We start from the raw sequence: 56,646 nt of genomic DNA on the forward strand, positions 1-56,646 counted from the left end.
ATCGCCTTGGCCGAGCCCGGGTCCCAGGCGTTGAACAGGATCACCGGATCGCCCGGCACGTGCAGCACCGTGAACGCCCGGGCCGTTTCCGATTGGTTCATGCGTCCCTCCTTACTTGCGCGGGCATGGCTCCGGCCAGCCTTCGTGACCATCCACCAGCAGCAATTCGCCCGAGCGGCCGTCCTTCGTGTCGCGTGCGAACAGCCAGGACTTGCCGCTCGGCGAGAAGGCAGCGCCGATCTCGCTGCCGTTCGCGTTAATCTCGGGGCCGAGCCGCACGCGCGGGCTCCAGCCGTTCGCGGTTCGTTGGCTGCGGAAATAGGCATCTGCGCCGCTCAGCGGCATCCATGTGCCGTCGGGCGACGGCAGCGGCTCGTACTCATGTTCGGCCGTGTTGAGCGAGGCGCCGGCATTCTCGGCGATCCAATGGCCGGGACGGTCCTCCCGCGCGCGCCAGATGTCGGTCTTGCCGAAACCGCCAGCCCTGTCGGAGCCGAAATAGAGCCAGCCGTCCGGTGCTGGCCGCGGAAACCACTCCTGGCCGGGCGAGTTGACCGGTGCCGGCAGCCGCTCGGGCGTTTCCCATTTTCCGTCCCGACCGCGGGTCACGCGCCAGATGTCGAGGTCCTTGTGCCTGACGCCATCGGTCGTGCGCGTGGAGATGAACCACAAAGTCCGCCCGTCGCCGCTGAACCACGGGTCCGCCTCCACGCCATCACCGGCGACCGGCGCCTCGGTCGGCTCGCCCCATCCGTTCTTGCCGCAGTGGCTGACCTTCAGCCGCCAGCCGCGGAATTCGGGCGTCGAACGCACGAACCACAGGTCGCCGGTCAGCGGATCGAACGCAGGATGGGATTCGAACTGGCCGGAGGAAATCGGCGGCTTGGACCAGACGATCGGCGCGCTCGCCGCGAGTGGCAGCGCACCGACAATCATCAATGGACGAAGCGCGCAACCACGTCGCGGTAGCTGCGGCTGACCTTCACCTGCGCGCCGGAATCCAGCACCAGGAAGCATTCGCCGTTGGTGTGCGGCTTGACCTGCTTGACCAGGTCCAGGTTGACGATGGTCGAGCGATGGACGCGCTGGAAGCGGCGCGGATCGAGCCGCTTTTCCAGGTCCTTCATCGTCTCCCTGAGGATCAGCGTGTTGTCGGCGGTGTAGATGCACATGTAATCGCCGGCCGCGTCGATCCGCTCGATATTGTCGACGTCGACGCGGAAGATCTGCCCGCGATCCTTGATGTTGATCATCTTCTCGAAACGGCTGGCCGACGGCGCCTCGGCGCCTTCGCTGATCTCGGCTGCGGCTTCGGGCGCGACTTCGGCCAGCGCCTCGCGCAGCCGGTCCACTTCCTCGACGCCGCGCTTTTCCGCGAGACGCTGGCGCACGCGGTCGAGCGTGGCGGCGAGCCGGTCTTCCTCGACCGGCTTCATCAGATAGTCGACTGCCTGCGCCTCGAAGGCGCGGATCGCGTGATCCGAATAGGCGGTCACGAACACGAACAGCGGCGGCTCCACTTCCATCAACCCCTGGACGACCGAAAAGCCGTCAAAGCCGGGCATCTGGATGTCGAGGAAAACCAGGTCGGGCTTGTTGGTCTTGATCGAGCGGATCGCTTCCCGCCCGTTGGAGCAGGTGTCGACGATCTCGACATCCTCGTGCGGCTCAAGCCTCAGTTGCAGGCCCTGGATGGCCAGCGGCTCGTCATCGACGAGGATCGTTCTGATGGTCATGCGGCTTCCCTTGGTTGTTCCTCGGTTTGGTACGGAATCTCGATGCGAACCTCGAATCCGCCCCCCGCACGCGCTTTCGCGTCGAACTCATGATCCTGGCCATAGGCCTGCGCCAGCCTGTCGCGAATGTTCGCCAGACCGACTCCTGTCGATTGAATGGGCCCCGAGCGCTTCTCATTCAAGTCCGGCCCGGTATCGGCCACCGTGATGCGCACGCGGTCGACAGCCAGCCGCGCGCTGACGATGATGTCGGCGCCTTCCTCCAGCGGGGTCACCGCATATTTGATCGCGTTCTCGACCAGCGGCTGCAGCAGCAACGAGGGCAGCCGCGCCTTCAGCACGATCGGGTCGATCTCGAAGATCGGCCGCAGCCGGTCCTCGAAGCGCATCTTCTCGATCTCGAGATACAGCTTCAGCGTCTCGATCTCCTGCTCCAGCGTCACCTGGCCGAGCGGCTCGTTGACCAGCGTATAGCGTAGGAACGAGGACAGGCGCGACAGCATCGCGTTCGCGCGCTCCGTCTGCTTCAGCAGCACCAGGGTCGAGATGGAGTTGAGCGTGTTGAACAGGAAATGCGGGTTCAGCTGGTAGCGCAGCATCGCCAGCTGCGCTGACGAGGCCTGGCTTTCGAGGGCGCGGAGCTGATCCGCCTGGTCCTCCACCACCAGGAAGAAATTGATCGCGTAATAGAGCGCGGACCAGGCGCCGATGACCACGAAATCGAGGAAGATCGTGCCGAGGAACAGGCTGATCTGAAAGCCTTCGCCCGGGCGTTGGATGGTGTTGAAGATCCAGGCGTCGATCATCGAGTAGATGCCGGCCGCGACCAGCATGCCGCCGATCGAGCCGAGCCAGGTGGTGACCGGCTTGCGCCGGATCAGCTCGCGGTAGAGAGCGCCGAGGACGAGGGTCAGCGAATAGCCGGTGGCGGTCGAGACCGCGACCGGCACCAGGAAGGCGAGCGTCAGCCCGTTGGCGAAGCCCGACAGGGTGCGCAGCAGGAAATAGCCGGCCCAGCCCGCCGTCTGCAGATTCCAGAAGGCGCGGTTCTTGTCGTCGAAGAACGGTTTCGCGGCGAAGCCCAGGGCCATTGCCAGGGCTCTAGCCAACTTCGTGGAAAAGTAGAACCATCCTCGTCATTCCGGCTTGCGCCGGAATGACGAGAGGGAAGGTGGCGGCCCAAAAGAAAACCGCCGCCCGGTTGCCCGGACGGCGGTGTTGCGGTTGCCGTGAGGCGCGCGTTAGAAGGTGAAGCGGGCGCCGACGCGGATCGCGTAGAGCGACTGCTTCGAATAGACCGTCGCCTTCGGGTTGTTGAAGGACGAGTAGCGATACTGGGCGCACGCCTGGCCCGAGTTGGTCGCGACCGCGCCGCCGGGGGTGGTCAGGCACTGCACCTGGATCACCGGCACGGTGTACGGGAACGCGAACTCCTGAATCTGGCCCCAGTCCTTGTTGATCAGATTGCCGACATTTTCGATGTCCGCGAACAGCGTGACGCGGGAATCGCCGATGAAGGTCGGGATCTCCTGCTCCACGTGCAGGTCGATCTTGGTGTACCAGCGCGAGTTGAACGCGTTGCGCGGCGCGACCTTGCCCTGGAAGTTCTTCAGCCCGTTCGAGTTGATGAAGGCCTCGAACGCGGACTGCGTCGCCGCCGAGTCATAGGTGACCAGCGGATCGCCGCCGATCTTCGGGACGTACAGCAGGTAGCGCGAGCCGCTGGTGCCGTTGGTGCCCGAGCCGGTGGTGCCGAAGACGGGGCTGCGGCCGCCCGACGGGTCGGTGAAGGTGTAGCTGAACGGATGGCCGATACGGGTCTGGCCGAACAGCGCAACGCGGGTCTTGTAGTCCCCGAAGAAGGCGTGATCGAAGGTCAGGCCATATTTGAAGATATACTTCACCTCGTCGTTCGAGGTCGCATACTGCGCCCGGTTCGGATCGAAGAAGGCGCCGTTCAGATAGTTGGAACCGGCCGTCGACGAGGTCGCCGGCGTCTGGTCCTTCACGTCCTGATAGGTGAAGCTGCCATAGATGTTCAGCCCGAAATCCCAGCTCTTGTCGAACCGGGCGACCGCCACATAGGCGCGGCCCTTGCCGGTGTTGGTGAGCAGGATGTCGGTGCCGGTGTCGTTGAAGTTGCGGGTGCCGTTGGCGTTCAGCGTGACCGGCACGTAGCGCGGACGGCCGTCCGGCGTCAGCAGACCGCTCTGGACCGAACGGATATCGGTGAAGAACACCTGGTTGCGGACCTTCGAGTAGAAGAAGTCCAGCCCGAACCGCCATTCGTCGCCCATGAAGCCGAGATCGGCCGTATAGTCGCCCGACAGCGTTGCGCGCAGCTGCGACGGCAGCTTGAAGTTGGGGTCGAGCGCGTTGGTGGTGCCGGTGGTCGAGACGGAGGCCGCCGACAGCAGGTCGTTGGCCGCGCCCGGAATGGTCGCCGGGTTGACGCCCTGCAGGATCGCCGCGCCGTTGGTCGCATTCACGCCGGTACCGGTGAAGGCGCCGTTGTTCGCCTGGCGAACGTCGATCTGGTTGGTCAGGATGCCCGTGTTCGAGAAGCTGTTCGACACGTACACGTCGGGCGTGCCGCCGCCGAACACGCCGGCGCCGCCGCGGATGGCGATGCGGCTGGTCGGCTTCCAGTCGAAGCCGAAGCGCGGCTGGAACAGGCCGCGGCCCGAGATATACGCATTGTTCACGAACCCGTAGCGCTTGACGAAGTTCGGGTTCAGCGTCGGGTTCGGCGAGCCGCCGTACAGGTCGTAGCGCACGCCGAGCAGCAGGTTCAACGTGTCGGTCAGCCGCCAATTGTCCTGCAGGCCGAAGGTGTAGAGCTGGTAATTGAACTTGGCCGCGGCATCGTCCGGGTCCAGCGACGGCACCGCGTTCGCATATTGGTAGCGCTGCGCATTGCCGGCCTGCAAGTCGGCGATCGAGTCGAAATAATAGTCGCCGGCGCTGCGCTGCAGGAAGGCGTTGAAGATGTTCGTGGTCTGGAACTCGCCGAACAGGCGCAGATCATGGTCTTCGGCCTTCAGACGGGCCTGGACCAGCGTGCCGAACGTGTTGCTGGTCAGCTCGTTGGTCTGGCGCGAGACGTCCGGGCCGAAGCTGACGATCGGAACGCCGCTCGGGCAGGAGGTCGACAGGTTGGTGCCGGTGTCGGTGCCGGTGCCCGGACGGTCCGACGTAGCGGCGGCGCAAACGCGGACCTGCGCGAAGCCGCGACCCAGGATGGGGTCCTGGCCGCGCTTATAGTCCTTGTAGAAGGCGCGGACCTCGGTCGAGAAATTGTCCGACCAGTCGGAGTTCAGGCTGAACACGCCGAAGTGCAGCCGGTTCGACGCCACATAGCCGTTCGATTCCAGGCCCAGGCCCGGCGGCGGCGTGACGAAGCTGTTCTGGTTAAACTTGATCGAGTCCTTCGTGTACGAATAGGTCAGCGACGCGCGCTGGCTGTCCGACAGGTTGGCGTCGAGACGGGCGACGAGGCGGTCGTCCTTGTCGTCCGAGTTGTTGAGCACGCCGCCGGTGTCGTAGTTGAAGCGCTGCTTGGCGATCTGGCTGATCTGGTCGACGATCGCCTGGGTCAGGCCGGGGATCGGCGCGCCGGCGTTGTTGTCGATCGGGCCTTCCGGGATCGGCGTGCCGGCACGGACGCGCTCGCCGGCGACCATGAAGAACAATTTGTCCTTGATGATCGGGCCGGAAATCTCGGCGCCGTAATTCTCGCTCTTGAACTTTGGCAGGTTGACGTGAAGCGACTTGGTCTGGTCACCGGTCAGCTTGTCGCTGTTGTAGCTGTAGAAGCCGGTGCCGTGGAACTCGTTGGTGCCCGACTTCAGGATGGCGTTGATGACGCCGCCCTGGAAGTTGCCTTCGCGTACGTCATAGGGCGCGACGCGGGCCTGGAACTGGCCGATCGCGTCCAGCGGGATGGGCGAGCGGCGGGTCGGCAGCGAGTCCGGGTTGAGGCCGAAATTGTCGGTGATCGGCACGCCGTCGACGGTGAAGCGGTTGTAGCGGGCGTTCTGGCCCGCGAACGAGACGGCGCGGCCGCCCGACGGCGTGTCGTCGAGGCGGGCGAACGGATCGCGCACCGAAAGGTCGCGGATGTCGCGGTTGATCGTCGCGACGGTCTGGATCTGGGTCGCGGTCAGGACCGTCGCCGGACCCTGCGAGACGTTGCCGGCGCGCGCGACCGACGACGCGGTGACGACGATTTCCTCGCCCGCATTCTGGCCGCTCAGCACGGCCAGGTCGAGCGGCAGGTTGAACGGCGTGCCGATCACGGTGAACACGTCCGTCACCTGGGCCTGGTTGCCGTTGATGCTGACGGTGAACGGACCGCCGACGCGCAGGCCGGGCAGCGTGAAAGCACCGGACGCGTCGGTGGTGGTGGTCGACCGCGTGCCCGATGGCACGTGCACGGCCGTGACGGTGGCGCCCGCGACCGGAGCGCCGTTGTCGGTCACCGTGCCGCGAATCGTTGACGTGGTTTCCTGCGCCTGGACGGCAGCCGGAGCGACAAGCGCGGCAATGGCCGCGCCGATAAAGAGATGATTCCGCATTGCTTTCCCCATTGCCGGGCCGTGGCCCGCCCGCGACTCAAGACCAGCAGGCGCTGGCTCTGCTGCGGGCGATATGTTGCGGATCGAAGACTCGCAACGGACTCGGGGGGAGCGCAATTTAACAATCTGTTGTGCGTTGCAAAAAAGACACGCTGGGCGGCCGGGCGAACGCCTATATGCGACGCGGATGAATGCCGCGGAACGTCTCTCCGAAGAATTGAAGGCCGAGGCCGGCCGGATCGGCTTTGCCGCCTGCGGGATCGCGCGCGCGGATGCGGCGCCCCGGTCCGGCGAGCGGCTGCGCGCCTGGCTGGCCGACGGCGCGCATGGCGACATGATCTGGATGGAAAGCCGCGCCGACCAGCGCGCGGCGCCGGCCGGGCTGTGGCCGGAGGTGCGATCGGTGATCGCCCTCGGCATGAGCTACACGCCCTCGACCGATCCTTTGCGGCTCGCTTCCGAGCCGGAGGCCGGGCGCATCTCGGTCTATGCCCAGGGCGCCGACTATCACGATCTGGTGAAGCGCAAGCTGAAGGAGCTGGCGCGCTGGCTGATCGGCGCGGCGGGCGGCGACCTGAAGGTGTTCGTCGATACCGCGCCGGTGATGGAGAAGCCGCTTGCCGAGGCCGCAGGCCTGGGCTGGCAGGGCAAGCACACCAATCTGGTCAGCCGCGACCATGGCAGCTGGCTGTTCCTGGGCGCGATCTTCACGACGCTCGATCTGGAGCCGGACGCGGCCGGCACCGAACGCTGCGGCAGCTGCGACGCCTGCCAGCGCGCCTGCCCGACCGGCGCGTTCCCGGCGCCGTTCCGGCTCGATGCGCGGCGCTGCATTTCCTACCTCACGATCGAGCATAAGGAGGCGATCCCGCGCGACCTCCGGCCAGGCATCGGCAACCGAATCTATGGCTGCGACGATTGCCTGGCGGTCTGCCCCTGGAACAAATTCGCCGACGCGGCCGCCGCCAACCTGGCCTTTGCTCCGCGCGCGGAACTCAGCGCGCCGATGCTGGCCGACCTGCTCCAACTCGACGACGCCGGCTTCCGCCAGCTCTTCGCCGGCTCGCCGATCAAGCGCATCGGCCGCGACCGGATGATGCGGAACTGCCTGATCGCCGCAGGAAACAGCAGCTCGCCGGGGCTGGTGAGGGCCGTGCGGGCGCAGCTTGACGATCCGAACCCGATCGTCAGAGGCGCGGCGGTGTGGGCACTGGGGCGGCTGGATGCCGACGCGTTTGCGGAGGAACGGGAGGCGCGCTTCGCCGTCGAAGCAGATGAGGATGTGAGGAACGAGTGGGCAGCGATGTCCGTCATCCCGGCGAAAGCCGGGACCCACCTTTACCTTTGAGACGCAGCAAGAAGGTAGGTCCCGGGTCAAGCCCGCGATGACGGCGTCACTCAGCCGCGCGCGCCTCGTCCAGTTCCTCGCGCCAGCGAAACGCCAGGTCTTCCCAGACCAGCGGCCGGCCGTCCTGCGACAGCACGCGCACGTCGGCGACCGGCATCAGGTCGCGCTTGTCGACCAGCACCGGGTTGGACGGGCAGCCGGTCTCCCACTTCTCGCCCCATTGCCTGAGCGCGATCATGGTGGGCAGCAGGTCCAGCCCCTTTTCGGTCAACCGATATTCGATCTTGCGCCGGTCCTCCGGGCAGGGCTCGCGGTCGAGGATGCCGACGTCGACCAGCCGGCCGAGCCGGTTGGCGAGGATGTTGCGCGCGATGCCCAGGTTGGACTGGATTTCCTCGAAATGCTTCAGGCCGTTGAAGGCCGCGCGCAGGATCAGGAAGGACCAGCGCTCGCCCATCGCTTCCAGCGCCTTGGGCAGGCTGCATTCCGCGGCGATCTGCGCAAGCGGTTCTCTCAGGCCCATCCGATCCTCTTCCCCGTTGTCGAAAACCTAGCCGAAGCCGCCGCGTTCACAAAGCGGCAAAAATAATTTCAGTTTCCAGTTGCAACCTAAAACCTAATCGACTAGGTAGCGATTCGCAACTGAAATCGAAAAGGGACGGAACATGGTACGGATTGCAGCTTTCACCGCGGCGCTCGCCGGCGCGCTGACCCTCGGCTCGGCGGCGGTGGCGCAGCCGAACGGCAATTTCTACAGCGTCACGCTGGCCCAGCCGGCCGCGGCCAAGACGGTGGTGCGCGACATGATCGTCAATTGCGACGGCGCCGTCTGCGCGGCCGCCCAGGGCACCAGCCGCCCCGCGATCGTCTGCGCCAGCATCGCCCGCGAGCTCGGCCCGGTGACGGCCTTCCGCGCCGGCGACCAGTCGCTGGACGGCGAAGCGCTCGCCAAGTGCAACGCCAAGGCGGACACGACCAAGGTCGCCGGCCGCTAACCCGACCCGAACGCAAGCGGACGCTCCCTCTCAGTCCGCACACCTCCGCCGGGGCCGCAAGGCTCCGGCGGTTGTTTTTTGCCGATTGCTGTTGCGTTGAAGCACCGGTTTCCCGATCTTGTCCCTGTGCTGAGGCAGTATGAATTGGTCGAGCGGGTCAAGAGTTACGATCCGGAGGCGGACGAAGCGCTGATCAACCGCGCCTATGTCTTTTCGATGCAGGCGCACGGCACGCAGAAGCGGGCGTCGGGCGACCCCTATTTCAGCCACCCGATCGAAGTCGCCGGCATCCTGACCGACCTGCGCCTCGACGACGAGACGATCGCGACCGCGATCCTGCACGACACGATCGAGGACACGGTCGCCACGCACGAGGAGATCGAGGCGAAGTTCGGCGCCAACGTCGCCCGGCTGGTCGACGGCGTCACCAAGCTGTCGAAGATCGAGGCGCAGACTGAGAACCAGCGCGCCGCCGAAAACCTGCGCAAATTCCTGCTGGCGATGTCCGACGACATTCGCGTGCTGCTGGTGAAGCTCGCCGACCGGCTCCACAACATGCGCACGCTCCACTTTATCAAGGACGAGGACAAGCGCCGCCGGATCGCCCGCGAGACGATGGACATCTATGCCCCGCTCGCGGAGCGGATCGGCATGTACGAGTTCATGAACGAGATGCAGACGCTCGCGTTCAGGCAACTCGAGCCGGAAGCGTACGAGTCGATCACCAAGCGGCTGGCGCAGCTTCACGAAGGCGGCGGCGACCGGATCGCGCGGATCGCGTCGGGCCTGAAGCTGCTGCTTTCGAGAAACGGCATCGAAAGCGAAGTGACCGGGCGCGAGAAGCATCCCTATTCGATCTGGCGCAAGATGGCGGAGCGCCACATCAGCTTCGAGCAATTGTCGGACGTGATGGCGTTCCGCGTGATCGTTCCGTCCACCCAGGACTGCTACAAGGCGCTGGGCGTGATCCATGCGCGCTGGCCGATGGTCCCGGGCCGGTTCAAGGACTATATCTCAACGCCGAAGCGCAACGGCTATCGTTCGCTCCACACGTCGGTGATCCATGCCGAGAATATGCGGATCGAAATCCAGATCCGCTCCGCCGACATGCACGCCCAGGCCGAATTCGGACTTGCCGCGCACTGGGCCTACAAGCAGGCGCAGGAAAGGCCGGACACGCAGGTCCGCTGGATCAGGGACCTGATCGAGATCCTCGACACAGCCGAGAGCCCGGAAGAGCTGCTCGAGCACACGCGGATGGCAATGTACCAGGACCGGATCTTTGCCTTCACGCCGAAGGGCGAGCTGATCCAGCTCCCCAAGGGCGCGACGCCGGTCGATTTCGCCTATGCCGTCCATACGGACCTGGGCGACCAGACGGTCGGCGCCAAGGTCAATGGGCGGGTGGTGCCGCTGCGCACGACGATCAGCAACGGCGACCAGGTCCAGATCCTGAAGTCGAAGGCGCAGGAGCCGCAGCCCGGCTGGTTGAACTTCGTCGTGACCGGCAAGGCGCGCGCCGCCGTGCGACGATTCGTGCGGCACAAGGAGCGCGACGAGCTGATCGCGCTGGGCCGCAAGCTGTATGACGAGATCGTCCAGCGGCTGCCGGCGCAGCTGGGCGAAGAGGCGCTCCGCAATGCGATGCAGCGGTTGAAGGTCGGCGACGAGGCGAGCCTGATGATCGCGGTCGCGCGCGGCACGATCGGCGACGTCGCGCTGATGGAAGCGCTCATGCCCGGCTCCGCCGGCGGCGACGTCAGCACCAAGCCGCCCGCCCAGCGCGAGGCGATCTCTATCAAGGGACTGACGCCGGGCGTCGCCTTCGACCTCGCCCAATGCTGCCATCCGCTGCCGGGCGACCGGATCGTCGGGCTCAGGCGCCCCGACGAGGCCATTCAGGTCCACACGATCGACTGCGTCAACCTGGCCGACGGCGTCGATGCCGATTGGGTGGACCTGGCCTGGGGCGACAAGTCCGATGGCGGCACTGCGCGCCTCAGCGTCGTGCTGAAGAATGAGCCGGGGTCACTGGCGGTGATGAGCGGGATTTTCGGGGCCCATAAGGCCAATATCCTGAACCTCCGCCTCACCAATCGCGACGGCGCGTTCCACACGTTCCAGGTCGATCTGGAAGTGCACGACCTCCAGCATCTGGTCCGCATCCTGGCGGCGCTGCGTGCGGCGGATGCCGTGGCGAGCGCCGAGCGGCTCTAGCCACGCGAAAAGGCCGGCCGTCTCGCGACGGCCGGCCTCTCCTCCTCGCAGTGCGGTCAGGCGACGACGCGCGTGACGCGGCTGCGGCGGCGCGTGGCGGCGCCGAGCAGGCCAAAGCCGCCCAGCAGCATCGCCCAGGTCGCCGGTTCGGGAACCGCCGAGATCGGCACCGTCACCTGGCCGAGCGTGAACACGGCGGTGTTGGAGCCGGCCGGCACGCCGTCCGGGTTGTTCTTCGTCGTCAGCGTGAAGAACGCGTCGATGGTCTGGCCATTGAAGGTCGAGCGCGCGCCCAGGCCATTGAAGTCGAACGGCGAGAACGGGCCGCCGGTGTTCCGGAAGTCCGGCCCGACATAGGTGAAGACCAGGTTCGCGACGTTCGGATCGTCGTTGAAGCCGGGGGTCACGAAGGCTCCGGGCGAGCTGTTCTCGACCGAGCCGACCACGTTGGCGGACGGCGTGAAGATCGATCCGTCGATATAGCCGGCGAAATCGAAGATGATCAGGCGGTCGCCGGAGCGCACGCCTTCGTCGGGACCGAGAGTGCCCTGATAGTTCCAGGTGTAATCCCCGGGACCGTTGGTATTCACGCTCGCCAGCGTGAGAACCGCCGCACCCGCGGGACCTGCGAATGCAATTGCCGCTGCCGCGGCCAAGACCCATTTTTTCATGCTCATACTCCCTGAGCGAACGACCCCCGCTCGATCGGAAAGCTGGCGTAACCTTTCCAGCCGCACCTAGAACGATGCCGGGCCACTCCGGTTCATTCAGAATTAATGTTTATTCGAACGGTTCATCTCCGGAATGAAACAGTTCGTCGCTTCGAGTGCGAAATGAGTGGTCCACCTGCCCCGCTGGACAGTTGAGCCGTTGCGGACCGGTGCCGGGCCGGCCGCTCAAAACATAACCCCCTGAAGCGAACAGAGCCCCGCCGCGCAAGCGACGGGGCTCCTTCGCCATCGTAAAGCCGATCGGTCAGGCGATCGCTTGCTTCAGCCTGTCGACAAGGTCGGTGCGCTCCCAGCTGAACAGGTCGCCATCGGGCTTGCGGCCGAAATGGCCATAAGCCGCAGTCGGGCCGTAGATCGGCTTGTTGAGGCCGAGATGGGTGCGAATGCCCTTGGGCGTCAGCTTCACCAGCTGCGGCAGCAGCTGCTCCAGCTTCTCGGCGCTGGCGCCGTTCCGCTCGGTGCCGTGCAGGTCGACATAGAGCGACAGCGGCTCGGCGATCCCGATCGCGTAGGAAAGCTGGATCGTGCAGCGCTTGGCGAGGCCGGCCGCGACGACGTTCTTGGCGAGATAGCGCGCGACATAAGCGGCCGAGCGGTCCACCTTGGTCGGGTCCTTGCCGCTGAAGGCGCCGCCGCCGTGCGGCGCCGCGCCGCCATAGGTGTCGACGATGATCTTGCGGCCGGTCAGGCCCGCATCGCCGTCCGGGCCGCCGATCTCGAAACGGCCGGTCGGGTTGACGTAGATCTTCGTCTCGTCGCTGACGAAGCCGGCGGGCAGCACGTCGTTGAACACGCCGACGACATAGTCGCGCAGCTGCGCATATTTCGCGGCATCCGAACCTTCCCGGCCATCATCGCAATAGCCGGGCGCATGCTGGGTGGAGACGACCAGCGCGGTCGCCGCGACCGGCTCGCCATTTTCGTAGCGCAGCGTCACCTGGCTCTTCGCATCGGGCTCGAGGAACGGGACGGTGCCGTCGTGGCGATCCTTGGCGAGCCGCTCCAGAATCCGGTGCGAGTAATAGAGCGTGGCGGGCAGCAGGTCCGGGGTTTCGTCGGTCGCGTAGCCGAACATGATGCCCTGGTCGCCGGCGCCTTCGTCCTTGTTGCCGCTCTCGTCGACACCCTGCGCGATATGCGCGGACTGGCCATGCAGGTGGTTGTCGAAATCGGCGGTCTGCCAGTGAAACCCGCCCTGCTCGTAGCCGATCTTCTGGACGACGTGACGCACGACCTGTTCGATCTCATCGCGCACGCCGGGCGCCCAGCCATGGGTGTCGGCGAACTGCTCCTCGTCATAGGCGCCGCGGCAGCGGATTTCCCCGCCGATCACGATGCGCTGCGTGGTCACCAGCGTCTCGCAGGCGACGCGGGCTTCCGGGTCCTTCGACAGGAACAGGTCGACCACGGCGTCGGAAATCTGGTCGGCGACCTTATCGGGATGGCCCTCGGACACCGATTCGGACGTGAAAAGATAGTTTGAGCGCATCGTCGGTCCTGTAGTAGGGCAGGCGCGAAGCCCGCATATAAAGATATGTTTATGTGTGCACGCCTCTAGCGGCGGCGAAGGCGAATGACAACGCCCAAAGCGGTGAGAATGAGCGCCAGCAGGGCCGGCAACAGGTTGCCGAGGCGAGAGAAGGCGGTCCACGCCGCGGGCGCTGGAAGCGCTGCGTCGAGCACGCCGGCCTTGCCGAGGCCGATCGTGCCGAGCAGCCGGCCATCAGGGCCGATGACGGCTGAGATGCCGGTGGGCGTGGCGCGGACGATCGTCATGCCTTCCTCGACGGCCCGCAGCCGCGCCTGCGCCAGATGCTGCGGCGGCCCCCAGCGACCGAACCAGGCGTCGTTCGACGGATTGAACAGAAAGATCGGCCGGTGCGCCCGATCGATGACCTGGCCCGAAAAGATGATTTCGTAGCAGATCTGGAACCCGACCGGGCCGACGCCCGGAATGTCGAACGTCACGGGCCCCGGCCCGGGCCAGAAATCGAGATCGCCCGGCACCAGCCGCGACAGGCCGAGCGGGGTCAGGATCGAGCGCATCGGCAGATACTCGCCGTAGGGCACGAGATGCGCCTTGTCGTAGCGGGCGAGGATGCGCGCGTCCGGTCCCATTGCGAACACGCTGTTGCGGCCGCCGATGGCACGGCCCGAACGGTCATATTCGAGCGCGATGCCGCCGGTCAGCAGCACGTCGTTCGGGCCCAGCGCCCTGGCGACATAGCGGCGCAGCCCCGGCTCCTCGGCCAGCAAATAGCCATTGTCGATCGCCGCCTCAGGCCAGAGCAGCAGCCGCGGCGCGGGACCGGGAGGACCCGACATGCGCACCAATTCGCGGATATGGTCGGCCTGTGCATCGACGTCCTGCTTCTCGTCCTGGCTGACATTCGGCTGGACGATGCGGACGTGCGGGCCAGGCTGCAGATTCGGTATGCGCGATGTCGGCAGGAGGAGGAGGCCGAGCATCAGCGCCGCCCTTGCCCATTGCTGCCAACGATGATCGATGAATGCCGACCGGAGCATGTCGGCCAACAGGATTGTGAAACCGCCGACGCCGTAAGTTCCGATGAGCGTCAGCAATCCGGGTGGTCCCGGCGCTGCCCAGATCGCCGCGAGCGGATTCCAGGCAAAGCCGGTGAACAGGGTGGCGCGAAGCCATTCGGTCGCAATCCAGGCCGCGGCGAAGAAGAAGGAGAATGAAACGTCCCTCTCTCCGTCCCGGAGCGGGCTGACCAGGCAAGCGGCTGCGGCCCCCAGCGCCGGAAACACGGCCAGGTAAAGCGACAGCGCGACCACCGCGCCATAGCCGAACCAGTGCGGCATCGTGTCCTGGTAGGTGAAGGCGTGCGCGATCCAATTGAGGCCGACGGTGAAATGGCCGAGCGCGAACAGCCACATGCGCCAGAAGGCGCTCCGCCAGGACGGGGCCATAGCCAGCAAGTGGATCAGCAGCGCCAGGCACAAGAGCATGACCGGCCAGAGATCGAGCGGCGCGAAGCCGGTCGCCGACAGCGCGCCTGCGGCCAGCGCGAGTAGCTTCGGATAACGGAGCACGGCGGCGCTATCGCGCGCCTTTGCCGCCGTTGCAATCGCGCGTAAGGAGCGTGTCGATGCTTCCACTCGCCATGGCGCTCGCCGCCGCCGCTCCCTTGCCGCTCAGCGATGTCCAGGTGCGCCAGGTCCGCTGCGTCGCCGTGCTCGCCATCGTTGCCGGCGAGCAGGAACGGCGCGCGGCCGCCGCGCTGTCGCTGCCGCCACTCGCGCGCCGGGGCGCCCGTTTCGCGCAAGTCGTCGGCGATGCGCTGGTGAAGGATACCGGCCGAACGCAAGAACAGGTCCGTGACCTGATCCTGCGGCAGGTCGCCGCGGTCCAGAAAGCGGCGGGAAAGACTGCGGAGCCGCCGATCGACGAAGCCCGTGGCTGCGTCGAGGTGATGAACGCGGTCGCGCCGCCGCTGCCGCCGCCGAGCGCGATCCAATGTGCCGGGCTGCTGAAGCTTGCCGCCGACGACGTCCACAAGCGGGAAGGGATGAGCAAGACCGCAATGGACCTGATGACCATCGCCTCGCTGGTGGAAGACCGCGCCCGCACCGAATTGCGCGCTGCCGGCAAGAGCGAGGCGGAAAGCGACCGGGAACTGACGCTCGCGCGTGAGGCGATCGCCGCCGACCCGAAATCGGCACCCGAAATGGAAGCCTGTGTGGAGCTTGCCCAGCCATGAGACCGTTTCACCTCGCCTTTCCGGTCCACGACCTGGACGCGGCCCGTGGCTTCTATGGCGGCCTGCTCGGCTGCCGCGAGGGTCGCAGTTCCGACCGCTGGATCGATTTCGACCTCTACGGCCACCAGATCGTCGCGCATCTGGACGAAGGGACCCGGCCCGTCGGCGCCAGCAACCCGGTCGACGGCCATGACGTGCCGGTGCCGCATTTCGGGGTAGTGCTGACGATGGCCGACTGGCAGGCGCTGGCCAACCGGCTGAAGGCGGCCGGCACCGCGTTCGGGATCGAGCCGCACCTGCGCTTCAAAGGGCAGGTCGGCGAGCAGGCGACGATGTTCTTCCGCGATCCCAGCGGCAATGCGCTCGAGTTCAAGGCCTTTGCCGACGATTCGATGCTGTTCGCGACCTGATCGGGAGCGCTATCCGCTCTGCTTGCTCCGCCGGGGCCGCTCCCTTACATCGCGCGCATGAGTTCGACCAACGACATCCGGCGCAGTTTTCTCGACTATTTCGAAAGCGAGGGGCATGCGCGCGTGCCCTCGGCGCCGCTGGTGCCGCAGAACGATCCGACGCTGATGTTCGTGAATGCCGGCATGGTGCCGTTCAAGAACGTGTTCACCGGCCTGGAGACGCGGCGCTATTCGACCGCGACCAGCTCGCAGAAATGCGTCCGCGCGGGCGGCAAGCATAACGACCTGGACAATGTCGGCTATACCGCGCGGCATCATACCTTCTTTGAAATGCTCGGGAATTTCTCGTTCGGCGATTATTTCAAGGAACGGGCGATCTCGCTCGCCTGGACCCTGATCACGCGCGAATGGGGCCTCGATCCGAGCCGGCTGCTGGCGACCGTCTATCATACCGACGACGAGGCGTTCGATCTCTGGAAGAAGATTTCAGGGCTGCCGGAAAGCCGGATCATCCGCATCCCGACCAAAGACAATTTCTGGGCGATGGGCGATAACGGCCCGTGCGGCCCGTGCTCCGAAATCTTCTACGACCACGGCGAGCACATTCCCGGCGGTCCTCCCGGCAGCCCGGACGAGGACGGTGACCGCTTCACCGAGATCTGGAACCTCGTCTTCATGCAGTTCGAGCAGGAAGCGAATGAGATCGTCGGCAACCTGCCCAAGCCCTCGATCGACACCGGCATGGGGCTGGAGCGGATCGCGGCCGTGCTCCAGGGCGTGCACGACAATTACGACACCGACACGTTCAAGGCCCTGATCGCCGAATCCGGCGCGCTGACCGGCACCGCGACGACCGGCGCGAACCAGGCCAGCCACCGCGTGATTGCTGACCATCTCCGCGCGTCGGGCTTCCTGGTTGCCGACGGCGTGCTGCCGGCGAATGAAGGCCGCGGCTATGTGCTTCGGCGGATCATGCGGCGCGCGATGCGTCACGCCCACCTGCTGGGGGCTAGGGAGCCGCTGATGCACCGGCTGGTGCCCTCGCTGGTCGCGGAAATGGGCGGCGCCTACCCCGAGCTGGTGCGCGCGCAGCCGCTGATCGAGGCGACTTTGGCGCAGGAAGAGACGCGCTTTCGCCAGACCCTGGCGAACGGCCTCAAGCTGCTCGACGAGGCGACCGGCGGCATGAAGCCAGGCGAGACGCTGCCCGGCACGGTCGCATTCAAGCTCTACGACACCTACGGCTTCCCCTATGACCTGACCGAGGACGCACTGCGCGCTCAGGGCTTCGGTGTCGATCGCCTCGGCTTCGACGAGGCGATGGCCGAGCAGAAGGCGGCGGCGCGGGCGGCGTGGAAGGGGTCGGGCGCCAAGGCGTCGGAAGATGTCTGGTTCGACCTGGCCGAGGCGAACGGATCGACCGAGTTCATCGGCTATACCGGCACCGAGGGCGAGGGCGAGGTCGTCGCGATCGTGAAGGACGGGCAGCCGGTCCAGCACGCATCGGCCGGCGAGAAGGTCGTGCTGCTGACCAACCAGACGCCATTCTATGCCGAGAGCGGCGGCCAGATGGGCGATGCCGGCCTCGTGACCGGCGACAAGGGCTTGCGCGCGGTCGTCGACGACACGACCAAGCCGCTCGGGCGCCTTCACGCGCACCATATGATGATCGAGAATGGCGAGGTCGCGATCGGCGACACCGTCCGCCTGCTGGTCGATACCGAGCGGCGCGATCGCATCCGCGCGAACCATTCGGCGACGCACCTGCTGCACGCGGCTTTGCGCAGGCGGCTGGGCGGCCATGTGACCCAGAAGGGCTCGCTGGTCGCGGCCGATCGCTTCCGGTTCGACTTCTCGCATCCCTCTGCGCTGACCGCGCAGGAAATCGCGGATGTGGAGGCGGACGTTAACGCGCAGATCCGCGCGAACGAGGCGGTCTCGACGCGGCTGATGACGCCCGAGGATGCGATCGCCGCCGGCGCGATGGCGCTGTTCGGTGAGAAATACGGCGACGAAGTGCGCGTGCTGACGATGGGCCGCGACGCCTATTCGGTAGAGCTGTGCGGCGGCACGCACGTCGCCGCGACCGGCGACATCGCCCTGTTCAAGATCGTGTCGGAAAGCGCGGTCTCGTCGGGCGTGCGGCGGATCGAGGCGCTGACCGGCGAAGCGGCGCGGCAATGGCTGATCCAGCGCGACGAACGGCTGCGCGAGGCGGCGTCCGCCCTGAAGTCGGCCCCCGAGGAAGTGCCGGCCCGCGTCGCCGCGCTGATCGAGGAGCGGCGGCGACTCGAGCGTGAGCTCGCCGAGGCGAAGAAGGCCTTGGCGCTGAGCGGCGGGGGCAAGGCGGAAGCGGCGGGACCGGAGCAGGTCGGCGGCCACGGCTTTATCGGCCAGGTCGTCGAGGGGCTTGATCCCAAGGGCCTGCGCGGCGCGGTCGACGAGCTGAAGGCGCGGGTCGGCTCCGGCGTCGCGGTGTTGGTCGCGGTCAATGACGGCCGCGCGTCGGTCGCGGTCGGCGTGACTGACGACCTCGCGGCCAAGCGCAACGCGGTCGAGCTGGTCCGGCGCGCGGTTGCCGCGCTTGGCGGACAAGGCGGCGGCGGCCGACCCGACATGGCGCAGGGCGGCGGGCCGGACGGCGCGCAGGCGGCCGAAGCGGTCGCAGCGGTCAAGGCAGCGCTGGGCGAAATGGCCGAGGCCGCCTGACTGCTCCTCGTCACCCCGGACTTGATCCGGGGCCTACCTGCCTTCTACGGCATCCAAAAGAAGGTGGGTCCCGGGTCGAGCCCGGGATGACGGAGGGTGCTATCCAATACGACGCACTGATCATCGGCGGTGGGCATAACGGCCTGACCTGCGCCTGGTATCTCGCCCGCGCAGGCCTTCGAGTGCTCGTCGTCGAGCGTCGGCACATCGTCGGCGGCGCGGCGGTGACGGAGGAATTCCACCCCCGTTTTCGCAACTCGACCGCTAGCTACACGGTCAGCCTGCTCCAGTCGAAGGTGATCCGCGACATGCGGCTGCACGATTGGGGCCTGCGGGTCGTGCACCGGCCGATCTCCAACTTCCTGCCGCTCGATGACGCCAATTACCTGAAGCTGGGCGGCGGGCTGGAGCGGACGCAGGCGGAAGTCGCGAAATACTCCGCGAAGGACGCCGAGACGCTGCCCGCCTATTACGATTCGCTCGATCGCATCGCCGACGTGCTGCGCGACCTGGCGCTGCAGACGCCGCCCAATGCCGGCGGCGGGTGGAGCGAGCTGCTGCGCGCTATCGGGCCCGGGCGGCGCATGGCGAAGCTGGGGCTGGAAGGCCAGCGCGACTTGCTCGACCTGTTCGTGAAGTCCGCGCGCACTTTCCTTGACGGCTGGTTCGAAAGCGACCCCATCAAGGCGGCTTTCGGCTTCGATGCGGTGGTCGGCAATTATGCCAGCCCCGACACGCCGGGCTCGGCCTATGTGCTGCTTCACCACGTCTTTGGCGAAGTGAACGGGGTGAAGGGTGCGTGGGGCCATGCGATCGGCGGCATGGGCGCGATCACGGGCGCCATGCGACAGGCCTGCGAAGCGCAGGGCGTCGAGATCATGACCGACGCGCCGGTCGCCAAGGTGCTGGTCGATGGCGGCAAGGCGGTCGGCGTCGCGCTGGAGGATGGGCGCGAGCTGTTCGCGCGGCGCATCGTCGCCAATGTCGGGCCGAAGCTGCTCTACGGGAAGCTAGTCGATAATGCCGACCTGCCAGCCGATTTCGCGCGGCGGATGAAGTCGTACAAGGCGGGCTCCGGCACGTTCCGGATGAACGTCGCGCTGTCCGAGCTGCCGCGCTTCACTTGCCTGCCCGAGCCGGGCGAGCATCTGGCGAGCGGCATCGTGATCGCGCCGACGCTCGATTACATGGACCAGGCCTTCACCGACGCGTGCGCGCATGGCTGGTCAAAGGCGCCGATCGTCGAGATGCTGATCCCCTCGACGCTCGACGACACGCTTGCGCCCAAGGGAGCGCACGTCGCCAGCCTGTTCTGCCAGCAATTCGCGCCGGAGCTGCCGCACGGGCGCAGCTGGGCCGAGGAGCGCGAAGCGGCAGCGGACACGATCATCGACACGGTCGAGGCGTGGGCGCCTGGTTTCAAGGCGTCAGTGGTCGGGCGCTTGGCGCTCAGCCCTATGGACCTGGAGGAGCGGTTCGGTCTCGCCGGCGGCGACATCATGCATGGGGCGATGTCGCTAGACCAACTTTACTCGGCGCGGCCGGTGCTGGGGAACGGCGCCTATGCCGGGCCGATCAAAGGCCTGTGGATGTGCGGCGCGGGCACGCACCCGGGTGGCGGCGTGACCGGCGCGCCCGGCCACAACTGCGCGCGAGAGATGCTGCGCGGGCTCTAGGCCCGTCCCACCCGTTCGATCAGCGCCATTGCCGCTGCCGGCGCCCGCACCTTGGCACCGGCGATGAAGAAGACAAACACGTCGCGGTTGCCCTGCTCCCAGGCGCGGGCCTGGTCGGCCCAGCCGTCGAGCTCGGCGGCGGTGTAGCCGGCCGGTTGATCCTCGCGGCATTGCTGCAGCCGGGCATAGGTGAAATCCGCGGTCTGCTCCTCGAACGTCGGATAATCCTCGGCATGAGCATAAACCACGGCCACCCCGGCGTTGCGGGCCAGCTCGAAGAATCGAGGGTCACGGAAGCTCTCGTGCCGCGGCTCGATGACGTGGCGGAGCGGCACGCCGTTCCAGCTTTTCGGCAGCAGCGCGAAGAAGCCGGCGATCTCGTCGGCGTCGAATTGCTTTGTGCCCATCAGCTGCCACAGGATCGGGCCGAGCTTGTCACCCAGCTCCGTCAGGCCCTGGTCGAAGAAGTTGCGCACGCCTTCCTCGCCTTCCGCCAAGTTCTTGCGGTTGGTGCAGAAGCGGCTCGCCTTCAGCGCATAGACGAAGCCGTCCGGCGCGATCCTGGCCCAGCTCTCGAACGTCTTGGGGGTCTGGCGGCGATAATAGGTGCCGTTTACCTCGATCGCGGTCAGCACGCGCGTCGCGTGCTCAATCTCCTTCGCGTGCGGCAGGCCCTTGGGATAGAATTCCCCCCGCCACGGCTCATAGGTCCACCCACCGACACCGACCCTGATCATGGACCGGGCTTAGCGGAGCGCGCGCTTCATCGCCAGATTGTCGAGGATCATGCCGCCCGCCATGAACACGCTCCCGGTGCAGGCGAGAAACAGCAATTTGCCGCCGATGCCGGGATATTGGCCGAGATAATGGATGCCGCGTTCGCAGCCGCCCAGGGCGAGCGCATAGATCACCAGGAACGCCTCGAACCGGGTCTTGATCGTGAACAGGCGCTTCAGCCGGGCCAACATGACGCCAGTAACGCCCGCTCGTCCGAGTCGGACAAGGTAAATAAAGGGTTAACGGATCACAGGTCCTCGCCGGCAAGGCCCAACGCCTTGAGCAGGGCCTTGCGAGCTCCCCAAATTCTTTCATGCAGGGCGGGATCGCACAGGCGCGAAGGACTGATCGATTCCGGCCAATATGCTCCGATAAAGGCTTCCAGCCAGTCCAGCTTCTCCTCGCCCAGCATGAAGCGAGGGTCGATCGTCGCCGGGTCCGCCACAACGCGCAGGCGCAGGCAGGCAGGCCCGCCGCCATTGGCCATCGATTGGCGGACATCGACGAACAGCACCCGGCGGATCGGGCCGTTGCCCGCGACGAGATCATCCAGATAGGCCGCGACCGACGGAACGGACTGCGCTTCGCTCGGCAGGATCAGTGCCTGCTCGCCGGACGGCAGGGTGACCAACTGGGCGTTGAACAGATAGCTCGCGATCGCATCGCCCAAGCTGACGCGGGCGGCCGGCACCTCCACGATCCTTATTTCAGGCAGCAACCGCTCCAGATCGGCGTAGAAGGCGGCGCGGTCGACGAAAGCCTGTTCGTGAGCGAAGAGTGTCAGGCCATCTGCCACGGCGACCACATCGTTATGGAAGGCGCCGGCCGCGATCGCTTCTTCGGCCTGCTCTACGAACAGAGTGCGGGCACGGTCGAGGCCATGATGCGTGGCGACGGCCTCGCAGGCGATACGGTGCTGGCGCGCCGGGAAGGGGCCGCCGGTCCGGCCATAGACGAATATCTCGACGCCCGGCTCCCCATGCGAAGGCGCCAAGCGCATATGGTTGGCCGCGCCTTCGTCGCCGAACGGCGCCGGCACCGGCCCGTGCACCACGAACGCGGGGTGCGCGAAAGCCAGCCGCAGTTGCTTCAGCGTTTGCGGCCATTCGTGGCTGCGGTGTGGCATGGTGACCAGATTGGCCACGGTGAGATGGCATTTGCCATCTTTGGTGTCGGGCGCAGGCGAGATGGTCGCGGCGTTGGCGGTCCACATCGCCGACGCGCTCATCGCCCATGCGGGCACCGGCGCGGCGCTGTTCATGGTCGCGCCAAGCTGGCCGAGCCAATCGGTATCGGGGCGGCGATGCGGCAGCAGCAGGCCCTGTGGCAGGCCGAGCCGCACATTGTGCCGCATCTTGGCGAGCCCCTGTAGCGCAGCCGCGCGCGGGTAGCTCACCTGGTTCGCGTTCTTCGCGGAAGCGAGATTGCCGAGGCTGAGCCCCGCATAATTGTGGCTCGGACCTACGATCCCATCAAAATTAATCTCGGTGAGGCTCACGTCCGCCCTACGTGCATGATCGTGTCGCCGACATCGACCTTCAGAAGCTCCGCGCCCACCGGATCGATCCCGACTTCGCCATCGCCCAGCGGCTCCATCACTGCGTAGGCGGCGCGCCAGCCGGCGAGGCGGCCGGCAGTCGCGAGGCGCCGTTCGCCGTCCACGGCGCCGATCCGAGCCACGCGCGATTCGACCGCGTCCATGATCGAGCGGATGCGATCGGTGGGTGCGACCATGGTTGGGCCACCATCGAAGATGTCGATATATTTGTCGTGCGCGAAGCCTTCATGCTCCAGCATCCGCATCGCCGCCCGGCCGCTCGGATGAGGAACGCCGATCACCGCCCGCGCGCTTTCGGGCAGCATGTCGATATAGATCGGGTGCTTGGGCATCAGGTCGGCGATGAATTGGTTGCCGTTGGTCGCGTTGAACTCGTCGGCTTCCTGGAAGCTCATCCCGAAGAATTTGCCCGCGAGCCCGTCCCAGAAGGGCGATCCGCCCGCTTCGTCGATCACGCCGCGCAGCTCGGCCAAGGTGCGGCCGGAAAAGCGGCCACGATGTTTCTTGATGAACAGATAGCGGCTGCGGGCGAGCAGCATGCCCAGGCCGCCAGCACGTTCGCGCGGATGCAGGAACAGGCCCCCGACCTCGCTGGCGCCTTCCAGATCGGTCGACAGCGTCAGCATGTCGGCGCGGAACGTCCGCTGGAGCTCCTGCGAATGCTGGGTCAGGGTGCCGAGCCGGTAGGAATAAAAGGGCCAATGCTGGCCCACCATCGTGAAGATCTGGCAGGTTCCGCGGACCTGACCGGTCTCGCTGTTCTCCAGGACCATCACGAACAAATCGTCGACATGCTCGTCCGCCTCGCGGGCCAGCGCGGCGGCGGAGCGTTCGAGCTTCAGCGCGAGCGAATTGCGATCGGGCGGCAGGTTGGTGAAGCCGCCGCCGGTGAGTTTCGCAAGCTCGTACAGCGCGCCCAGATCGCGCGACGTGGCGGGGCGAAGAAAGCAGCTCACGGCCGGTCGCGCTCGACGAGGCGGAGGATGGCGAGCGTCGACAGCATCGCGCGCTCGGGAAGCGAGTCAGGGATCAGGAATTCCTCCTCCGAATGAATGGCGCCGCCGCGCGCGCCCATCGTGTCGACGACCGGCACGCCGCAGGCGGCGATGTTGTTGCCGTCGCAAACCCCGCCGGTCGCCTTCCAGCCGATGTCGAGGCCGAGATCGGCACCGCAGCTCCTGACCAGCCCGAACAGCCGCTCGGCGGCGGGGTCGAGCGGCTTGGGCGGGCGGCCGAAGCCGCCATGGAGGTGGATCCTGACGTCCCGCTCGGCAGCCACTGCGGCGATCGCCTGGTCCAGATGGGCCTGCGCGCGTGTCTCGTCGTCGGGCGAGGCCGGGCGGAAATTGACCCGCAGCACGGCGTGATCGGGCACGACATTGTTCGGGCCGCCCCCGTCTATCTTCGCCGGATTGACTTTGAGCCCCGGTCCGATCGCCCGTTCCAGCCGCAACGCCAGGTCGGCCGCCGCGAGCAGCGCATTGCGGCCTTCTTCCGGGTTTCGGCCCGCATGCGCGGAGCGCCCCGCCACGACGATCGAAAAATTGCCGGAGCCGCCGCGCGCCCCGGCGAGCGTGCCGTCCGGCAGGGCGGGCTCATAGGTGAGGGCGGCGGCCTTTCCCTTCGCACAGCGCGCGATCAACGCGGCTGAGGATGGCGAGCCCACTTCCTCGTCGCTGTCGATCAGCACCTGATAGCCGAACCGCGCGGCCGCCGGTGTTGCCTCGACCCCCTTCAGCGCGGCGAGCATCAGCGCCAGCCCGCCTTTCATGTCGGCGACGCCGGGGCCGTTCAGTCGGCCATCGTCGAGCCATTTCAGCGTCTGGAACGGATGATCGGCGCCGAACACGGTGTCGTAATGGCCGGTGAACAGCAGCTGCAAAGGCGCGTCGGGACGAACCGTCAGCAGCAAATGCTCGCCGTGCCCGATAGCGCGGACGGTGCCGTTCGGGTCGACGATCTCCACCGGATCGGGCGGCACCAGCTCGACATCGCCGGGCAGCGCGGAGAAAGCGTCGGCGAGCAGGCCCGCCATCGTTTTCAGGCCCGCAAGGTTGCGCGAGCCGCTGTTGACCAAGGCCCAGGCCTGGACCTGGTCAAGCATCGGCGCTGCCGCCGCCGCCTCGCACGCGCGCTGTTCGATGCCGGTGAGCCCCATGCGCCGGCTCTAGCGACGGGCGGGCGCGAAGCCAACACCGGCGCGGATCGCTCGCGGACGTCCGTTCCGCCTTGCCCTTCCGGCCGCCGTCGGCTTGAAGCACGGGGCATTGGCGAAGGACATGCAGATGACGGTCAGCGGATATGCGACTGCAGCCGGGCAGAAGGCGCTGTGGGGCGGGCAGAACGGCGAAGCCTGGGTGGCGGCGCAGGATTTGCTCGACGACTTGTTCCGGCCACTGGAAGCTATGCTCGTCGACTCGGTGGACGAAGGCGCGCGCGTGCTCGACATCGGTTGCGGGACCGGCAGCACGACGGTCGCGATCGCGCGTAAGGCCGGCGCGAACGGCCGTGCGGTCGGCGTCGACATATCGGAGCCGATGATCGCGGCTGCCCGCCGGCGCGCATCGTCCGCCGAATTCATCCGGGCCGACGCGCAGGACTATCGGTTCGAGCCGGAAAGCTTCGACCTGATCGCCTCGCGCTTCGGCGTGATGTTCTTCTCCGATCCCGTTGCCGCCTTCACAAATTTGCGGCGCGCCGCACGGCCGCTGGGCGGGATGCGGCTGCTCGCCTGGCGCGGCATGGCGGACAATCCGTTCATGACGGCGGCCGAGCGCGCCGCCGCGCCGCTGCTCCCGGACCTGCCGGTCCGCAAGCCCGACGCGCCGGGGCAGTTCGCCTTCGCCGATCGCGACCGGGTCAGGCGCATCCTGGAGCAGGGCGGCTGGACGGACATCGACATTCACCCGGTCGACGTGCCGTGCACGATGCCGGCGGACCAGCTGGAATTTTACTTCACGCGCCTGGGCCCCGTCGGGCTCACGCTCGGCAGCGCCGACGACGCGCTGCGCGCTCGGGTGGTGGAGACCGTCCGCCCCGCATTCGAGCCGTTCATCGAAGGCCCGGTGGTGCGCTTCACCGCCGCATGCTGGTCGATCGGCGCGATAAACGCTTGAGCCTGCCGCGGCTCATTGCGTTCGGCCGTCGCAATTGGGATAAGCTCGCATTTTGAAGCTGCACCGATTGCCGCTGGAGTAGCAGCGCGACGCTTGGCGGACGGCTGATGTTGAAAGTGCCCGAAATGAAGCCGGTCCAGCGTATCCAGGCCAACTTCCTCGCCAAGGCCGAGCGGCGGGCGCTGACCTGGATGTGCGCACGCCTTCCCGCCTGGGTGACGCCCGATGTGCTGACGGCGCTCGGCCTGTTCGGCGCGTTCATCATCTTCGCCGGCTATGTGCTGAGCGCGGTGCATCCGGCCTGGCTTTGGCTGGTGGTGGCGGGCTTCGTCGTCCACTGGCTGGGCGATTCGCTGGATGGCAGCCTCGCCCGCTTCCGCCGGATCGAGCGGCCCGATTTCGGCTATTTCATCGACCACAGCACCGACGGCCTGGCCAATCTGCTGATCCTCGCGGGCCTGGGTTTCAGCCCGTTCGTGCGGCTCGACATCGCGTTGTTCGCGCTTGCCGGCTACCTGCTGCTGTCGGTCCACGCCTTCCTGGCTGCACGGGTGGTGGGCGAGCTGCGGCTGTCCTACCTCAACGCGGGCCCCACCGAGCTCCGCCTCGCGCTGATCGCGATCACATTGGCAATGTTCACATTCGGCGCACTGCCGGTCCTGCACGGCCTGACCGCGTTCGACCTGATCGTCGGCAGCGTCGGGCTGGTGCTGGTCGCGCTGTTCGTGATCCAAACGCTAGTCACCGCGCGCGATCTGACGCTGAAATAGCGGTTCAGCGCCGCTCGGCGTCCAGCGCTGCCTTGACGCGGCCAAGGAAATCGGCGCGGGCGGCGGACAGCTCCTTGCCGGTCGCTTTCGGCCAGGCGCTGGATATCGCGACCACCAGCCGGCGCTTTGGGTCGACATGGATCAGCTGGCCGAAAATGCCCTGCGCCTGGAACGTGCCGTCAGCATTGATCCACCATTGATAGCCATAGCCGCGGCCATCGCCGACGGGCGACCACGCCTTGGTCGCATCGGCGAACCAGCCATCGGGCACCACCCCTTTGCCGCCGCCCAATGCGAACAGCCCGATCCGCGCATAGTCGCGCATCGCCGCGGAAAGGCAGCAGCCGCCGATATCGCGGCCGGACGCGTCGACCATCCAGAACAGGTCGCTTTCCATGCCGAACGGCCGCCAGATCTTTTCCTCGGCATAGCCGGTCAGCGTCTTGCCGGTCGCGGCCTGGACCAGCACGCCGATCAGGTTGGTCTCCCCGGTCTTATAGACCCATTTCGTGCCCGGCGGCGCTTCGCGCGGCAGCGTGCGCAGATAGGCGACGGTGGGATCGATGCCCGGCGGCACCGGCTTGGCGTACATGCGCGCGACGTCCGAGTTCGGGTCGGTATAGTCTTCGTTCCATTTGACGCCCGAGGTCATGGTCAGCACCTGCCGGACGCTGACGCCGTCATACGCGCTGCCCGCAAGCGCGGGGATGTAGCGTGTCACCGGATCGTCGACCGACTTGATGAAGCCGTCGCGAATGGCTGCTCCGACCAGCGTCGAGGTCAGCGACTTGGCGACCGAGAAGCTGGTGTAGCGCCCGGCGCGCGAATAGCCGCGGGCGTAGCGCTCGAGGCGGATGCGCCCGTCCTGCACCACGATCAGCCCGGCGGTGTTGTTCGCAGCCATGAACGCGTCGACGCCCTCCAGCTTCAGCGGCTTGCCGGCAGGAAGCGGGTAGGGGTGCGGCGATGCCTTCGCCGTCGTGCCGGGGAAACGCTCCTCCATATGGGGAAAGTTCGCGTCGCGCTGGGCCTGGTCCCAGAACAGGATTTCGGCGCCCGCCTGGCGGATGCGGTCCGCATTCTGCGGCGTCAGCGCGACCTGTGCGTGGCCCGGCATGGCCGCCAGCAGCGCGACCGCGATCAATCCCCAACGCTTCATCGTCATTCCCCCTTGGTCAGCGTCACCTGGGCGACCCAGATGCCGCCGCCGCGAAACCCGCCTTCGCAATACATCAGGTAATAGCGCCACAGCTCGATGAAGCTGCGGTCGAAGCCGGCGGGGAGCCGCCCTTCGGCGGCCGCGGCATCGAACCGTTCCCGCCAGCGCTTCAGCGTCTCGGCATAATGAAGGCCGAAATTGCGCTGGCCGCTCCAGGCGAGCCCCGCCGCTTCGGCGGCGCGGCGCAACCGGCTTTCCGAAACCAGCATGCCGCCGGGGAAGACATAGGCCTGGATGAAATCGGCGCTGTCGGCATAGGCATCGAACAGCGCGTCGTCGATCGCGATATACTGGATCGCGGCCCGTCCGCCCGGTTTCAGCGCCCGCGCGATCGTCTCGAAATAGGTGGGCCACCAGCGCTGGCCGACCGCCTCGATCATCTCGACGCTGGCGACCGCATCATATTGCTCCTCCACCTCGCGATAGTCGCGCAGCTGGATGCGCACGCGGCCGGCGGCGACGTTGCAGCGGTTATGGTCGAGCGCGTGCTCGCGTTGCTCGGCGGACAAGGTAAGCGCAGTGACGTTGGCGCCATATTCGTCGGCGGCGATCTCGGCGAGCGTGCCCCAGCCGCAGCCGATCTCAAGCAGATGCTGGTCGGGCTTCAGCTCCAGCCGGTCGAGCAGCGCGCGAACCTTGTTGAGCTGGGCATAGGCCAGCTCCTCGTCGGCGCGGATCGGCTCCTGGAACAGCGCGGACGAGTAGGTCATCGTCTCGTCCAGCCACTCGGCATAGAAGTCGTTGCCGAGGTCGTAGTGGAAGGCGATGTTGCGCCGCGCGCGGCCGGGCGTGTTGTCGCGCAGCCAGTGGCCAAGCTTCTTGAGGCGCCGGCTGAGCCCGCGTGCCCGCGCGACCGTGCCCAGGCTGCGGCCGTTGCGCATGAACAGGTCGAACAGCGGCACCGGATCGGGGCTGGTCCAGTCGCGCGCGGCCCAGCCCTGATACCAGCCGATCGACCCGCTTTGCGCCAGCCGGATCAGCGCCCGCCAGCGCCTGATCTCCACTTCCGCGACCGGCCCCGGCCCGCGGCCGCCGAGGATGCGGTAGCTGCCGTCGGGCAGCCACGCCTCGATCGCGCCCGCGTCGAGCGCCGCGTCGATCCGGTCCAGCATCCGATGAAACGGCGCCGCCACGACCGCGCTCCACAGCCCCGGAGCGGGTCGGCCGGACCGAAACTGCCGTCCACGATCAGGCGCGTGCGCGGTCATGCGCTTCTCCCCTCCCGCTTGCGGGAGGGGCCGGGGGAGGGAGTGTCAGGCCTCACGACAACGGAACATGCCCACCCCCAGCCCCTCCCGCAAGCGGGAGGGGAGATTTCAAATCTCGTGGGGCTGTTTTTCCACCTGCCAGGTCTGGCCCTTGGCGACGAGCTTCTGGAGGTCGGGGGTCTTGCCTTCGGCGGCGGCGCGGTTCTGCTCCCAGAGCGCGCGCTCGAAGGTCGGGCGGGGATGGTTGTAGATCACGCCCAGCGCGACCGGGAAGCCGTTCTCGATCTCCATGTCGATCAGCATCTGGGCCAGCCCCTTGTTGGTCTGGTCGTGTCGGATCACGCCCGCGGCTTCCCAGTCGCCGCCCTCGACATTGACGATCTCGAGCCGCAGGTCGGCGGTGTTCAGTTTCAGGCCCATCGTGGCGCCTGCGAACAGCATCGGCGCGCCATGCTCCAGCCAGATCTGGTTGACCTGCGCTTTCGCCTTTTCGGTGAAGGCGGCGAACACCTCGTCGTTATAGACGATGCAGTTCTGGTAGATCTCGACGAAGCTCGCCCCCTTATGCGCGTGCGCGGCCTTGAGCACCGCCGGCAGGTTCTTGTGCACGTCGATGCCGCGCGCGACGAAGCGGGCGCCGGAGCCGAGCGCGAAGCTGCACGGGCTCGCCGGCCGGTCGACCGAGCCGAACGGCGTCGAGGGCGAGCGCGTGCCGACCCGCGACGTTGGCGAATATTGCCCCTTGGTCAGACCGTAGATCTCGTTGTTGAACAGCAGAATTTGGCAATCGAGGTTGCGGCGCAGGATGTGCATCGTGTGGTTGCCGCCGATCGACAGCGCGTCGCCATCGCCGGTGATGATCCACACGTCGAGCTCCGGATTGGCGAGCTTCACGCCGGTCGCGATCGCCGGCGCGCGCCCATGGATCGTGTGGAAGCCGTAGGTTTCCATATAATAAGGGAAGCGCGACGAGCAGCCGATGCCGGACACGAACACCGTTTTCTCGGGCGTCGCGCCGATCTCCGGCATCGTGCGCTGCACGGCCTTCAGGATCGCATAGTCGCCGCAACCCGGGCACCAGCGGACTTCCTGGTCCGATTCCCAGTCTTTGACGGTCGTTGTCTTCGCGACGGGGGTCATGTCGTTCATATTAGCACCCGAAAGGTCACAAAAGGTCGCACTGACATAGCCACCCTACGCAAGCGCCTGCTCGATCGCGACTTCGATCTCCGATATGCGGAACGGCTGGCCGGAGACCTTGTTCAGCGGCTTGGCGTCGACCAGAAACTGGTCGCGCAGCACTGTCTTGAACTGACCGGTGTTCATCTCGGGCACGATGATACGCTCATAAGAGCGGAGTAGGACACCCAGATTTTTCGGCAGCGGCCAGATGTGGCGGACGTGGATGTGGTGGACGTCGCGGCCCTTAAGACGCTGGCGGCGGACAGCCTGGCTGATCGGTCCGTAGGTCGAGCCCCAGCCGACCACGGCCAGCTTGCCGCCTGTGTCTCCAAGCGTCACTTCCTGTTCCGGAATATGGTCCGCGATGCCGAGTATCTTGTCGGTGCGCAGGTCGGTCATCAGCTGGTGGTTCGACGGCGAATAGTCGATGTTGCCGGTGCCGTTCGCCTTCTCGATGCCGCCGATGCGGTGGAGCAGGCCGGGCGTGCCCGGCTTGACCCAGGGCCGCGCCAGCTTGTCGTCGCGCGCATAGGCCTGGAAGCCGCCTTCGGGCACCGTCTCCAGGAATTCGACCGGAAAAGGCGCGTAGCGGCTCATGTCGGGCACGCGCCACGGCTCGGCGGCATTGGCGATATAGCCGTCGGTCAGCAGCATCACCGGCGTCATGAACTGGGTCGCGATCCGCACCGCCTCGATCGCGCAGTCGAACGCGTCGGCGGGCGAGCGGGCAGCGAGCACCGGCATCGGCGCATCGCCGTTACGGCCATAGACGGCCTGGTAAAGGTCCGACTGCTCGGTCTTGGTCGGGAGGCCTGTCGAGGGACCGCCGCGCTGCGAGTTGACGATGACGAGCGGCAGCTCCGTCATGATCGCGAGGCCCATCGCCTCGCCCTTCAGCGCAATACCGGGGCCCGAAGACGAGGTGACGCCCAGTGAGCCGGCATAGGAGGCGCCGATCGCGCTTGCGATCGCAGCGATCTCGTCCTCCGCCTGGAAGGTGGTGACGCCATATTCCTTCAGCCGCGACAGGTGATGCAGGATCGCCGAGGCCGGGGTGATCGGATAGCCGCCGAAGAACATCGGCAGCCCGGCGAGTTGCGTGCCGGCGACGAGGCCGAGCGAAATCGACTCCGCTCCGGTGACGGTGCGGTACAGGCCCGGCTCCGCGGGCGCCGCCGAGATGTGGTGCTGCTTGAGGAAGCCGGACAGCTCGGCCGTCTCGCCATAGGCATGGCCGGCATTCAGCGCGGCGATGTTGGCCTCGGCCAGCGTCGGCGCCTTGGCGAACTTGGCCTTCAACCAGTCGACGATCGGCTGGCGGTCGCGGTCGAACATCCAGAGCGCCAGGCCCAGCGTCCACATGTTCTTGCAGCGCAAGGCTTCCTTGTTGCCGAGCCCGAACGGCTTCACCGCCTCGAGCGTCAGCTGCGAGATGTTGAACGCCAGCAGCTGCCAGCGGCCGAGACTGTCATCCTCCAGCGGATTGGTCTCATAGCCGGCCTTGGCGAGGTTGCGGGCGCCGAACTCGCCTTCATCGGCGATGATCAGGCCGCCGTCCTTCAGCTGACCGACATTCACCTTCAGCGCGGCCGGGTTCATCGCGATCAGCACGTCGGGCGCGTCGCCGGCGGTCTCGACCTCGGTCGAGCCGAAATTAATCTGGAAAGCGGAGACGCCGAAGGTGGTGCCCTGCGGCGCCCGGATCTCGGCGGGAAAGTCGGGAAAGGTCGACAGGTCGTTGCCCGCCAGCGCCGTCGACAGCGTGAATTGGCCCCCGGTCAGCTGCATGCCGTCGCCGGAGTCGCCCGCGAAGCGGACGACGACATTTTCCGCGGGCGGCTGGGCGCTCGCCTCCTGGGGAGTGAGCTGATGGGCGGCTGTGGCCATTTGCGACTGTCCTGCTTGATGCGTGGCGGTCGAGTAGGCCGCCGAATGCGTTGCGCCAATGTAGAAAATCTGCGGCGGAGTGCAAACGTCCCTTCACCCTGTTGCGCGTGCGTGCGGCGAGGATTTCACGGATCGTCCCGCAGACGCGGCTGCCAACGGCTTGGGTGGTTCGCGGACCAATCACCTCTCCCATAGGGAGAGGTCGAGTCAGCGCTTGCGCTGACCGGGTGAGGGGTTGGACCTCTCCACGAAAACCTGGTCACCTCACCCCGCTCGCGCTGAAGCGCGAGTCGCCCTCTCCCCATGGGAGAGGGCCCGCTATGGGGCGTTTACGGTCATAGCCTCGTCCTTCCGGGTAATGCCGGAAAGTCTGGATCAGCCCGCAACCCGCTCGCGATGCCCCGTTTCGAACCCATCCGTCAGCAGCGCAGCAATGCGGTCCGCGACCACCTCGGGGGCCTTGACGGTCGCCGGGTCCTCGCCCGGGAAGGCCTTTTCACGCATTCTGGTGCGGGTCGCGCCGGGGTCGAGGATTGCGACCTGGACTTTGCCGAGATTGCGCTGTTCCTCGCCATAGGCGGCGACGAGGGTGTCTAACGCGGCCTTGGAGGCACCGTATGCGCCCCAATAGGCGCGGGGGGTGGCGCCGACGCTGGAGGTGATCGCGATCAGCCTGCCCGGCGCCGCGGCGCGGAGCAGCGGGTCGAAGGCGGCGATCAGCGCCTGCTGCGCCCCCACGTTCAGCGTCAGCAGCTTCGCGAATTCCTTGGCGTCGATCGCGGGCACGGGCGTCAGCGTGCCGAGCATCGCGGCGTTGAGGACCAGCATGTCGAGCTTGCCCCAGCGTCCGGCGACCGCGGATGCGAGGCGGCCGATGCTGTCTCCTTCGGCCAGGTCTATCGGCGCGATCGTCGCGTTGCCGCCGGCCTGGTGGATGCGATCTTCGACGGCTTCCAGGTCCTTGGCGGTGCGGGCGGTGAGGATCACGTGCGCGCCGGCCTTGGCGAGCGCTTCGGCGGTGGCGGCACCGATGCCGCGGCTGGCGCCGGTGACGAGGGCAAGTTGGTTTTCGAGGGGTTTGTCAGTCATTGGCGCCGTGTACCCCGGCGAAGGCCGGGGTCCAGCCCTAACTCTGGGCTCCGGCCTTCGCCGGAGCACATAACGGTTAGACCACCCGCTCCGCGAGCAGGCTCAGCTGGTCGGTGGGCGCGAGCTCGTCCTGGTCGGTCAGCGTGGTCGGATAGTCGCCGGTGAAGCAGGCGTCGCAATGCTGCGGGCGCACCTCCGCGCGGCGGTCATGGCCGAGCGCCTTGTACAGGCCTTCGATCGAGACGAACGCAAGGCTGTCGGCCTGGATATAGTCCGACATGCCGGGCACATCGAGCTTGGCAGCGAGCAGCTTGGTGCGCTCCGGCGTGTCGACGCCGTAGAAGCAGCTGTGCCGGGTCGGCGGGCTGGCGATGCGCATATGCACCTCGGCAGCGCCGGCATCGCGCATCATCTGCACGATCTTCAGCGACGTCGTGCCGCGCACGATCGAATCGTCGATGAGCACGACGCGCTTGCCGCTGATCAGCGCTCGGTTGGCATTGTGCTTCAGCTTTACGCCCAGATGGCGGACCTGGTCGCCGGGCTGGATGAAGGTGCGGCCGACATAGTGGGAGCGGATGATGCCCAGCTCGAACGGGATGCCCGATTGCTGGGCATAGCCGATCGCCGCCGGCACGCCGGAATCCGGCACCGGGATGACCAGGTCCGCCTCGACCGGCGCCTCGATCGCCAACTGTGCGCCGATCGCCTTGCGCACGTCATAGACGCTGGTGCCGTCGACGATCGAATCGGGGCGCGAGAAATAGACATGCTCGAAGATGCAGGGCCGCGGGTTGATCTTGCCGAACGGCTGGATGGAGCGGACGCCGCTTTCCGTGACGATCACGATCTCGCCGGGCTCAACCTGGCGGATGAATTCGGCGCCGATCACGTCCAGCGCCACCGTTTCCGATGCGAAGATCGTCGCGTCGCCGAGCTTGCCCATGACCAGCGGACGGATGCCGAGCGGATCGCGGCAGGCGAGCATGCCTTCGGGCGTCAGGCAGATCAGGCTGTAGGCGCCCTCGACCTGCTTCAGCGCATCGATGAATTTGTCGAGCAGCGTCCGGTAGGTGGAGGTGGCGACGAGGTGGATGATCACTTCCGTGTCGGAGGTCGACTGGAAGATCGAGCCGCGGCGGACCAGTTCGCGCCGCAGCTTTATCGCGTTGGAGATGTTACCGTTATGCGCGACCGCGAAGCCGCCCGACGACAGCTCCGCGAACAGCGGCTGGACGTTCCTGAGCGCGGTCTCACCGGTCGTCGAGTAACGCACGTGCCCGAGCGCGACCCGGCCCGGCAGCCCGCGGATCACGTCGTCGCGGTCAAAATTGCCCGCGACATGTCCCATCGCCCGGTGCGAATGGAAGTGCTGGTCGTCCCAGCTGGTGATGCCGGCCGCTTCCTGCCCGCGATGCTGCAGCGCATGAAGGCCGAGCGCGACCACGGCCGAGGCGGTTTCGGCATTGTAGATGCCGAACACGCCGCACTCCTCGCGCAATTTGTCGTCGTCGAACGGATTGGTGGTGAGCATTGCCAGACCCGACCCTTGGCTCGTTGGCCCGGCATATAGGAGCGCGAATCCGGTTTGTCGCCCCTTGGCTGAGAAAGAAAGGCCCGCCCGGTACTTCTACCGGGCGGGCACGCTCAAGCTGTCCGAGCTTGAGAGTTCAGGCGAAGCTGACCTGCGCGCGCTGACGACGACGGAGCGCGGCGCCCACCAGGCCGAAACCGGCGATCATCATTGCCCAGGTCGCCGGTTCGGGCACATAGGTGTCGTAACCCATCACGTCGAACGCAATCCGGTCGAGCGGCGTCAGGTTGAGGTTGGTGACCCCGCCCATGAAGCCGCTGCGGGTCGGGTCCATGATGCCCAGCGTCAGCCCGGTCAGCGTATCGTCCTTCCAGTGGCTGGCCTGGCGGAGATCGCCGTTGACGGAGCCGGTCGACAGCTTGCCGAGGCAGGTGCCGCCATTGTCGATCGAGAAGCACGGTGTGCCACCGATCGTCCAGTCCAGCGTTTGCTGCCCGTTGAAGCTCTGGTAGCGGAACAGATCCCAAACCGTGCCCCAGGCAATCGCGTCCAGACCGGCACGGTTCAGGTTGGCGTTCACATCGGCCGTGTCGACGCCTGAGCGGAAGCCGAGCGCATGTCCGATCTCGTGCGCGGCGACGCCGACGAAATCGATAAGGTTCGGATCGATCCCGTCGGAGCGGTCGAAGTCCCAATTGAACTGGTTGCTGAACGATACCGAGCCATCGCGCCCGCCGGGGTTGCTGGGGAGGTAGGTGGGATTGAGGCCCAGCGCCTTGGCCTGCGCGGTGTTGATCTGAATGTTGAAGTTGTCGAATGTGTTGTCGTTGTCGAGCGTGCGGCTGGACGTGCTGATCGCTCCGCACGTCGGAACATTGGTTACGCAGTTGCCGGGTTCGTTCGACACGAAGGCGAGGCTGTTGCCAGCCTGGAGATGGGCGACCGCATGCTGGTCGTATCCCGACTTGATGTCGGCGGCCATCGCGGTCTTCAGATTGGCGTAGCTGATCGTGTTGGTCGTGGAACCAGTCGAACCAAGGATGTTCGGGCCCAGCTGCCGGAAACCGACGTCGAGCCGGATCGTGATCGGGTCGCGGATCAGGCTGGCCCAGATCGCGGCGGCCGCCTCGAAGCCCGCCCGTGCCTGGGTTCCGGCGCCGACCCCGCCGGTATCATTGAGGATGAACGTCGCGCCGCCAAAGGCATTGGCAGGCGGCGAAATCACCCCTCCGCCGAGGTTCGAGCCGCCGCCGACGGCGCCTTCGTAGCTGATTTCATCACCCCAAATGATCTCGGCATGGGCGACGGCAGGGATTGCGGCGCAGCAAAGCGCCGCCACGACGATCTCTTTCATGTGACACACCCCCTTTTTTCGGCGCGCGCAATCGGCACCCTCCGGCTGCGCGGCCCGCGCGAAAAATTACGCCTCCGTTAACCAAAGGTCGAGTCGATTCTGTTGCGAAACCGTGCCGCCCATGGACGCTTCTCATTCGACGGCGATGCCTCCATGAAGCGGCATGGACACTGCGCGCGAAAAGGGATCGAAGCTCGATCCGAAATGGGATGCGGACGGGCTGATCACGGGAGTCGTCACCGACTCGCAAAGCGGCGAGCTGCTGATGGTCGCGCATCTGAACGCGGAGGCGCTGAGGCTGACGATGGAGACCGGCGAGGCGCATTTCTGGTCGCGCAGCCGCGCCCGGCTGTGGCGCAAGGGCGAGACCTCCGGCCATGTGCTGCGCGTCGTGGAGCTGCGCGTCGACTGCGACCAGGATGCGCTGTGGCTGAAGGTCGAGGCGGCGGGGCCGGCCTGCCACACCGGCGCGCGGAGCTGCTTCTACCGGCGGGTCGAGCGGAACGGCGTTCTGCAGGGAAATTTCACAATCCGTTCGGCCTGAGCTTGTCGAAGGCCTCCCTTGTTCTTTTCTGAAATGCCCGAAAGAAAGGGAGGGCTTCGACAAGCTCAGCCCGAACGGAGTCTCACGTGATTCTTTCTACGCTTCTGCTCGCGGCCGCCGCCGCGCCGGCCCAACCCGATCCCGCCGAGCTGCGCGCGACCATCACCAGGCTGGTCGGCTTCGGGACGCGCCACACGCTTTCGACAACCACCGACCCGAAGCGCGGGATCGGCGCCGCGCGGCGCTGGACGGCGGGACGGTTCGGGGAATTCTCAAAGGCGTGCGGCGGCTGCCTGACGGTCGAGACGATCGGCGACCAGTTCACCGGCCCGCGGGCGCCGAACGGCGTGCGCGTCGAGGACGTGATCGCGATCCAGAAAGGCACCACCGATCCGGACCGCGTGGTCATCGTCCAGGGGCATATCGACAGCCGCGTGACCGACGTGATGGACGCGACTTCCGATGCGCCGGGCGCCAATGACGACGGTTCCGGCACGGCGCTGGTGATCGAGGCGGCGCGGCTGCTGTCCAAGGAGAAATTCGCGGCGACGATCGTCTATGCGGCCCTGTCCGGCGAGGAGCAGGGGCTGTGGGGCGGCAAATTGCTCGCGCGGACCGCGAAGGAGCGGGGCTGGAACGTCGTCGCGGTGCTGAACAACGACATCGTCGGCAACACCCATGGCGTCGGCGGCGCGCATGACGACGCCTATGTCCGCGTGTTCAGCGAAGGCATCCGCGCCGCCGCGACGCGGGAGGACGACCTCGCCCAGCGCGCCAATGGGGGCGAGGACGACTCGCCGTCGCGTTCGCTCGCCAAGGCGGTCAAGCGTATCGCCCAGAGCAGCAACGGCCTGGAGGTGATCGCGGTGCGACGGCCCGACCGGTTCCAGCGCGGCGGCGACCATATCCCGTTCCTGGAAGTGGGTTATCCGGCGGTGCGGATCACCGAAGTGACCGAGAATTACGATCATCAACACCAGACGCTCCGGACCGAGAACGGGAAGTTCTACGGCGACACGATCGAGTGCGTGGACTTCCCCTATCTCGCCCGCGTGACGGCGCTGAACATGGCGGTGATCCGCGAGCTCGCGAGCGCGCCGCCGCCGCCCGACAAGGTCACGATCACGGGCGCGCTGAGCGCCGATACGACGGTCGCATGGGAACCGGTGCCGGGCGCTGCGGGCTATCGCGTGCGCTGGCGGCTCGCCGACCGGCCGGACTGGACCGACCACAAGGACGTGCCGGCCTCGGCGACTTCCCTGTTCCTGCACGACGTCAACATCGACCATCATTTCTTCGGCGTGGCGGCTCTGGCCGCGGACGGTTCCGAAAGCGTCGTGACCTTCGCTGGCCCGGCCCCGCGCAAATGATCCGCGCGCTGCTCGCGGTGCTGCTCGCCGCGCTGGCCGTGCCGGCCTGGGCCGAGACCGTCTATCTGCTGAAGCCAGCCCAGGTCTTCGACGGCGTCGACCGCCAACCGCACGTCGGTTGGTCGGTGCTGGTGCGCGGCGACAGGATCGAGGCGGCGGGCCCGAACCTTGCCGCTCCCACCGGCGCGACGGCGATCGACCTGCCCGGCATGACGCTGATGCCGGGCATGATCGAGGGGCATTCGCACCTGTTCCTCCATCCGTACAACGAGACGCCGTGGGACGATCAGGTGCACGAGCCGCTGGCGCTGCGCACCGCGCGGGCGACGGTGGCGGCACGCAACACGCTGATGGCGGGCTTCACCACCGTCCGCGATCTCGGGACCGAGGGCGCAGGTTATGCCGATGTCGGGCTGAAGCTGGCGATCGGGCAGGGCATCGTGCCGGGGCCCAGGATGCTCGTCGCGACGCGCGCGTTGGTCGCGACCGGTGCTTACGGGCCGAAGGGCTTCGAGCCCGGTGTTCCGATCCCGCAGGGCGCTGAGGAAGCCGACGGGCCGGGGCTGGTGCAGGCGGTGCGGCGGCAGATCGGCGGCGGCGCGGACATCGTTAAATTCTACGCGGACTATCGCTGGGGCAAGGGCGAGCCGAGCCGGCCGACCTTCATCCTGGACGAGCTGAAGGCGGGCGTGGAGGCAGCGCATTCGGCCGGGCGTCTCGTCGCCGCGCACGCCAGTACGGCGGAAGGCATGCGCCGGGCCGCGCTCGCCGGGGTCGACACGATCGAGCATGGCGACGAGGGCACGGCCGAGGTGTTCAAGCTGATGGCGGAGCGCAGGATTGCTTATTGCCCGACGCTCGCCGCGCGCGACGCGATCGCCCGCTATCGCGGCTGGAGCGGACAGGAGCCGGCGCCGGCCGGCGTGATCGAGAGCCGCAAGGCGTTCCGGATGGCGCGCGCGGCGGGCGTCACGATCTGCATGGGCGGCGATGTCGGCGTGTTCGCGCACGGCGAGAATGCGCGCGAAATGGTGCTGATGTCCGAGGCCGGCATGCCGGCCGCCGATGTGCTGATCGCCGCCACGTCCGGCAATGCGCACATCTTTCGCATCGACGATCGCGTCGGCGCGGTGAAGCCCGGGCTGCTGGCAGACCTGGTCGCGGTCGAGGGCGACCCGACGCGGGACATCGGCGCCGTCAAGCAGGTGCGAATGGTGATGAAGAATGGGGTGATTTATCGGAGAGAATAGGAACTTCCGTTCGGGCTGAGCCTGCTTAAGGTGCAAGCCGGAGATGCGCCGCAAACTCGGCCAGCACCGCCCTGTACAGCGCCTGCTTGAACGGCACGATCATCGCCGGGAGCTCCGACGGCTCCGCCCATTTCCAGGCGCGGAACTCGGGCTCGGGCGTGTCGATGCGTACGTCCTCGTCGCGCCCAAGGAAGCGGCACAGATACCAGGTCTGGCGCTGGCCGCGATATTTCCCGCCCCAGAGCCTGCCCTGCAGGTCTTCCGGCAGGTCATAGTCCAGTTGCCGCAACGCGCAGGCGACGATTTCGACCAGATCGCGCGCGATGCCGGTCTCTTCCTCCAGCTCGCGGAGCGCCCCTTCCTCCGCGCTCTCGCCCGGATCGAGCCCGCCCTGCGGCATCTGCCACGCCTCGAGCGCATTATCGAGCCGCTGGCCGACGAACACCTTGTTCTCCGCATTGAGCAGCATCACGCCGACTGCGGCGCGATAAGGCAGGCCGCTCACTCGGCCGCCGCCGCCACCGTGTCCGCGCCCTGCGCTGCTTCGGCCATCACGCGGTCGGCTTCGGCCTCGGCGATCATGTCCTTCAGGATGCGGAAGCACGCCGCGACGTCTCCGACGCTGGACGGGATCGCCTTCCGGAGGGTGATGAAGCCGTGGATGTTGCCGACCGCCTCGCGATAGACGGTCGGCACGCCGGCGCGGATCAGCTCGCCCGCATAGGCGCGCCCCTGGTCGCGCAGCGGGTCGAGGCCGGCGGTGACGAGCAGCGTCGGCGGCATTCCCTCCTGCTTGTGCAGGATCGGCGTGTTCCGCACATCGCCTTCGGTCGCGCGATAGGCCTCGGCAAACCATTGCATGCCGTCGCGGGTCAGCAGGAACCCATCGCCGAAGTCGTGGAACGACTGGTATTTGGGCGCATCGTCGACGACCGGATAGATCGGCCATTGCGCGATCACCGGCACCTGCGCCGGCCGGTCGCGGAGCTGCTGGGCAGTGACGATCGTCAGATTGCCGCCCGCGCTGTCGCCGGCGAGCACCAGGCTGGTGACCTTCAGGCCCAGCTCGGCCGGGCTGGTCGCGACCCAGCGCGCCGCCGCTTCGCAATCGTCGGGCGCGGCGGGGAAAGCGTGCTCCGGTGCCAGGCGATAGTCGACCGCGACGACCGGCAGGTCGAGCGAGCGCGCTGCTTCGGCGCAGAAGCTGTCATGGGTCTCCAGGTCGCCGATCACGAAGCCGCCGCCGTGGAAGAAGACCAGCACCGGGCCGGGCTGCCGCCGCTCGCGCGCATCATAGAGGCGCACCGGAACGTCGCCGCATTTCAGGTCGCGCTTGACCGCGAGCTCGCCCGCGGGCGGGTCGGCCACGTCCTTCATCGCGGCATAGGTCGCCCGGGCCTCGGGCGCCGTGACCTCGTGCATCTTCGGGCCGGGAATGTTGTTCAGGAACTCCAGGAACATCCGGACGTCGGGGCGGACATAGGGCTGGGACATGGGCACGGCTCCTGTCGGTTCTGATTCGAAACCAGTTCTACGTCATCCCCGCGAAAGCGGGGACCCACCTTTTCTTGCCTGCCGCGCGGAAGAAGGTAGGTCCCGGCTCAAGGCCGGGATGACGGGTCAGGAGCGCGTCAGCAGGCCGTGGTTCTTCTTGCCGGCGGAGACGCGGACGGGATCGGCGCCGACGGTGACCATCAGCGCCTCATCCTCGACTTTCTCGCCGGCCATGCGCGCGCCGCCCTGCTTGATCAGCCGGCGCGCCTCGTTCTTCGACGCGGCGAGGCCGAGGCCGACCAGCGCGTCGACAATGCCGATGCTGCCGCCCGGCACCGCCAGACTCGGCAAGGCCTCGCCCGCGGTGCCTTCCTCGAAGGTGCGGCGCGCGGTCTCGGCGGCCTCGTCCGCCGCCGCGCGGCCGCGGCACATGGCCGTCGCTTCGTTGGCGAGAATTTTCTTCGCTTCGTTGATCTCCGCACCTTCGAGTGCTTCGAGCCGGGCGATCTCGTCCAGCGGCAGGTCGGTGAACAGGCGCAGGAAGCGGCCGACGTCGCGGTCGTCGGTGTTCCGCCAGAATTGCCAATAATCATAAGCCGAGAGCTGGTCTTCGTTCAGCCAGACCGCGCCGGACATGGTCTTGCCCATCTTGCCGCCGTCCGCCGTGGTGATCAGCGGGGTGGTGACGCCGAACACCTCGGTGCCGTCGACGCGGCGCGCGAGTTCGATGCCGTTGACGATGTTCCCCCACTGGTCCGATCCGCCCAGCTGCAGCCGGCAGCCGGCGCGGCGGCTGAGCTCCAGGAAGTCATAGGCCTGGAGGATCATGTAGTTGAACTCCAGGAACGACAGCGACTGCTCGCGATCGAGCCTGAGCTTCACGGAATCGAAGCTCAGCATCCGGTTGACTGAGAAATGCTGGCCGATGTCGCGCAGGAACGGGATGTATTCGAGCTTGTCGAGCCATTCGGCATTGTCGAGCATGACCGCGTCGCTGGGGCCGTCGCCGAAGGTCAGGAAGCGCTCGAACACGGTGCGGATCGACGCGATGTTGGCGGCGATCGTGTCGACCGTCATCAGCTTGCGCGCTTCGTCCTTGAAGCTCGGATCGCCGACCTTGCCGGTGCCGCCGCCCATCAGCACGATCGGCTTGTGCCCCGCCTGCTGGAGCCGGCGCAGCAGCATGATCTGCACAAGGCTGCCGACATGAAGCGACGGCGCGGTCGGGTCGAAGCCGATATAGCCGGGCACGACTTGCTTGTTCGCCAGCGCATCGAGCGCCGCGGCGTCGGTGACCTGGTGGATGTATCCGCGTTCGTCGAGTAGGCGGAGGAGGGGAGAGGTGTAGGCGGTCATTGCGCGGGCGCGACTAGCATGGAGAATTGGATTTGGGGAGCATTTGGGGAATTCATCAGCTCATATCGCATCCGGGCACGCCACCGCGAGCGATCTCCGGGGTTACCGCGCAGCTTCTTGTCTTGGACGGCAAGTCGATGGAGATCGAGTTTGGCGTGCGCGGTAGGCGACATCTGTTGCTCGCGCCCGAGGGGGAGCCGGCCCGCACGGACGGGCTGTGGCAGACAACCTGCTTCGAGGCTTTTATCCGCCCGATCAAATCCGAAGCATATCTTGAACTGAACTTTTCACCCTCGTTCGCCTGGGCCGCCTACTCTTTTGATCGCTACCGTGAGGGGATGCGGCCGCTGCCCATGCGCGTCGATCCTGAAATCGCGGTGACTGATCCAGCTACCGAGCATGACTATTTCCATCTTTCGGCTGAGTTTGAGCCGCCGTCTTTGCCGGCCCCCCTGTCGCTGGGCCTCTCCGCGGTGATCGAGGAGAAGGACGGCACCAAATCCTACTGGGCGCTGCGCCATCCGCCCGGCGACAGGCCCGATTTCCATCATCCCGATTGCTTTGCGCTCGAACTCCCGCCAGCAAGCGACACATGAAATTCGGTATCGATCGGCTGCTCGCCGACCCTGAGCTTCGTGCGCCGCTGGAAGGCAAGCGGGTCGCGCTGCTGGCGCATCCGGCCTCCGTCACCGCGGACCTGACGCATTCGCTCGATGCGCTGGTCGCGGCGGGGTTGAACGTGACGGCGATGTTCGGGCCGCAGCACGGCGTGCGGGGCGACCTTCAGGACAACATGATGGAGTCGGCGGACTTCACCGATCCGGTGTACGGCATCCCCGTGTTCAGCCTCTATGGCGAAGTGCGGCGGCCGACCGGCCAGTCGATGCACATGTTCGACACGATCCTGGTCGACCTGCAGGATCTCGGCTGCCGCATCTACACGTTCATCACCACGCTCCGCTACGTGCTGGAAGCCGCGGCCGAACATGGCAAGGCAGTGTGGGTGCTCGACCGGCCAAACCCCGCCGGGCGGCCGATCGAGGGACTGACCCTTCGCGAAGGATGGGAGAGCTTCGTCGGCGCCGGGCCGATGCCGATGCGGCACGGGCTGACGCTCGGCGAGCTCGGCCGCTGGTTCATCGAGCAGCTGAAGCTCGACGTCGATTACAAGGTGATCGAGATGCGCGGCTGGCGGCCGGGCGCGGAACCGGGCTTCGGCTGGCCGCTGGAGGAGCGGGTCTGGATCAACCCCAGCCCCAATGCGCCGAACGTCAACATGGCGCGCGCCTATGCCGGCACGGTGATGCTGGAAGGGACGACGCTCTCTGAAGGGCGCGGCACGACGCGGCCGCTGGAGCTGTTCGGCGCGCCGGACATCGACGCGAAGGCCGTGATCGCCGAGATGCGCCGGCTCGCCCCCGGCTGGCTTGAGGGTTGCGCGCTCCGCGAAATCTGGTTCCAGCCGACCTTTCACAAGCATGCGAAGACGCTGTGCAATGGCGTCCACACCCATGCGGAAGGGCGGTTCTACGACCATCAGGCGTTCAAGCCGTGGCGGCTGCAGGCGCTGGCGTTCAAGGCCATCCGGCGGCTGTGGCCCCATTATGACCTGTGGCGCGACTTCCCGTACGAATATGAGTTCGACAAGCTCGCGATCGATGTGATCAACGGGTCGCCGCGCTTGCGCGAATGGGTCGACGAGGCGGCCGCGGCACCGGGCGACCTAGACGCGATCACGCTGCCGGACGAGCAGGCCTGGGAAGAGGAGCGGCGCAGCTTTCTTCTCTATTGAGCAGCCCGGCTCTAAGCCCCGCGAAACGTGCCGGAATCCCGACGAGCCGAGCGCGAGAAATATTCTCGAATCTCGCTGTGGGAATTAACCATCATTTTACGATTGCGGGGCAGCATGAAAAGCCTGGAGCGGTTGGGGAATCGCTTCACGAGCGCCGGGGAGAGGGTCGCTGTGGAATCGAACGTCCGTTACTATGCACGTCGCGCTGCGTATGAAGCCAATGCCGCCGCGAAGGCTGTGACGCCTGAGGCGGCAATGCGCCGCCGCGCGCTGGCCGACATGTTCGCGCGCAAGGCGCAGGAACTCTGCGCCTGATCTGAGCGCGGTTGGCGGCGCGCTCCCGCGCCGCTAAGGCCGCTCCATGCCCAAGCAGCGCGCCGACCAGCTTCTCGTCGACCGCGCCCTCGCCGAAAGCCGCACCCGCGCCCAGGCGCTGATCCTTGCCGGCCTCGTCTTCTCCGGCGAGCGGCGTATCGACAAGCCCGGCCAATCCCTTCCCGGCGATGCGCCGATCGAGGTGCGCGGGCGTGACCATCCCTGGGTTTCGCGCGGCGGCATCAAGCTGGCGCACGGGCTCGACCATTTCGGCTGGGACGTGAGCGGCGCGGTCGCGATCGACGTCGGCTCCTCAACCGGCGGCTTCACCGACGTGCTGCTGAGCCGCGGCGCCGCGCGCGTGTACGCGGTCGACAGCGGCACCAACCAGCTCGCCTGGAAGCTGCGGCAGGATCCGCGGGTGGTGGTGCTGGAGCAACTGAGCGCGCGGCTGCTGACAGCCGGGCATATCCCCGAGCCGATCGACATGATCGTCTGCGACGCAAGCTTCATCGGTCTTGCCAAGGTGCTGGAGGTGCCGCTGACCTTCGCCAGGCCCGCCGCACGATTGCTGGCGCTGATCAAGCCGCAATTCGAGGCCGGACGCGACGAGGTCGGCAAGGGCGGCGTCGTCCGCGATCCGGCGGTGCACGCGCGCGTCTGCGACGAAGTGGCGGCATGGGTCGCGGACCAGGGCTGGCGCGTCGAAGGGATCGTGCAGAGCCCGATCACCGGCCCGGAAGGCAATATCGAGTTCCTGATCGCGGCGGCGCGGGGCTGACGCCGTTCGTCGAACCGCGACGCATCCGGTCGAAAGTTCCGCCGTCGCAACGGCTTGTGCGGCATGGTCGGATCATGCGCCTGCTCATCCGTTCCGCCGCCGTCGCCGCGCTGCTGTGCTCCACCGCAGCGCTCGCGCAGCGCACGACCGACAATGCGACCACGCAGTCGCGCGACGCCTTCGGCAAGCGCGTCGGCGACGAGCAGATCGGCATCTACAACCCGTTCGACGTGCGCGGTTTCTCCGCCGTCGATGCCGGCAATACCCGCATCGAAGGCCTGTATTTCCAGCAGCAGTCGAACCCCACCGACCGGCTGATCGAAGGGTCGACGATGCGCGTCGGCATCTCGGCCCAGGGCTATCCGTTCCCGGCGCCGACCGGCATCGCCGATTATTCGCTGCGGAAGCCGGGCGACAGGACGATCGCAAGCGTGGTGCTGCGCTACGGCCCGTTCGACGCCCAGGTCGGCCAGCTCGATGTCGGCCTGCCGATCGTCGACAAGCGTTTAGGCGTGCAGGCCGGCATCGCCTATTACAACGACAACCAGCATTTCGGCGGCACGCCGCAATATCTCTCGCTCGGCGCGACGACGGTGTGGAAGCCGGTCGACGGCGTCGAGATCATTCCCTTCTGGAGCTCGATTCACACCAACTCGCAGGAAGCGCAGACTTTGGTGTTTGTGCCGAAGGATGCGACTTACCTGCCGCCACGGGTCAAGCGCGGAGTCTTCGCCGGCCAGCCCTGGGCAACCTATGAGGGCATCAACTGGAACACCGGCCTGATCGCGAAGGCATCTCTGACAGGTTTCGACGTGGCCGCGGGCGCGTTCCGCTCGGTCAGCCACGACGCGCAGAACGCAGTCGATCTGCTGTTCGACGTCAGCCCCGACGGGGACGCGGCCGACCGCCACGTCTTCATCGATCGCGGCAACCGCTTCGGTGCCACGTCGGGCGAGTTTCGCGTCTCGCGTGATTTCGACGAAGGCGATCGCCGCCACACGATCATCGCGACGGTCCGCGGGCGCGACCAGAAACGGCTCTATGGCGGCTCTGCGGACGTTGCGCTCGGCCCGACAGTCTGGGGAGAGGTGGACTACCGACCGCTGCCCGATCTCGTGTTCGGGCAGAAATCGCGCGACCATGTCCGCCAGGTCACGGCCGGCCTGGGCTACCAGCTGAAATGGCTGAAGGTGGGCGAGTTCGGCGTCGGCCTGCAGAAGACCGACTATAAGAAGGACGTGATCACGCCTCAAGGGCGGCTGCCGGAATCGAAGTCCTCGCCCTGGCTACTGAACGCGAACGCGGCGATCGAGCTGACCGACGCTGTCGTTATCTATGGCAGCTATGCGCGCGGGCTGGAGGAGAGCCCGGTCGCGCCCGATCGCGCCGTCAACCGCGACGAGGCGCCGCCCGCTTTCAAGACCGAGCAGAAGGACGCCGGCATTCGCTGGGCGATCGCGCCCGATCTGTCGGCGATCGCCGGGTTGTTCGAAATCACCAAGCCCTATTTCAACCTGGATTCGGCCGCTCGCTTCCGGCAGCTCGGGCAGTTGCGCCACCGCGGCGTCGAGCTCTCGCTCGCCGGCCGGATCGCGCAGGGGCTGAACATCGTCGCCGGCACGGTCTTCCTGGACGCCGAAGTGACCGGAGAGCTGGTCGATTCGGGCGTGATCGGCGGCAAGCCGGTCGGCGCGATCGAGCGGCACAGCATCCTGAGCGTCGATTACCGCTTCCCGGACAGTCCCTTTTCGATCGACGCCTTCGCTGAGGAAACAGGCGACCGGGTCGCGAACGTCGCCAACACGCTGGTGGTGCCGCCGCGCGCGGTGCTGGCGGTCGGCGGCCGCTACCGCTTCAAGATCGGCAAGTCGAACGCGCTGATCCGTGCCCAGGTCGGCAACGTGTTCAACAATTACGGCTATGGCGTCGGCGGCAGCGGCTTCTTCGTGTACAACCTGCCGCGCCGGCTGAGCGTCACGCTGACCACCGACATCTAGCGCCCCACCCGCCTTCAGGTTTGCACGGCCGCCTGCGATTCCGCTCGTTCCTCACTTGCGTCAAAGATTGCGCGTCTCCGCGATGACGTTAAGGTCGGCGGTTCAGCGGACCGGGAGGGGCGATATGCGGACGATGCACGCTTGGATGGCGCCGTTTTGCGCGCTGCTGCTGGTGCTGGCTCCCGATGCCGCGGCGGCGCCCGATCCAGCCTTGCCCGGGCTTGAGCAGAGCCTCGCCTTTCCGTTCGTCGGCGACCTGACAGCGTCGAAAGAGGGCGAGAGCATCGCCTGGGTCGGCCGCCAGAACGGCGTGCGCAACATCTGGGTGGCGAGCGGGGCCGACTTCCATCCGCGGCAGGTCACCGATTCGCGGGACGATGATGGGCAGGAGCTCACATCGCTCGCCTTCTCGCCCGACGGGCGCCGGATCGCCTGGGTGCGCGGCGGCGATCACGACTCCAATTGGGAAGCCGAAGGGCATCTCCAGCCCAATCCGGCCAGCGGGGTCGAGCAGCCGCATCTGACCGTCTGGACCGCCGAGGTCGCCGGCGGCGCGCCGCGCGAAGTCGCCGAGGGTGACGCGCCGGCGGTCACCGACAGCGGCCGCATCGCGTTCGTGCGCGAGGGCAAGGTCTGGATCGCCGAGCCCGGCGCGAAGCCCGAACGGCTGTTCTTCGATCGCGGCGACGTCGGCGACCTCGCCTGGTCCCCGGACGGGCGGCGCCTGGCGTTCGTTTCCGACCGCGGCGATCATTCCTTTGTCGGCATCTACAGCGGCAAGGACCGGCCGATCCTGTGGCTGGCCCCATCGACCGGACGCGACGACAATCTGGTCTGGTCGCCCGACGGCAGGCGGATCGCCTTCACGAGGCGTCCAGGCAGCGGCGGCGCCCCCCAGCCGCTGCTGGAGGAAGTGAAGCAGCCCTGGTCGATCTGGGTCGCGGACGCGCAGACCGGCGACGGTGCGGCGGTCTGGCGGAGCCCCGACACGATGGAAGGCTCATACACGTCGGCGCCGGATGGACCGGTGCTGCGCTGGGCGGCGGGCGACCGCCTGACCTTCCGCGCGGAAATGGATGGGTGGCCGCACCTCTACTCGGTGCCTGCGACGGGCGGCGCGGCAATGCTGCTGACGCCGGGCGACTATATGGTCGAGCATGTGGCGCTGAGCGGCGACGGCAAGTGGCTGCTCTACAGCGCCAATAGCGGGCGGGCCGCGGGCGACCATGACCGGCGGCACATCTTCCGGGTGCCGGTCGACCGCGCGGCGCCGGAGGCGCTGAGTGCCGGCGAAGGGCTGGAATGGACGCCGGTGCCGGCGGGCGACGGCATCGCCTTCGTCTCGGCAACCGCCAAGCGGCCGCCGGCGCTGCACTGGATCGGCGCCGACCGGCGCGGGGAACGCGCGCTTGGGGCGTCGCCCATTTACGCGACCGATAGCCTGGTGGTGCCGAAGCCTGTCACGTTCCGCGCGGGCGACGGGCTGCTGATCCACGGCCAGCTGTTCGACGCGCCCGGCGGCAAGGCGAAGAAGCCGGCGCTGATCTTCGTGCATGGCGGGCCGCCGCGGCAGATGCTGCTCGGCTGGTCCTATATGTATTATTATTCACATGCCTATGCGATGAACCAGTATCTGGCCTCGCGCGGCTTTGCCGTGCTGTCGGTCAATTACCGGCTGGGCATCGGCTATGGCCGGGCCTTCCATCATCCGAAGGATGCGGGAGCGCGCGGCGCTTCCGAATATCGCGACGTGATCGCCGCCGCGCGGTTCCTGCAGGGCCTGCCGCAGGTCGATGGCGGCCGGATCGGTATCTGGGGCGGCTCCTATGGCGGCTATCTGACCGCGCTCGCGCTCGCCCGCGACAGCGATACCTTCAAGGCCGGTGTCGATTTCCACGGCGTCCACGACATGTCACGCACGCTTTACGAACGCCGGGGACCGCCGAAACGCTACGAGCAGGGCGACTGGGATGCGGCGCTGAAGACCGCCTTCACCAGCTCGCCGGTCGCCGACGTCGCGACCTGGCGCTCGCCGGTGCTGCTGATCCACGGCGACGACGACCGCAATGTCCGCTTCAGCCAGACGGTCGATCTGGCCCGGCGGCTCGACGAGCAAGGCGTGCGGTATGAGGAGCTGGTGTTCCCCAATGAGATCCACGATTTCCTGCGCCACCAGGACTGGCTGAAGGCGGATCAGGCGACGGTACGGTTCCTGGAGCGCGAGCTGAGGCCGTAGTCGCTCCCGCCGCCGTACGCGAACTCGGCGCCGTCCAAGTCGATCGCCGGGATTTCGGCCGCTTCGCGCCAGTAATCCTGGTTGTGCATCCATTCGGGCTTGTCGCCGCGGCGGGGCATCAAATGCATGCCGCGCATCAGATAGCCGGGATTGAAATTCTCCGGGTCGATCCAGTCGCGCAGCTCCATGTCCGCGTCTTCGGGGCGCAGGCGGACCTCGACCCGCTCCGCGCCGATCTCGTGCATATGATTGAGCAAGCGGCAGACGAAATCGCCCAGCAGGTCGACGCGGAGCGTCCAGCTCGCGCGGAAATAGCCCATCACCCAGGCGAGATTGGGCACGCCGGTGAACATCATGCCGCGATAGTTCACCGTCTTTGACCAATCGACCGGCGCGCCGTCCACCGCGAAGGCAATGTCGCCCATCATGCAGAGGTCGAAGCCGGTCGCGGTGATGATCACGTCGGCCGGCAATTCCTCGCCCGATTTCAGGCGGATGCCGCCGTGCGTGAAGCGGTCGATCTCGTCCGTCACGACCGAGGCCTTGCCGTCGCGGATCGCGGCCAGCAGGTCGCCGTCGGGAATGAAGGCGATGCGCTGCTGCCACGGGCGATATCGCGGGTTGAAATGCCGCTGCACCTGATCCTCGGGCAGGAAAGCGCGCACGCCTTCCAGCAGCTCGTGGCGCAGCGTCTCCGGCTCCTCGAACGAGCGGCGGTTGAGCTCGCTCAGCTGGTGCAGCACCGCGCGGCGCGCGATCTCGTGAATCCAGCTTTCGTCGATCTGCAGCACCTTCAGCGTCTCGACCAGCTCGTTGATGTTGCGCCCGGGAATGAAGAAGGTCGGCGAGCGCTGCAGCAGGGTCACGTGCGCGCAATCCCCGGCGATGTTCGGGATCAAGGTCGCCGCGGTCGCGCCGGAGCCGATGCAGACGACACGCTTGCCTTTCAGCGCGAGATCGTCGGGCCAGGTCTGCGGATGGACGATGCGGCCCTGAAACTCGGCCATGCCGGGCCATTCGGGCGTGTAGCCCTTCGAATGGCGATAATAACCCTGGCACATCCAGAGGAAGCCGGCGGTGAAGGTCAGCCGCTCGCCGGTATCGAGGCGCTCCACGTCCAAGGTCCAGAGATTGTCGGTGCTCGACCAGTCCGCCGCGAGGATGCGGTGGCGGTAGCGGATATGGGCTGCGAGCCCGTTCTCCGTGATCACCTCGCCCATGTAATGGAGAATCTCTTCCGCGGTGGCGATCGGGTTGCCGACCCATGGTTTGAAGCGATAGCCGAAGGTGTAAAGGTCGCTGTCCGACCGGATGCCGGGATATTTGTGCGTGATCCAGGTGCCGCCGAAGCTCTGCTGCTCCTCAAGCACCAGGAAGCTGCGGTCCGGGCATTGGTCGCTGAGGTGATAGGCTGCCCCGATGCCGGAAATGCCGGCGCCGACCACAATCACGTCGACATGGGTGACTTGATCGCCTCTCGCCATCGCCTCCGACTCCTTCATCCGCATAGTGCCGCGCGGCGCGTCCGATTCAACCCCGTTGCGCTTCGCCGCCTGACCCTGCATTGGGCGCGGGTGAGCGGCCCCGTGAACGACTGGCTGAATTTCGTGCAGCGTATGGCGCGCAATCCGCGCGCGATCGGTGCGATCAGCCCGGCGAGCGCCGCCCTGGCCGAAGCGATGGCCGCGCAGGTCGACTTCTCGCTGCCCGGCCGCGTGCTGGAGCTTGGGCCCGGCACCGGCGCCGTTACTAAGGCGCTGGTTCGCCGTGGCATGGGCTCCGACAGCGTCGTCGCGATCGAGGCGGACGCGACCTTCGCGCGGCTGCTGCGGGCGCGGTTTCCCGGCCTGGAGGTCATAGAGGGCGACGCGACCGATGCGCGCCGGCTGCAGCGGCTGGGGCCCTTCAGCGCAATCATCTCCAGCCTGCCATTGCTCAATTTCCCCAATCACGAGCGCGTCTCGCTGGTGCGTGAGCTGCTGCGGCTGGTGCCGCCGGGCGCGCCCTTCGTGCAGTACAGCTATGGCGTGAAGCCGCCGCTGCCGCGCTCGGCCGACGTTCGAATAACGTTGGCCGCAAAGGTGTGGCGCAACGTGCCGCCGGCGCGAATCTGGGTGTTCCAGGCTGCGGGCGCGGAAATGCCCGCGGCCCAGCGAGTGTGGGAGAATGTCGGATGAAGACGCGCGCAGCAGTCGCGTTCGCGGCCAAGCAGCCGCTGGAGATCGTCGAGCTGGACCTGGAAGGTCCCAAGGCCGGCGAAGTGCTGGTGGAGATCATGGCGACCGGCATCTGCCACACCGATGCCTATACGCTGAACGGCTTCGACAGCGAGGGGATCTTCCCGTCGATCCTGGGCCATGAAGGCGCCGGCATCGTGCGGGAGGTGGGCGCCGGCGTCACGTCGGTGAAGCCGGGCGACCACGTCATCCCGCTCTACACGCCCGAGTGCCGCCAGTGTAAGTCGTGCCTGTCGGGCAAGACCAATCTCTGCACCGCGATCCGCGCGACGCAGGGCAAAGGCCTGATGCCGGACGGCACCAGCCGCTTTTCCTACAAGGGCCAGACGATCTACCATTATATGGGCTGCTCGACCTTTTCGAACTTCACGGTGCTGCCCGAGATCGCGGTCGCGAAGATCCGCGAGGACGCGCCGTTCAAGACGAGCTGCTATATCGGCTGCGGCGTCACCACTGGCGTCGGCGCCGTGGTCAACGCCGCCAAGGTGCAGGTCGGCGACAATGTCGTCGTGTTCGGCCTGGGCGGGATCGGCCTGAACGTCATCCAGGGCGCGAAGCTTGCCGGCGCCGGCCGGATCATCGGCATCGACATCAATCCCGACCGGGAGGAGTGGGGCCGCAGGTTCGGCATGACCGACTTCCTGAACACCAAGGGCATCTCGCGCGACGCGATCGTCGCCAAGGTGGTCGAGCTGACGGACGGCGGCGCGGACTACAGCTTCGATGCGACCGGCAATACCGAGGTGATGCGCACCGCGCTCGAATGCTGCCACCGCGGCTGGGGCACCTCGATCATCATCGGCGTGGCCGAGGCCGGCAAGGAGATCAGCACTCGCCCGTTCCAGCTCGTGACCGGCCGAAACTGGCGCGGCACCGCGTTCGGCGGCGCCCGGGGCCGCACCGACGTGCCGAAGATCGTCGACTGGTATATGGAGGGCAAGATCGCGATCGACCCGATGATCACGCACGTGCTCTCGCTCGACGAGATCAACAAGGGATTCGACCTGATGCATGCCGGGGAGAGCATCCGGAGCGTGGTGGTTTACTGAAAGGGAGGCAGCAGATGTTCAGCCATATGATGGTCGGATCGAACGATATCGCGCGTTCGAAGAAATTCTACGACAGCCTGTTCGGCGCGGTCGGCGGCAAGCCTGGCTTGCAGGACGAGAAGGGCCGGCTGATGTACATGCACAATGGCGGCATCTTCATGGTGACCAAGCCGATCGACGGCCAGCCGGCCACGCACGCCAATGGCGCGACCATCGGCTTCGCGATGGAGAATCCGGCACAGGCCGACGCCTGGCACAAGGCGGGCCTTGAAGCGGGCGGCACCGCGTGCGAGGACCCGCCGGGCGTGCGCGAGGGATCGGCGATGAAGCTCTATCTCGCCTATCTGCGGGATCCCGACGGCAACAAGCTCTGCGCGCTGCACCGGATGCCGGGCTGACCGGGGTGGAGACGGTCTCGTCCTGGCGCAGCCATCACGGCACCCAGGGCGTCTACAGCCACGGATCGGAGGCGACGGGGACGGAGATGGTCTTCTCCGTCTTCGTTCCCGACCACGAGCCGGGCGCGCGGTTGCCGGTCGTCTGGTATCTGTCCGGCCTGACCTGCACCCACGCGAACGTCATGGAAAAGGGCGAGTATCGCGCCGCCTGCGCTGAGCTGGGCCTGATCTTCGTCGCGCCGGACACGAGCCCACGCGGCGAAGGCGTGGCCGACGATCCGGCCTATGACATGGGGCAGGGCGCCGGCTTCTATGTCGACGCGACGGAGGCGCCCTGGGCCTCTCATTTCCGGATGCGGAGCTATGTCGAAGACGAGCTCCCGGCCGTGGTTGCGGCGCATTTCCCCGCCGACATGGACCGGCAGGCCATCACCGGCCATTCGATGGGTGGCCATGGCGCGCTGACGATCGGGTTGCGCAATCCGGAGCGGTTCCGCGGCGTCTCCGCCTTCGCGCCGATCGTCGCGCCCAGCCAGGTCCCGTGGGGCGAAAAGGCGCTCGCCGGTTATCTCGGCCGCGATCGCGCGAAGTGGCGCGACTATGACGCGGTCGCGCTGATCGAGGACGGCGCGCGTGTGCCCGAAATCCTGGTCGATCAAGGCGAGGCCGACGCGTTCCTGGCCGAGCAGCTTCGCCCGGCCCTGCTCCGGGGCGCGTGCGAGGCGGCGGGAATCGACCTGACGCTCCGGATGCAGCCCGGCTACGACCACAGCTACTACTTCATCTCGACGTTCATGGCCGACCATCTGCGCTGGCACGCGGAGCGGTTGCGCGGCTGACGGGTTGATGCGGGATGACCGGACCAGCCGATTATGACGTGGCCGAGATCATGGGCGGGCTCTACGGGCTTGGCATCATCGGCCTGAAGCATGCTTTCGCGCGCGATTGGGTCGAGCGGGTGGCCCAAGACATCTGGGCGATCTGGGATGACGTGAAGGACGTGCCCGGCGGCGCGCTGCCGCGGGGGCCGGAGCGCTTCTATGTCGAGGTTCATCCGGAGCGCATCCGCGGCTTCCCCGATATCGCGATCCATCCCTGGTTCGTGGCGGTGTGCGAGGCGGTGCTGGGGCCGGACTACCGGATCGTCGAGGTCGGGTTCGATATCCCCTTCCCCGGCGCCGCCGACCAGCCCTGGCACCGAGATTTCGCGGTGCCCGAGGCGACCACGAAAGGCAGACGGCTGAACTCGCTCGCCTTCAACCTGACCATGGTCGACACCCGGCCGGAACATGGCCCGTTCGAGATCGCGCCCGGCACGCAATGGGACCAGTTCGAAGGCTGCCCCAAGGGCATGTTCCCGCCGCGCGCGCTATGGCCGCGCTACATCGCCCGGGCCGAGCAGAAACTGCCGCAGATGGGCGACATCTCGGCGCGATCGGCGCTGACCGTCCATCGCGGAACTGCCAACCGCTCGAACGAGCCGCGCCCGGTGCTGGTCGTCGGCGTCGACGCGCCGGACGCGATCAACGCTCATCACCACGACCTGCAGGTCACGCCGGCCTATCTCGATGCGCTGCCGCCATGCATCCGCGATCACCTGACGTATCGTGTCGTCAAAAGGCTCGAGCCGATCATCCAGGCCCACACGATCCAAGGCCTGCTGGAGCCGGCTTACTAATCGGGTCGTCATCCCGGGCCTCATCCGGAATCCACCCGCCTTCCTGACGCAGATAGGCCCCGGCTCAAGGCCGGGGTGACGGATCATGATACCTCGACCCGGTCAGGATAGAATGCCAGCCGGACGGAGAGCAGGGCGCGGAAGGCCTTGTAGCCGCCGGTGCCGGGCGGGAAGGCGTGGAAGAACAGGCGCGGCACGCCGTCGGGGCCGGGCGCGACCGAAGGATGGCCCGGACCCCACCATCGGGTGCTGGTGCGGAGCAGCGGCTCCGGCATCTTGACGTAGGGGCCAAGCGGGTCGTCCGCGATCGCGACGCCGATGCCGTAATCGGGCGTCGAAAAGTCATTGCCCGAATAGAAGAGGTAAAAGCGCCCCTGCTGCTCGGTCACCCAATTGCCTTCGATCAGATGTCCTTCCCAGGCGAGGTCGTTGACCAGCACGACGCGGCGCTCGCCGGCCAGCCCTTGGCCGTCCGGACTCAGCGCTTGCGCGTAAACCGGAGTACGCATCGCGGCGATCACGTCGGAATGGGCGTGGAGCCGCTCGCGCACCTGGCCGTAGCGGGCGACGACTGCCTCGATCATCGGCTGCAGCGAAAAGAATTGCTCCATCGGCGTCGCGCGCTCGGCCCAGCGCCAGAGACCCGCGCAGAGCTGGGCCGTGCGCCGATCGGCAGCAGAATCGAACAGCTTGTCGATCAGAATGGGGTCATCGCGTAGCAATCGCGCCAGCTTGCGCGGCCAGACCGCATTCGAATCCTCCTTCCAGAACAGCAGCGTGGTGCCGTCCGGGCGGACGAAAAGGTTGGCGTCGATCACCCCGCCGGTGAGCAGCGGCTCCGGATCGGCCGTGAACGGGCCGCCCGGCGAGTCGGCGCGGGCGAGGCCGATGCAGAGCTCCCGCTTGTGATTGCGCGCGGTGAAGCAGAGCAGATAGCCGCTGCCGACACGGTGCAGCTCCGGCGCCCAAAAGTCGGCCACGCCTTCGCCGGTGATCGCCCAGGCCGGCGCCTGCCCGCGCGGAAAGACGAAGCCCGCCAGCTCCCAATCGCGGAGGTCGCGCGAGCGCAGGATCGGGAAAGCGTCCGGGGCGTCGTTCGAGGTGACGACCAGGCGGTAGCCGTCCTCGGTCCGCAGCACGGCCGGGTCGCCATAGCCGTCGCGGATGCGGGGATCGATGTTGCGCGTCAGCAGCGGCTCGATGCGATTATCGGCGGGCGGGGTCTCGAACGCTTCCCGCCCACGTGGACGACGGGTGCCGAAGTCGACAGCAATCGCGCGGAACAGGTCGAGCCAGGCGCCATGCTCCCGTTCTTCGACCGTATAGACGCAGCTTCGATCCGCCTCGGTGACGCGAATCTGCAAGGGGGCGCCGTTGATCACCTTCACCCACAGCATCGGATCAGGCAGCCCAGGCGCGCAGGAACACGTCGACGGCGGCGTCGATCTCCCGCTCGATCTCCGCTGCGTCCGGCGGGCCGATCAGGCCGACCAGATGCGACTGGATCGAGCCGGCCCAGAGCCGCCCGACAAAGGTCAGGCTCGCATCGGCCGGATCGCCGGCGCGAAGCCGGCCCCGCGCCATCAGCTCGGCGATATAGGCGCGCAGCCGCGCCTTGCCGCGCGCGGGGGCGCGTTCGTGAAACAGTCGCGCAAGCTCCGGAAAGCGCCCCGCTTCGCCGATGCAGAGCCGATGCAGATCGACGATCGGGCGGGCATGGACCGTCGCCAGCAAGGCGCGACCCATGGTGCGGAGCGACTCGGCGATGTCAGCCGTGGGGTCGAACTCGACCTCCAGCGCGCGGCCATAGCGCTCGACCAGGTCGTCGACCACGGCCGCGAACAATTCCTGTTTGGAAGGGAAATAGGTCCATAGGGTCGTCTTCGACCCGCCGACCGTGGCGGAGATCGACGACATGGAGGTGGCGCCGTAACCCTTGGAAAAGAAAGCCTCCCGCGCTGCCGCCACGAAGGCATCACGCCGCGCGTCGCGGCCGATGGGTCTTTCGTCGTCTGTACCAGGCGGTATCATTTCGATTGACAGTCTTTCGCGGCGGGAGCAGGGGGCGCAACCGTACTGCCCAGTATGATGGATCGCATGGCCAGGATCAAACCCGTAATTGCCGCAGGCGCCGCGATCGCTCTGGCCGGCTGCGCCTCGGTCCCGACGCTCGCGCCGAAGCCCAGCCTGGCATCGCCCGAAGCGCTTGGGGCGGAGCGGAGCCTTGCCGGCGCGCAAGGGCCCTGGCCGGTGGCCGACTGGTGGCGCGGCTTCGGCGATCCGCAGCTTTCCCGATTGATCGACGAGGCGTTGGCCGGCTCGCCGGACGTG

General features: G+C 67.0%; 50 protein-coding genes and 2 pseudogenes (2 of these 52 running past the window's edge). 24 read left to right on the forward strand and 28 right to left on the reverse strand.

Features of this window, described 5'->3' with window-relative positions; all coding sequences use genetic code 11:
- The 5 genes from GON01_RS16005 to GON01_RS16025 all read right to left on the reverse strand — a co-directional run.
- Nucleotides 1-101, reverse strand: the 5' portion of a protein-coding gene (locus GON01_RS16005; protein ID WP_157028387.1) for an isocitrate lyase/PEP mutase family protein. 664 nt of this gene lie to the left of the window's left edge; 101 of the gene's 765 nt are visible here — the first part of the coding sequence; it begins with the start codon at nucleotides 99-101; its stop codon lies beyond the left edge, outside the window.
- Nucleotides 102-111: 10 nt separating this feature from the next.
- Nucleotides 112-936: a TolB family protein gene (locus GON01_RS16010; protein ID WP_157028388.1), complete on the reverse strand. Its 825-nt coding sequence runs from the start codon at nucleotides 934-936 to the stop codon at nucleotides 112-114.
- Complete coding sequence (locus GON01_RS16015) at nucleotides 936-1,736, reverse strand: LytR/AlgR family response regulator transcription factor (RefSeq protein ID WP_157028389.1); 801 nt, start codon at nucleotides 1,734-1,736, stop codon at nucleotides 936-938. The genes GON01_RS16010 and GON01_RS16015 overlap by 1 nt, the downstream gene beginning before the upstream one ends.
- Complete coding sequence (locus GON01_RS16020) at nucleotides 1,733-2,827, reverse strand: sensor histidine kinase (RefSeq protein WP_157028390.1); 1,095 nt, start codon at nucleotides 2,825-2,827, stop codon at nucleotides 1,733-1,735. The genes GON01_RS16015 and GON01_RS16020 overlap by 4 nt, the downstream gene beginning before the upstream one ends.
- Nucleotides 2,828-2,977: 150 nt before the next feature.
- A complete protein-coding gene (locus tag GON01_RS16025) occupies nucleotides 2,978-6,313 on the reverse strand; it encodes a TonB-dependent receptor (RefSeq protein WP_157028391.1) in 3,336 nt (1,111 codons plus the stop codon).
- A gap of 187 nt (nucleotides 6,314-6,500) precedes the next feature.
- Between GON01_RS16025 and queG the strand changes: the two genes are divergently transcribed.
- Entirely contained in the window at nucleotides 6,501-7,661 is a 1,161-nt protein-coding gene (gene queG / locus GON01_RS16030) for a tRNA epoxyqueuosine(34) reductase QueG (protein ID WP_157028392.1), read from the forward strand.
- A gap of 46 nt (nucleotides 7,662-7,707) precedes the next feature.
- On the opposite strand, the gene GON01_RS16035 is transcribed toward queG, so the two are convergent.
- A complete protein-coding gene (locus GON01_RS16035) occupies nucleotides 7,708-8,184 on the reverse strand; it encodes a winged helix-turn-helix transcriptional regulator (RefSeq protein WP_157028393.1) in 477 nt (158 codons plus the stop codon).
- 142 nt (nucleotides 8,185-8,326) lie between these two features.
- Between GON01_RS16035 and GON01_RS16040 the strand changes: the two genes are divergently transcribed.
- On the forward strand, nucleotides 8,327-8,656 hold the full coding sequence (locus GON01_RS16040; RefSeq protein ID WP_157028394.1) for a CC_3452 family protein: 330 nt from the start codon (nucleotides 8,327-8,329) through the stop codon (nucleotides 8,654-8,656).
- 126 nt (nucleotides 8,657-8,782) lie between these two features.
- Nucleotides 8,783-10,873, forward strand: coding sequence for a RelA/SpoT family protein (locus GON01_RS16045; RefSeq protein WP_181600288.1), 2,091 nt, complete (start codon nucleotides 8,783-8,785; stop codon nucleotides 10,871-10,873).
- A gap of 56 nt (nucleotides 10,874-10,929) precedes the next feature.
- Here the strand turns inward: GON01_RS16045 and GON01_RS17115 are convergent, their stop codons facing one another.
- From GON01_RS17115 to lnt, 3 genes are all read right to left on the reverse strand, one after another.
- Entirely contained in the window at nucleotides 10,930-11,544 is a 615-nt protein-coding gene (locus GON01_RS17115; protein ID WP_232328922.1) for a PEPxxWA-CTERM sorting domain-containing protein, read from the reverse strand.
- A 304-nt stretch (nucleotides 11,545-11,848) separates the two neighbouring features.
- The gene (metK, locus tag GON01_RS16055) at nucleotides 11,849-13,093 is read right to left on the reverse strand and encodes a methionine adenosyltransferase (protein WP_157028396.1); all 1,245 of its coding nucleotides are present in this window, start codon (nucleotides 13,091-13,093) and stop codon (nucleotides 11,849-11,851) included.
- 65 nt (nucleotides 13,094-13,158) lie between these two features.
- On the reverse strand, nucleotides 13,159-14,661 hold the full coding sequence (lnt, locus tag GON01_RS16060) for an apolipoprotein N-acyltransferase (protein WP_309503937.1): 1,503 nt from the start codon (nucleotides 14,659-14,661) through the stop codon (nucleotides 13,159-13,161).
- A gap of 56 nt (nucleotides 14,662-14,717) precedes the next feature.
- Here lnt and GON01_RS16065 point away from each other — a divergent pair, with 56 nt between their 5' ends.
- From GON01_RS16065 to GON01_RS16080, 4 genes are all read left to right on the forward strand, one after another.
- Nucleotides 14,718-15,329, forward strand: a complete 612-nt coding sequence (locus GON01_RS16065; protein ID WP_157028397.1) for a hypothetical protein — start codon at nucleotides 14,718-14,720, stop codon at nucleotides 15,327-15,329.
- Nucleotides 15,326-15,739: a VOC family protein gene (locus GON01_RS16070; RefSeq protein WP_157028398.1), complete on the forward strand. Its 414-nt coding sequence runs from the start codon at nucleotides 15,326-15,328 to the stop codon at nucleotides 15,737-15,739. The genes GON01_RS16065 and GON01_RS16070 overlap by 4 nt, the downstream gene beginning before the upstream one ends.
- Before the next feature lie 57 nt (nucleotides 15,740-15,796).
- A complete protein-coding gene (alaS, locus tag GON01_RS16075) occupies nucleotides 15,797-18,448 on the forward strand; it encodes an alanine--tRNA ligase (RefSeq protein WP_157028399.1) in 2,652 nt (883 codons plus the stop codon).
- Nucleotides 18,449-18,534: 86 nt separating this feature from the next.
- Nucleotides 18,535-20,124, forward strand: coding sequence for a phytoene desaturase family protein (locus GON01_RS16080; protein ID WP_157028400.1), 1,590 nt, complete (start codon nucleotides 18,535-18,537; stop codon nucleotides 20,122-20,124).
- Here GON01_RS16080 and GON01_RS16085 read toward each other — a convergent pair.
- From GON01_RS16085 to GON01_RS16105, 5 genes are read right to left on the reverse strand one after another with little or no spacing between them, the layout of a single operon-like run.
- Nucleotides 20,121-20,861, reverse strand: coding sequence for a DUF72 domain-containing protein (locus GON01_RS16085; RefSeq protein WP_157028401.1), 741 nt, complete (start codon nucleotides 20,859-20,861; stop codon nucleotides 20,121-20,123). The two genes, GON01_RS16080 and GON01_RS16085, sit on opposite strands and share 4 nt — an antisense overlap.
- 9 nt (nucleotides 20,862-20,870) lie before the next feature.
- Entirely contained in the window at nucleotides 20,871-21,089 is a 219-nt protein-coding gene (locus GON01_RS16090) for a hypothetical protein (protein WP_157028465.1), read from the reverse strand.
- A 59-nt stretch (nucleotides 21,090-21,148) separates the two neighbouring features.
- Nucleotides 21,149-22,399 carry an N-succinylarginine dihydrolase gene (locus GON01_RS16095; protein ID WP_181600289.1) on the reverse strand — a complete coding sequence of 417 codons (1,251 nt, stop codon included), beginning with the start codon at nucleotides 22,397-22,399 and terminating at the stop codon, nucleotides 21,149-21,151.
- Nucleotides 22,396-23,415 (reverse strand): arginine N-succinyltransferase, encoded by a 1,020-nt coding sequence (locus GON01_RS16100; protein ID WP_181600290.1) that lies wholly within the window; start codon nucleotides 23,413-23,415, stop codon nucleotides 22,396-22,398. The genes GON01_RS16095 and GON01_RS16100 overlap by 4 nt, the downstream gene beginning before the upstream one ends.
- Nucleotides 23,412-24,617, reverse strand: coding sequence for a hydrolase (locus GON01_RS16105; RefSeq protein WP_157028402.1), 1,206 nt, complete (start codon nucleotides 24,615-24,617; stop codon nucleotides 23,412-23,414). Before GON01_RS16105 ends, GON01_RS16100 begins: the two co-directional genes overlap by 4 nt.
- A 127-nt stretch (nucleotides 24,618-24,744) precedes the next feature.
- Here GON01_RS16105 and GON01_RS16110 point away from each other — a divergent pair, with 127 nt between their 5' ends.
- Nucleotides 24,745-25,575: a class I SAM-dependent methyltransferase gene (locus tag GON01_RS16110; protein ID WP_157028403.1), complete on the forward strand. Its 831-nt coding sequence runs from the start codon at nucleotides 24,745-24,747 to the stop codon at nucleotides 25,573-25,575.
- A 107-nt stretch (nucleotides 25,576-25,682) separates the two neighbouring features.
- Complete coding sequence (locus GON01_RS16115) at nucleotides 25,683-26,345, forward strand: CDP-alcohol phosphatidyltransferase family protein (RefSeq protein ID WP_157028404.1); 663 nt, start codon at nucleotides 25,683-25,685, stop codon at nucleotides 26,343-26,345.
- 4 nt (nucleotides 26,346-26,349) lie between these two features.
- On the opposite strand, the gene GON01_RS16120 is transcribed toward GON01_RS16115, so the two are convergent.
- From GON01_RS16120 to GON01_RS17120, 8 genes and pseudogenes are all read right to left on the reverse strand, one after another.
- Nucleotides 26,350-27,504, reverse strand: coding sequence for a serine hydrolase domain-containing protein (locus GON01_RS16120; RefSeq protein WP_232328923.1), 1,155 nt, complete (start codon nucleotides 27,502-27,504; stop codon nucleotides 26,350-26,352).
- Nucleotides 27,505-27,506: 2 nt separating this feature from the next.
- Nucleotides 27,507-28,772 (reverse strand): SAM-dependent methyltransferase, encoded by a 1,266-nt coding sequence (locus GON01_RS16125; protein ID WP_157028405.1) that lies wholly within the window; start codon nucleotides 28,770-28,772, stop codon nucleotides 27,507-27,509.
- Between the two features lie 108 nt (nucleotides 28,773-28,880).
- On the reverse strand, nucleotides 28,881-29,921 hold the full coding sequence (locus GON01_RS16130; RefSeq protein ID WP_157028406.1) for a 2-oxoacid:ferredoxin oxidoreductase subunit beta: 1,041 nt from the start codon (nucleotides 29,919-29,921) through the stop codon (nucleotides 28,881-28,883).
- 45 nt (nucleotides 29,922-29,966) lie between these two features.
- Nucleotides 29,967-31,841, reverse strand: coding sequence for a 2-oxoacid:acceptor oxidoreductase subunit alpha (locus GON01_RS16135; RefSeq protein ID WP_157028407.1), 1,875 nt, complete (start codon nucleotides 31,839-31,841; stop codon nucleotides 29,967-29,969).
- A 375-nt stretch (nucleotides 31,842-32,216) separates the two neighbouring features.
- A complete protein-coding gene (locus GON01_RS16140; protein ID WP_157028408.1) occupies nucleotides 32,217-32,930 on the reverse strand; it encodes an SDR family NAD(P)-dependent oxidoreductase in 714 nt (237 codons plus the stop codon).
- A gap of 76 nt (nucleotides 32,931-33,006) precedes the next feature.
- Nucleotides 33,007-34,464 carry an amidophosphoribosyltransferase gene (purF, locus tag GON01_RS16145; RefSeq protein ID WP_157028409.1) on the reverse strand — a complete coding sequence of 486 codons (1,458 nt, stop codon included), beginning with the start codon at nucleotides 34,462-34,464 and terminating at the stop codon, nucleotides 33,007-33,009.
- Between the two features lie 136 nt (nucleotides 34,465-34,600).
- Nucleotides 34,601-34,702: pseudogene (locus tag GON01_RS17470) on the reverse strand (PEPxxWA-CTERM sorting domain-containing protein); the annotation flags it as partial.
- A 15-nt stretch (nucleotides 34,703-34,717) separates the two neighbouring features.
- Nucleotides 34,718-35,818, reverse strand: a pseudogene (locus GON01_RS17120) (NF038122 family metalloprotease); the annotation flags it as partial.
- A gap of 163 nt (nucleotides 35,819-35,981) precedes the next feature.
- On the opposite strand from GON01_RS17120, the gene hisI reads away from it, so the two are divergent.
- From hisI to GON01_RS16165, 3 genes are all read left to right on the forward strand, one after another.
- Complete coding sequence (hisI, locus tag GON01_RS16155) at nucleotides 35,982-36,362, forward strand: phosphoribosyl-AMP cyclohydrolase (RefSeq protein ID WP_157028411.1); 381 nt, start codon at nucleotides 35,982-35,984, stop codon at nucleotides 36,360-36,362.
- 89 nt (nucleotides 36,363-36,451) lie between these two features.
- Entirely contained in the window at nucleotides 36,452-37,732 is a 1,281-nt protein-coding gene (locus GON01_RS16160; protein WP_181600301.1) for a M28 family metallopeptidase, read from the forward strand.
- Nucleotides 37,729-38,982: a metal-dependent hydrolase family protein gene (locus GON01_RS16165; RefSeq protein WP_157028412.1), complete on the forward strand. Its 1,254-nt coding sequence runs from the start codon at nucleotides 37,729-37,731 to the stop codon at nucleotides 38,980-38,982. The genes GON01_RS16160 and GON01_RS16165 overlap by 4 nt, the downstream gene beginning before the upstream one ends.
- A gap of 25 nt (nucleotides 38,983-39,007) precedes the next feature.
- On the opposite strand, the gene GON01_RS16170 is transcribed toward GON01_RS16165, so the two are convergent.
- The 3 genes from GON01_RS16170 to tyrS form a co-directional block, all read right to left on the reverse strand.
- The gene (locus tag GON01_RS16170; RefSeq protein ID WP_181600291.1) at nucleotides 39,008-39,487 is read right to left on the reverse strand and encodes an RNA pyrophosphohydrolase; all 480 of its coding nucleotides are present in this window, start codon (nucleotides 39,485-39,487) and stop codon (nucleotides 39,008-39,010) included.
- Nucleotides 39,484-40,476 (reverse strand): alpha/beta hydrolase, encoded by a 993-nt coding sequence (locus tag GON01_RS16175; protein ID WP_157028413.1) that lies wholly within the window; start codon nucleotides 40,474-40,476, stop codon nucleotides 39,484-39,486. Before GON01_RS16175 ends, GON01_RS16170 begins: the two co-directional genes overlap by 4 nt.
- A 126-nt stretch (nucleotides 40,477-40,602) precedes the next feature.
- Nucleotides 40,603-41,832 (reverse strand): tyrosine--tRNA ligase, encoded by a 1,230-nt coding sequence (gene tyrS, locus GON01_RS16180; RefSeq protein WP_157028414.1) that lies wholly within the window; start codon nucleotides 41,830-41,832, stop codon nucleotides 40,603-40,605.
- A gap of 137 nt (nucleotides 41,833-41,969) precedes the next feature.
- On the opposite strand from tyrS, the gene GON01_RS16185 reads away from it, so the two are divergent.
- The 6 genes from GON01_RS16185 to GON01_RS16210 all read left to right on the forward strand — a co-directional run bounded on the left by GON01_RS16185 (nucleotide 41,970) and on the right by GON01_RS16210 (nucleotide 48,953).
- A complete protein-coding gene (locus GON01_RS16185; protein ID WP_157028415.1) occupies nucleotides 41,970-42,428 on the forward strand; it encodes a DOMON-like domain-containing protein in 459 nt (152 codons plus the stop codon).
- Nucleotides 42,425-43,624, forward strand: a complete 1,200-nt coding sequence (locus tag GON01_RS16190; RefSeq protein ID WP_157028416.1) for an exo-beta-N-acetylmuramidase NamZ family protein — start codon at nucleotides 42,425-42,427, stop codon at nucleotides 43,622-43,624. The genes GON01_RS16185 and GON01_RS16190 overlap by 4 nt, the downstream gene beginning before the upstream one ends.
- 27 nt (nucleotides 43,625-43,651) lie before the next feature.
- A complete protein-coding gene (locus GON01_RS16195) occupies nucleotides 43,652-43,939 on the forward strand; it encodes a hypothetical protein (protein ID WP_157028417.1) in 288 nt (95 codons plus the stop codon).
- 46 nt (nucleotides 43,940-43,985) lie between these two features.
- Nucleotides 43,986-44,720, forward strand: a complete 735-nt coding sequence (locus GON01_RS16200) for a TlyA family RNA methyltransferase (protein WP_157028418.1) — start codon at nucleotides 43,986-43,988, stop codon at nucleotides 44,718-44,720.
- Between the two features lie 74 nt (nucleotides 44,721-44,794).
- Complete coding sequence (locus GON01_RS16205; RefSeq protein ID WP_157028419.1) at nucleotides 44,795-46,717, forward strand: TonB-dependent receptor domain-containing protein; 1,923 nt, start codon at nucleotides 44,795-44,797, stop codon at nucleotides 46,715-46,717.
- 133 nt (nucleotides 46,718-46,850) lie between these two features.
- Nucleotides 46,851-48,953, forward strand: a complete 2,103-nt coding sequence (locus GON01_RS16210; protein ID WP_198159877.1) for a S9 family peptidase — start codon at nucleotides 46,851-46,853, stop codon at nucleotides 48,951-48,953.
- Here the strand turns inward: GON01_RS16210 and GON01_RS16215 are convergent.
- Nucleotides 48,911-50,437 (reverse strand): flavin-containing monooxygenase, encoded by a 1,527-nt coding sequence (locus GON01_RS16215; RefSeq protein WP_198159878.1) that lies wholly within the window; start codon nucleotides 50,435-50,437, stop codon nucleotides 48,911-48,913. The genes GON01_RS16210 and GON01_RS16215 overlap by 43 nt on opposite strands.
- A 102-nt stretch (nucleotides 50,438-50,539) precedes the next feature.
- Between GON01_RS16215 and GON01_RS16220 the strand changes: the two genes are divergently transcribed.
- Genes GON01_RS16220 through GON01_RS16240 form a run of 5 tightly spaced genes read left to right on the forward strand, consistent with a single transcriptional unit; the run spans nucleotide 50,540 to nucleotide 54,315 of the window.
- Entirely contained in the window at nucleotides 50,540-51,130 is a 591-nt protein-coding gene (locus tag GON01_RS16220) for a class I SAM-dependent methyltransferase (RefSeq protein ID WP_198159879.1), read from the forward strand.
- Nucleotides 51,127-52,239 (forward strand): S-(hydroxymethyl)glutathione dehydrogenase/class III alcohol dehydrogenase, encoded by a 1,113-nt coding sequence (locus tag GON01_RS16225; protein ID WP_157028423.1) that lies wholly within the window; start codon nucleotides 51,127-51,129, stop codon nucleotides 52,237-52,239. Before GON01_RS16220 ends, GON01_RS16225 begins: the two co-directional genes overlap by 4 nt.
- Before the next feature lie 14 nt (nucleotides 52,240-52,253).
- A complete protein-coding gene (locus GON01_RS16230; protein ID WP_157028424.1) occupies nucleotides 52,254-52,637 on the forward strand; it encodes a VOC family protein in 384 nt (127 codons plus the stop codon).
- A complete protein-coding gene (gene fghA / locus GON01_RS16235) occupies nucleotides 52,634-53,476 on the forward strand; it encodes an S-formylglutathione hydrolase (protein WP_157028470.1) in 843 nt (280 codons plus the stop codon). The genes GON01_RS16230 and fghA overlap by 4 nt, the downstream gene beginning before the upstream one ends.
- Before the next feature lie 14 nt (nucleotides 53,477-53,490).
- Nucleotides 53,491-54,315, forward strand: a complete 825-nt coding sequence (locus GON01_RS16240) for a phytanoyl-CoA dioxygenase family protein (protein WP_157028425.1) — start codon at nucleotides 53,491-53,493, stop codon at nucleotides 54,313-54,315.
- 83 nt (nucleotides 54,316-54,398) lie between these two features.
- Here the strand turns inward: GON01_RS16240 and GON01_RS16245 are convergent, their stop codons facing one another.
- Entirely contained in the window at nucleotides 54,399-55,712 is a 1,314-nt protein-coding gene (locus tag GON01_RS16245; RefSeq protein WP_157028426.1) for a glycoside hydrolase family 43 protein, read from the reverse strand.
- A gap of 4 nt (nucleotides 55,713-55,716) precedes the next feature.
- Nucleotides 55,717-56,283 (reverse strand): TetR/AcrR family transcriptional regulator, encoded by a 567-nt coding sequence (locus GON01_RS16250; protein WP_309503946.1) that lies wholly within the window; start codon nucleotides 56,281-56,283, stop codon nucleotides 55,717-55,719.
- A gap of 129 nt (nucleotides 56,284-56,412) precedes the next feature.
- On the opposite strand from GON01_RS16250, the gene GON01_RS16255 reads away from it, so the two are divergent.
- A protein-coding gene (locus GON01_RS16255; RefSeq protein ID WP_181600295.1) for an efflux transporter outer membrane subunit crosses the window boundary here: on the forward strand, nucleotides 56,413-56,646 show its 5' portion. It continues 1,197 nt past the right edge of the window; the window shows 234 of its 1,431 coding nt (coding positions 1-234); the start codon lies at nucleotides 56,413-56,415; its stop codon lies off the right edge, out of view.

The organism is Sphingomonas horti (assembly GCF_009753715.1).
GTDB lineage: Bacteria > Pseudomonadota > Alphaproteobacteria > Sphingomonadales > Sphingomonadaceae > Sphingomonas_B > Sphingomonas_B horti.

What these genes read in the sequence shown, in the direction of transcription:
- GON01_RS16010 (WP_157028388.1), bottom strand. Translation starts at nt 936, where the DNA reads ATGATTGTCGGTGCGCTGCCACTCGCGGCGAGCGCGCCGATCGTCTGG.
- GON01_RS16015 (WP_157028389.1), bottom strand. Translation starts at nt 1,736, where the DNA reads ATGACCATCAGAACGATCCTCGTCGATGACGAGCCGCTGGCCATCCAG.
- GON01_RS16020 (WP_157028390.1), bottom strand. Translation starts at nt 2,827, where the DNA reads ATGGCCCTGGGCTTCGCCGCGAAACCGTTCTTCGACGACAAGAACCGC.
- GON01_RS16025 (WP_157028391.1), bottom strand. Translation starts at nt 6,313, where the DNA reads ATGCGGAATCATCTCTTTATCGGCGCGGCCATTGCCGCGCTTGTCGCT.
- queG (WP_157028392.1), top strand. Translation starts at nt 6,501, where the DNA reads ATGAATGCCGCGGAACGTCTCTCCGAAGAATTGAAGGCCGAGGCCGGC.
- GON01_RS16035 (WP_157028393.1), bottom strand. Translation starts at nt 8,184, where the DNA reads ATGGGCCTGAGAGAACCGCTTGCGCAGATCGCCGCGGAATGCAGCCTG.
- GON01_RS16040 (WP_157028394.1), top strand. Translation starts at nt 8,327, where the DNA reads ATGGTACGGATTGCAGCTTTCACCGCGGCGCTCGCCGGCGCGCTGACC.
- GON01_RS17115 (WP_232328922.1), bottom strand. Translation starts at nt 11,544, where the DNA reads ATGAAAAAATGGGTCTTGGCCGCGGCAGCGGCAATTGCATTCGCAGGT.
- metK (WP_157028396.1), bottom strand. Translation starts at nt 13,093, where the DNA reads ATGCGCTCAAACTATCTTTTCACGTCCGAATCGGTGTCCGAGGGCCAT.
- GON01_RS16065 (WP_157028397.1), top strand. Translation starts at nt 14,718, where the DNA reads ATGCTTCCACTCGCCATGGCGCTCGCCGCCGCCGCTCCCTTGCCGCTC.
- GON01_RS16070 (WP_157028398.1), top strand. Translation starts at nt 15,326, where the DNA reads ATGAGACCGTTTCACCTCGCCTTTCCGGTCCACGACCTGGACGCGGCC.
- alaS (WP_157028399.1), top strand. Translation starts at nt 15,797, where the DNA reads ATGAGTTCGACCAACGACATCCGGCGCAGTTTTCTCGACTATTTCGAA.
- GON01_RS16080 (WP_157028400.1), top strand. Translation starts at nt 18,535, where the DNA reads ATGACGGAGGGTGCTATCCAATACGACGCACTGATCATCGGCGGTGGG.
- GON01_RS16085 (WP_157028401.1), bottom strand. Translation starts at nt 20,861, where the DNA reads ATGATCAGGGTCGGTGTCGGTGGGTGGACCTATGAGCCGTGGCGGGGG.
- GON01_RS16105 (WP_157028402.1), bottom strand. Translation starts at nt 24,617, where the DNA reads ATGGGGCTCACCGGCATCGAACAGCGCGCGTGCGAGGCGGCGGCGGCA.
- GON01_RS16110 (WP_157028403.1), top strand. Translation starts at nt 24,745, where the DNA reads ATGACGGTCAGCGGATATGCGACTGCAGCCGGGCAGAAGGCGCTGTGG.
- GON01_RS16115 (WP_157028404.1), top strand. Translation starts at nt 25,683, where the DNA reads ATGTTGAAAGTGCCCGAAATGAAGCCGGTCCAGCGTATCCAGGCCAAC.
- GON01_RS16120 (WP_232328923.1), bottom strand. Translation starts at nt 27,504, where the DNA reads ATGAAGCGTTGGGGATTGATCGCGGTCGCGCTGCTGGCGGCCATGCCG.
- GON01_RS16125 (WP_157028405.1), bottom strand. Translation starts at nt 28,772, where the DNA reads ATGACCGCGCACGCGCCTGATCGTGGACGGCAGTTTCGGTCCGGCCGA.
- GON01_RS16130 (WP_157028406.1), bottom strand. Translation starts at nt 29,921, where the DNA reads ATGAACGACATGACCCCCGTCGCGAAGACAACGACCGTCAAAGACTGG.
- GON01_RS16135 (WP_157028407.1), bottom strand. Translation starts at nt 31,841, where the DNA reads ATGGCCACAGCCGCCCATCAGCTCACTCCCCAGGAGGCGAGCGCCCAG.
- GON01_RS16140 (WP_157028408.1), bottom strand. Translation starts at nt 32,930, where the DNA reads ATGACTGACAAACCCCTCGAAAACCAACTTGCCCTCGTCACCGGCGCC.
- purF (WP_157028409.1), bottom strand. Translation starts at nt 34,464, where the DNA reads ATGCTCACCACCAATCCGTTCGACGACGACAAATTGCGCGAGGAGTGC.
- hisI (WP_157028411.1), top strand. Translation starts at nt 35,982, where the DNA reads ATGGACACTGCGCGCGAAAAGGGATCGAAGCTCGATCCGAAATGGGAT.
- GON01_RS16165 (WP_157028412.1), top strand. Translation starts at nt 37,729, where the DNA reads ATGATCCGCGCGCTGCTCGCGGTGCTGCTCGCCGCGCTGGCCGTGCCG.
- GON01_RS16175 (WP_157028413.1), bottom strand. Translation starts at nt 40,476, where the DNA reads ATGTCCCAGCCCTATGTCCGCCCCGACGTCCGGATGTTCCTGGAGTTC.
- tyrS (WP_157028414.1), bottom strand. Translation starts at nt 41,832, where the DNA reads ATGACCGCCTACACCTCTCCCCTCCTCCGCCTACTCGACGAACGCGGA.
- GON01_RS16185 (WP_157028415.1), top strand. Translation starts at nt 41,970, where the DNA reads ATGGAGATCGAGTTTGGCGTGCGCGGTAGGCGACATCTGTTGCTCGCG.
- GON01_RS16190 (WP_157028416.1), top strand. Translation starts at nt 42,425, where the DNA reads ATGAAATTCGGTATCGATCGGCTGCTCGCCGACCCTGAGCTTCGTGCG.
- GON01_RS16200 (WP_157028418.1), top strand. Translation starts at nt 43,986, where the DNA reads ATGCCCAAGCAGCGCGCCGACCAGCTTCTCGTCGACCGCGCCCTCGCC.
- GON01_RS16205 (WP_157028419.1), top strand. Translation starts at nt 44,795, where the DNA reads ATGCGCCTGCTCATCCGTTCCGCCGCCGTCGCCGCGCTGCTGTGCTCC.
- GON01_RS16210 (WP_198159877.1), top strand. Translation starts at nt 46,851, where the DNA reads ATGCACGCTTGGATGGCGCCGTTTTGCGCGCTGCTGCTGGTGCTGGCT.
- GON01_RS16215 (WP_198159878.1), bottom strand. Translation starts at nt 50,437, where the DNA reads ATGGCGAGAGGCGATCAAGTCACCCATGTCGACGTGATTGTGGTCGGC.
- GON01_RS16225 (WP_157028423.1), top strand. Translation starts at nt 51,127, where the DNA reads ATGAAGACGCGCGCAGCAGTCGCGTTCGCGGCCAAGCAGCCGCTGGAG.
- GON01_RS16230 (WP_157028424.1), top strand. Translation starts at nt 52,254, where the DNA reads ATGTTCAGCCATATGATGGTCGGATCGAACGATATCGCGCGTTCGAAG.
- GON01_RS16240 (WP_157028425.1), top strand. Translation starts at nt 53,491, where the DNA reads ATGACCGGACCAGCCGATTATGACGTGGCCGAGATCATGGGCGGGCTC.
- GON01_RS16245 (WP_157028426.1), bottom strand. Translation starts at nt 55,712, where the DNA reads ATGCTGTGGGTGAAGGTGATCAACGGCGCCCCCTTGCAGATTCGCGTC.